Origin of the sequence: Streptomyces sp. P13-3-3, from assembly GCF_050571355.1 — a bacterium.
Lineage (GTDB): Bacteria > Actinomycetota > Actinomycetes > Streptomycetales > Streptomycetaceae > Streptomyces > Streptomyces althioticus.
The window spans coordinates 5,745,445-5,803,115 of the sequence record NZ_CP192228.1; the positions used below are offsets into that span (position 1 = coordinate 5,745,445).

At 72.1% G+C, this 57,671-nt stretch carries 44 protein-coding genes and 1 tRNA gene (2 of these 45 only partly in view); 28 read left to right on the forward strand and 17 right to left on the reverse strand.

Annotation, left to right across the window (positions count from 1 at the left end):
• The 3 genes from ACQZOG_RS25860 to ACQZOG_RS25870 form a co-directional block, all read right to left on the reverse strand.
• Nucleotides 1-325 carry the start of an aldo/keto reductase gene (locus ACQZOG_RS25860; RefSeq protein ID WP_051747842.1) on the reverse strand. 467 nt of this gene lie to the left of the window's left edge, so the window shows 325 of its 792 coding nt (coding positions 1-325); it begins with the start codon at nt 323-325; the stop codon falls past the left edge of the window.
• A gap of 125 nt (nt 326-450) precedes the next feature.
• Nucleotides 451-2,277 (reverse strand): AMP-dependent synthetase/ligase, encoded by a 1,827-nt coding sequence (locus ACQZOG_RS25865; protein ID WP_037642620.1) that lies wholly within the window; start codon nt 2,275-2,277, stop codon nt 451-453.
• 319 nt (nt 2,278-2,596) lie between these two features.
• Entirely contained in the window at nt 2,597-3,478 is an 882-nt protein-coding gene (locus ACQZOG_RS25870) for a LysR family transcriptional regulator (RefSeq protein WP_033273705.1), read from the reverse strand.
• Nucleotides 3,479-3,695: 217 nt separating this feature from the next.
• Between ACQZOG_RS25870 and ACQZOG_RS25875 the strand changes: the two genes are divergently transcribed.
• Complete coding sequence (locus ACQZOG_RS25875; RefSeq protein WP_193455803.1) at nt 3,696-4,709, forward strand: bile acid:sodium symporter family protein; 1,014 nt, start codon at nt 3,696-3,698, stop codon at nt 4,707-4,709.
• On the opposite strand, the gene ACQZOG_RS25880 is transcribed toward ACQZOG_RS25875, so the two are convergent.
• The 6 genes from ACQZOG_RS25880 to ACQZOG_RS25905 all read right to left on the reverse strand — a co-directional run bounded on the left by ACQZOG_RS25880 (nt 4,645) and on the right by ACQZOG_RS25905 (nt 12,474).
• Nucleotides 4,645-5,871 carry a DUF4185 domain-containing protein gene (locus ACQZOG_RS25880; protein ID WP_430741852.1) on the reverse strand — a complete coding sequence of 409 codons (1,227 nt, stop codon included), beginning with the start codon at nt 5,869-5,871 and terminating at the stop codon, nt 4,645-4,647. The two genes, ACQZOG_RS25875 and ACQZOG_RS25880, sit on opposite strands and share 65 nt — an antisense overlap.
• Nucleotides 5,872-5,994: 123 nt before the next feature.
• The gene (fdhD, locus tag ACQZOG_RS25885; RefSeq protein WP_033273702.1) at nt 5,995-6,843 is read right to left on the reverse strand and encodes a formate dehydrogenase accessory sulfurtransferase FdhD; all 849 of its coding nucleotides are present in this window, start codon (nt 6,841-6,843) and stop codon (nt 5,995-5,997) included.
• 17 nt (nt 6,844-6,860) lie between these two features.
• The gene (locus ACQZOG_RS25890; protein ID WP_033273701.1) at nt 6,861-7,721 is read right to left on the reverse strand and encodes a 2Fe-2S iron-sulfur cluster-binding protein; all 861 of its coding nucleotides are present in this window, start codon (nt 7,719-7,721) and stop codon (nt 6,861-6,863) included.
• Nucleotides 7,718-9,574 carry an NAD(P)H-dependent oxidoreductase subunit E gene (locus ACQZOG_RS25895; protein ID WP_058917328.1) on the reverse strand — a complete coding sequence of 619 codons (1,857 nt, stop codon included), beginning with the start codon at nt 9,572-9,574 and terminating at the stop codon, nt 7,718-7,720. The genes ACQZOG_RS25890 and ACQZOG_RS25895 overlap by 4 nt, the downstream gene beginning before the upstream one ends.
• A gap of 6 nt (nt 9,575-9,580) precedes the next feature.
• A complete protein-coding gene (locus ACQZOG_RS25900) occupies nt 9,581-11,506 on the reverse strand; it encodes a molybdopterin oxidoreductase family protein (protein WP_037642629.1) in 1,926 nt (641 codons plus the stop codon).
• On the reverse strand, nt 11,503-12,474 hold the full coding sequence (locus ACQZOG_RS25905; RefSeq protein WP_033273698.1) for a 2-dehydropantoate 2-reductase: 972 nt from the start codon (nt 12,472-12,474) through the stop codon (nt 11,503-11,505). The genes ACQZOG_RS25900 and ACQZOG_RS25905 overlap by 4 nt, the downstream gene beginning before the upstream one ends.
• 179 nt (nt 12,475-12,653) lie before the next feature.
• On the opposite strand from ACQZOG_RS25905, the gene ACQZOG_RS25910 reads away from it, so the two are divergent.
• The 20 genes from ACQZOG_RS25910 to ACQZOG_RS26005 all read left to right on the forward strand — a co-directional run bounded on the left by ACQZOG_RS25910 (nt 12,654) and on the right by ACQZOG_RS26005 (nt 37,456).
• Entirely contained in the window at nt 12,654-14,006 is a 1,353-nt protein-coding gene (locus ACQZOG_RS25910; protein WP_037642632.1) for an OFA family MFS transporter, read from the forward strand.
• Nucleotides 13,975-14,115 carry an MFS transporter small subunit gene (locus ACQZOG_RS25915; protein ID WP_167338186.1) on the forward strand — a complete coding sequence of 47 codons (141 nt, stop codon included), beginning with the start codon at nt 13,975-13,977 and terminating at the stop codon, nt 14,113-14,115. The genes ACQZOG_RS25910 and ACQZOG_RS25915 overlap by 32 nt, the downstream gene beginning before the upstream one ends.
• A gap of 169 nt (nt 14,116-14,284) precedes the next feature.
• On the forward strand, nt 14,285-15,229 hold the full coding sequence (locus ACQZOG_RS25920; protein ID WP_033273696.1) for a beta-ketoacyl-ACP synthase III: 945 nt from the start codon (nt 14,285-14,287) through the stop codon (nt 15,227-15,229).
• A gap of 226 nt (nt 15,230-15,455) precedes the next feature.
• Nucleotides 15,456-16,133 (forward strand): GntR family transcriptional regulator, encoded by a 678-nt coding sequence (locus ACQZOG_RS25925; RefSeq protein ID WP_033273695.1) that lies wholly within the window; start codon nt 15,456-15,458, stop codon nt 16,131-16,133.
• A 206-nt stretch (nt 16,134-16,339) separates the two neighbouring features.
• Complete coding sequence (locus ACQZOG_RS25930; RefSeq protein ID WP_033273694.1) at nt 16,340-17,521, forward strand: ROK family protein; 1,182 nt, start codon at nt 16,340-16,342, stop codon at nt 17,519-17,521.
• Between the two features lie 585 nt (nt 17,522-18,106).
• On the forward strand, nt 18,107-18,376 hold the full coding sequence (locus ACQZOG_RS25935; protein WP_430741853.1) for a hypothetical protein: 270 nt from the start codon (nt 18,107-18,109) through the stop codon (nt 18,374-18,376).
• A 227-nt stretch (nt 18,377-18,603) separates the two neighbouring features.
• Entirely contained in the window at nt 18,604-20,127 is a 1,524-nt protein-coding gene (locus ACQZOG_RS25940) for a sugar ABC transporter ATP-binding protein (RefSeq protein WP_033273692.1), read from the forward strand.
• Nucleotides 20,124-21,143, forward strand: a complete 1,020-nt coding sequence (locus ACQZOG_RS25945) for an ABC transporter permease (protein WP_033273691.1) — start codon at nt 20,124-20,126, stop codon at nt 21,141-21,143. Before ACQZOG_RS25940 ends, ACQZOG_RS25945 begins: the two co-directional genes overlap by 4 nt.
• 17 nt (nt 21,144-21,160) lie before the next feature.
• Nucleotides 21,161-22,210, forward strand: a complete 1,050-nt coding sequence (locus ACQZOG_RS25950) for a substrate-binding domain-containing protein (RefSeq protein WP_033273690.1) — start codon at nt 21,161-21,163, stop codon at nt 22,208-22,210.
• A gap of 79 nt (nt 22,211-22,289) precedes the next feature.
• A complete protein-coding gene (locus ACQZOG_RS25955) occupies nt 22,290-23,498 on the forward strand; it encodes a Gfo/Idh/MocA family protein (RefSeq protein WP_051747724.1) in 1,209 nt (402 codons plus the stop codon).
• 15 nt (nt 23,499-23,513) lie between these two features.
• Entirely contained in the window at nt 23,514-24,512 is a 999-nt protein-coding gene (locus tag ACQZOG_RS25960) for a sugar phosphate isomerase/epimerase family protein (protein WP_037642637.1), read from the forward strand.
• A 266-nt stretch (nt 24,513-24,778) separates the two neighbouring features.
• A complete protein-coding gene (locus ACQZOG_RS25965; RefSeq protein WP_033273687.1) occupies nt 24,779-28,495 on the forward strand; it encodes a ThuA domain-containing protein in 3,717 nt (1,238 codons plus the stop codon).
• Nucleotides 28,496-28,775: 280 nt separating this feature from the next.
• Nucleotides 28,776-29,978: an inositol-3-phosphate synthase gene (locus ACQZOG_RS25970; RefSeq protein ID WP_397664177.1), complete on the forward strand. Its 1,203-nt coding sequence runs from the start codon at nt 28,776-28,778 to the stop codon at nt 29,976-29,978.
• Nucleotides 29,975-31,003, forward strand: coding sequence for an SCO3242 family prenyltransferase (locus ACQZOG_RS25975; protein WP_193467374.1), 1,029 nt, complete (start codon nt 29,975-29,977; stop codon nt 31,001-31,003). Before ACQZOG_RS25970 ends, ACQZOG_RS25975 begins: the two co-directional genes overlap by 4 nt.
• Nucleotides 31,000-31,947, forward strand: coding sequence for a sugar phosphate isomerase/epimerase family protein (locus ACQZOG_RS25980; RefSeq protein ID WP_193455780.1), 948 nt, complete (start codon nt 31,000-31,002; stop codon nt 31,945-31,947). The genes ACQZOG_RS25975 and ACQZOG_RS25980 overlap by 4 nt, the downstream gene beginning before the upstream one ends.
• Nucleotides 31,944-32,681 (forward strand): EboA domain-containing protein, encoded by a 738-nt coding sequence (locus ACQZOG_RS25985; protein ID WP_037642644.1) that lies wholly within the window; start codon nt 31,944-31,946, stop codon nt 32,679-32,681. The genes ACQZOG_RS25980 and ACQZOG_RS25985 overlap by 4 nt, the downstream gene beginning before the upstream one ends.
• On the forward strand, nt 32,681-33,571 hold the full coding sequence (locus ACQZOG_RS25990) for a TatD family hydrolase (protein ID WP_037642646.1): 891 nt from the start codon (nt 32,681-32,683) through the stop codon (nt 33,569-33,571). The genes ACQZOG_RS25985 and ACQZOG_RS25990 overlap by 1 nt, the downstream gene beginning before the upstream one ends.
• A gap of 3 nt (nt 33,572-33,574) precedes the next feature.
• A complete protein-coding gene (eboE, locus tag ACQZOG_RS25995; RefSeq protein ID WP_033273681.1) occupies nt 33,575-34,744 on the forward strand; it encodes a metabolite traffic protein EboE in 1,170 nt (389 codons plus the stop codon).
• Nucleotides 34,741-36,120, forward strand: a complete 1,380-nt coding sequence (locus tag ACQZOG_RS26000) for a nucleotide pyrophosphatase/phosphodiesterase family protein (protein WP_033273680.1) — start codon at nt 34,741-34,743, stop codon at nt 36,118-36,120. The genes eboE and ACQZOG_RS26000 overlap by 4 nt, the downstream gene beginning before the upstream one ends.
• Nucleotides 36,121-36,232: 112 nt before the next feature.
• A complete protein-coding gene (locus ACQZOG_RS26005) occupies nt 36,233-37,456 on the forward strand; it encodes a sugar phosphate isomerase/epimerase family protein (protein WP_037642649.1) in 1,224 nt (407 codons plus the stop codon).
• A gap of 77 nt (nt 37,457-37,533) precedes the next feature.
• Here ACQZOG_RS26005 and ACQZOG_RS26010 read toward each other — a convergent pair whose 3' ends face one another.
• From ACQZOG_RS26010 to ACQZOG_RS26025, 4 genes are all read right to left on the reverse strand, one after another.
• Nucleotides 37,534-38,913: an OFA family MFS transporter gene (locus ACQZOG_RS26010; protein ID WP_430741854.1), complete on the reverse strand. Its 1,380-nt coding sequence runs from the start codon at nt 38,911-38,913 to the stop codon at nt 37,534-37,536.
• A 121-nt stretch (nt 38,914-39,034) separates the two neighbouring features.
• Nucleotides 39,035-41,179 (reverse strand): acetate--CoA ligase family protein, encoded by a 2,145-nt coding sequence (locus tag ACQZOG_RS26015; RefSeq protein ID WP_058918020.1) that lies wholly within the window; start codon nt 41,177-41,179, stop codon nt 39,035-39,037.
• Nucleotides 41,180-41,183: 4 nt separating this feature from the next.
• Nucleotides 41,184-42,416 carry a formyl-CoA transferase gene (gene frc / locus ACQZOG_RS26020; RefSeq protein ID WP_037642652.1) on the reverse strand — a complete coding sequence of 411 codons (1,233 nt, stop codon included), beginning with the start codon at nt 42,414-42,416 and terminating at the stop codon, nt 41,184-41,186.
• 11 nt (nt 42,417-42,427) lie between these two features.
• Entirely contained in the window at nt 42,428-44,110 is a 1,683-nt protein-coding gene (locus ACQZOG_RS26025; protein WP_058917339.1) for a thiamine pyrophosphate-binding protein, read from the reverse strand.
• Between the two features lie 191 nt (nt 44,111-44,301).
• Here ACQZOG_RS26025 and sucC point away from each other — a divergent pair, with 191 nt between their 5' ends.
• The 4 genes from sucC (at nt 44,302) to ACQZOG_RS26045 (ending at nt 48,166) form a co-directional block, all read left to right on the forward strand.
• On the forward strand, nt 44,302-45,432 hold the full coding sequence (gene sucC, locus ACQZOG_RS26030) for an ADP-forming succinate--CoA ligase subunit beta (protein ID WP_430741855.1): 1,131 nt from the start codon (nt 44,302-44,304) through the stop codon (nt 45,430-45,432).
• Nucleotides 45,433-45,446: 14 nt separating this feature from the next.
• On the forward strand, nt 45,447-46,325 hold the full coding sequence (gene sucD, locus ACQZOG_RS26035) for a succinate--CoA ligase subunit alpha (protein ID WP_033273674.1): 879 nt from the start codon (nt 45,447-45,449) through the stop codon (nt 46,323-46,325).
• A 72-nt stretch (nt 46,326-46,397) separates the two neighbouring features.
• Nucleotides 46,398-47,939 carry an aldehyde dehydrogenase family protein gene (locus tag ACQZOG_RS26040; RefSeq protein ID WP_230229467.1) on the forward strand — a complete coding sequence of 514 codons (1,542 nt, stop codon included), beginning with the start codon at nt 46,398-46,400 and terminating at the stop codon, nt 47,937-47,939.
• Nucleotides 47,940-48,081: 142 nt separating this feature from the next.
• Nucleotides 48,082-48,166: transfer RNA gene (locus tag ACQZOG_RS26045), tRNA-Leu, on the forward strand.
• Between the two features lie 95 nt (nt 48,167-48,261).
• Here ACQZOG_RS26045 and ACQZOG_RS26050 read toward each other — a convergent pair.
• Nucleotides 48,262-49,632: an SMI1/KNR4 family protein gene (locus tag ACQZOG_RS26050; protein ID WP_058917343.1), complete on the reverse strand. Its 1,371-nt coding sequence runs from the start codon at nt 49,630-49,632 to the stop codon at nt 48,262-48,264.
• A 36-nt stretch (nt 49,633-49,668) separates the two neighbouring features.
• A complete protein-coding gene (locus ACQZOG_RS26055; RefSeq protein ID WP_084206945.1) occupies nt 49,669-50,775 on the reverse strand; it encodes a vWA domain-containing protein in 1,107 nt (368 codons plus the stop codon).
• 385 nt (nt 50,776-51,160) lie between these two features.
• On the opposite strand from ACQZOG_RS26055, the gene ACQZOG_RS26060 reads away from it, so the two are divergent.
• Together ACQZOG_RS26060 and ACQZOG_RS26065 are read left to right on the forward strand one after the other, a co-directional pair.
• Nucleotides 51,161-52,435 carry a PQQ-binding-like beta-propeller repeat protein gene (locus tag ACQZOG_RS26060; protein WP_230229468.1) on the forward strand — a complete coding sequence of 425 codons (1,275 nt, stop codon included), beginning with the start codon at nt 51,161-51,163 and terminating at the stop codon, nt 52,433-52,435.
• Nucleotides 52,436-52,766: 331 nt separating this feature from the next.
• Entirely contained in the window at nt 52,767-53,120 is a 354-nt protein-coding gene (locus tag ACQZOG_RS26065) for a hypothetical protein (RefSeq protein WP_033273670.1), read from the forward strand.
• Between the two features lie 165 nt (nt 53,121-53,285).
• Here ACQZOG_RS26065 and ACQZOG_RS26070 read toward each other — a convergent pair whose 3' ends face one another.
• On the reverse strand, nt 53,286-54,695 hold the full coding sequence (locus ACQZOG_RS26070) for an MFS transporter (RefSeq protein WP_230229469.1): 1,410 nt from the start codon (nt 54,693-54,695) through the stop codon (nt 53,286-53,288).
• Nucleotides 54,696-55,126: 431 nt separating this feature from the next.
• On the opposite strand from ACQZOG_RS26070, the gene fusA reads away from it, so the two are divergent.
• On the forward strand, nt 55,127-57,175 hold the full coding sequence (gene fusA, locus ACQZOG_RS26075; protein ID WP_430741856.1) for an elongation factor G: 2,049 nt from the start codon (nt 55,127-55,129) through the stop codon (nt 57,173-57,175).
• Between the two features lie 278 nt (nt 57,176-57,453).
• Here the strand turns inward: fusA and ACQZOG_RS26080 are convergent, their stop codons facing one another.
• Nucleotides 57,454-57,671, reverse strand: the final stretch of a protein-coding gene (locus ACQZOG_RS26080) for a coagulation factor 5/8 type domain-containing protein (RefSeq protein WP_203549764.1). The gene runs 1,597 nt beyond the window's last position; 218 of the gene's 1,815 nt are visible here — the last part of the coding sequence; its start codon lies off the right edge, out of view; the stop codon is at nt 57,454-57,456.

Here is a 57,671-nt window from a genome sequence, read left to right on the forward strand (position 1 = left end):
TGTACGTGTCGACGTACAGGTCGCGGGCCGGGGTGGGCCAGTGGATGAGGTACAGGTCGACGTAGTCGAGGCCGAGCTTCGACAGCGAGGTGTCGAAGGCCTTCAGGGTGGAGTCGTACCCGTGGTCGCTGTTCCACACCTTGGTGGTGACGAAGATGTCCTCACGGGGGACGCCCGACCGCGCGACGGCCTTGCCGGTGCCCTCCTCGTTGCCGTAGATCGCGGCCGTGTCGATGCTGCGGTAGCCGGCCTCCAGCGCCGTCGCCACGGCCGTCTCGGCCTCCGCGTCCGGTACCTGCCAGACGCCGAACCCGAGCTGGGGCATCTCGACGCCGTTGTTCAGGGTGATCGGGGGGACCTTGCTCACGAGCTCTCGATCCTTAGGTTGTGGTCAGGTGATACCCCCATCGTCAACGATCACGGCCCCCGCCGCATTCCTGACCGCGGAATTCACGCCCGGTACAGTGCCTCGACCTCGTCGGTGTACGCCTTCTCGATGGCCTTGCGCTTCAGCTTCAGCGACGGGGTGAGCAGCCCGTGCTCCTCGGTGAACGGCTGCGCCAGGATGCGGAAGGTGCGGATCGACTCGGCCTGCGAGACCAGGGTGTTGGCCGCGACCACCGCGCGCCGCACCTCCGTCTCCAGATCCGGGTCGCGCACCAGTTCGGCCGGGGAGAGCTGAGGCTTCCCCCGCATGGCCAGCCAGTGCTCGACCGCCTCCTGGTCCAGGGTGACCAGCGCGGCCACGTACGGACGGTCGTTGCCGACCACGATGCACTGGTTGACCAGCGGATGGTCGCGCACCCGCTCCTCCAGCCCGCCCGGCGAGACGCTCTTGCCGCCGGACGTCACCAGGATCTCCTTCTTCCGCCCGGTGATGGTCAGATAGCCGTCCTCGTCCACGGACCCCAGGTCGCCGGTGGCGAGCCAGCCGTCGTGCAGCGTCTCGTCGGTGGCCTTCGGGTTGTTGAGGTAGCCCTGGAAGACGTTCTCGCCGTGCAGCCAGATCTCGCCGTCGTCCGCGATGTGCACGCTCACCCCGGGGATCGGCTGTCCGACCGTGCCGTAACGGGTGCGTTCCGGCGGGTTGGCGGTGGCCGCGGCGGTCGACTCGGTCAGCCCGTACCCCTCGTAGATGTGCACGCCGGCGCCCGCGAAGAACAGGCCGAGGCGCCGGTCCATCGCCGAGCCGCCGGACATGGCGTGCCGGATCCTGCCGCCCATCGCGGTACGGATCTTGGAGTACACGAGCTTGTCGAACAGCTGGTGCTGCATCCGCAGCCCCGCGGACGGGCCGGGACCGGTGCCCCAGGCTCTCGCCTCCATCGCGTCGGCGTACCGCACGGCCACGTCGACCGCCTTCTCGAACGGGCCCGCGCGCCCCTCCCGCTCGGCCTTGCGCCGCGCCGCGTTGAACACCTTCTCGAAGATGTACGGCACGGCCAGGATGAACGTCGGCCGGAAAGCGGCCAGATCGGGCATCAGCGCGGCCGCGTTGAGCTGCGGCTGGTGGCCGAACTTCACCTTGCCGCGGATCGCCGCGACCTCCACCATCCGCCCGAAGACGTGCGCCAGCGGCAGGAACAGCAGTGTCGACGCCTCGTCGCCCCGCTTGGAGTGGAACACCGGCTCCCAGCGCTCGATGACGGTGTCCGCCTCGTACATGAAGTTGCCGTGCGTCAGGACGCAGCCCTTGGGGCGGCCGGTGGTGCCCGAGGTGTAGATGATCGTCGCCACCGACTCGGGGGTGACCGCCCTGCGGTGCCGGTGCACCACGTCGTCCTCGAGGTGGGCGCCCGCGTCGTACAGCTCCTGCACCGCGCCCGCGTCCAGCTGCCACAGCCGGCGCATCCGCGGCAGGCGGTCGATGACCGTCGCGATGGTCATCGCGTGGTCCTCGTGCTCCACGATCGCCGCCGACACCTCAGCGTCGTGCAGCATCCACGAGCACTGCTCGGCCGACGAGGTCGGGTAGACGGGGACGACCTGGGCGCCGACCGACCACAGCGCGAAGTCGAAGAGCGTCCACTCGTACCGGGTGCGGGACATGATCGCGACGCGGTCGCCGAACCGGATCCCGCTCGCCAGCAGGCCCTTCGCCAGGGCGAGCACCTCGTCACGGAACTCGGCGGAGGTCACGTCGCGCCAGTGGCCGTCGTCGTCCTTGCGGCCGAGCGCGGCCCGCAGCGGCTCCTCCTCGGCGTACTGGAACACCACGTCGGCCAGACCGCCCACCGTGGGCGCCTGTGACAACGGAGGGTTGGTGAACTCGCGCAATCCCGCTCCCCGCTTCCTGGCGCTCGGACCGGTGCGGCAACACCGTCGTCCCGCACAGCGCGGTGAAAGCTACCCCACGGGTTCCAGGGGCGGGAGGGGGTCGAAAACCGCGCAAAGGGCGCGACACCGTCGATCGGTGAAGGAGAAATCTCGCAAGCGGGTAGGGTCCGGGCACAATCCTGACGGCGGAGTAAGTTTCGGTGCCGCAATCTCCACGGAATCTGTACGTCCCCATGGCCGGCGCATGGGGGGCGCGACGGCCTCCACCCAGCTCAGCGCACGGGCCGCCCGGACCGTCACCCCTCCGCGGACGTCGCCGTCACCCCTGTCCGCCGCGGTGCAGCCGGTCGCCGCCCGCCAGGATCGCCGCCGCGAGCGCGTCCGCCGCGCCCTGCGCCGAGGGCCGGCGCCGGCCGTGCACCACCACGAAGTCCACCGAGCCCGGCTCCGGCAGCCCCGCCCGCTCCGGCATCCGCACCAGCCCCGGCGGGACCAGCCCGCGCGCGTGCACCATCACCCCGAGCCCCGCCCGAGCCGCCGCGAGGAGCCCGTTGAGGCTGCCGCTGCTGCACACGATCCGCCACTGCCGGCCGTCCCGCTCCAGCGCCCGCAGCGCCAGGGCCCTGGTGATGCCCGGCGGCGGGTAGACGATCAGCGGCACCGGGCGGTGCGGATCGAGCCGCAGGCCCGGCGCGCCGATCCACACCAGCTCGTCCTGCCACACCAGCCGGTGCGGGTCCGGACGCGGGTCCTCCGGCCGCCGCTTGGCCAGCACCAGGTCCAGTCGGCCCGCCGCGAGCTGCTCGTGCAGGGTGCCCGACAGCTCGACCGTCAGCTCCAGATCGACCTCCGGGTGCTCGTGCCGGAACCGTTCGAGGATCTCCGGCAGCCGGGTCAGCACGAAGTCCTCGGACGCCCCGAACCGCAGCCGCCCGCGCAGCCGGGTGCCGGTGAAGAACTGCGCCGCCTGCTCGTGCACGTCGAGGATGCGGCGCGCGAAGCCGAGCATCGCCTCGCCGTCCTCGGTCAGCTCCACGGAGTGGGTGTCCCGGGTGAACAGCTGCCGCCCGGTGGCCTCCTCCAGCCGCCGCACGTGCTGGCTCACCGTCGACTGGCGCAGCCCCAGCCGCCGGGCCGCCTGCGTGAAGCTCAGCGTCTGCGCCACGGACAGGAAGGTCCGCAGGTGGGTCGGCTCGTACATGCCCGGCAGCCTACTCCGGTCATCATGAACACCGATCACAGTGAGAGCGGTGTACGGGATTCCCGATCACGGACCGGAGGAGCAGGATGGAGCGGGGACCCCTTGTCCCCGGCCGCCCGGGGCACCCGCTCCGGAGGACCGCACCGCCGAGCACACACCCGAGCACACACACCCGAGCACGTGGAGCACCGTGAAACGCCCGCACTGGCCGCGCTGGATGCCGATCGACCCGTACATCACGCTCCTGCTCGGCACGGTGGGTGTGGCCGCGCTGCTGCCCGCCCGGGGCACCGGCGCGGACGTCGCCTCCGGCGCCTCGACCGCGGCGATCGCGTTCCTCTTCTTCCTCTACGGCGCTCGTCTCTCCACCCGTGAGGCGCTCGACGGGCTCAAGCACTGGCGGCTCCACGTCACCGTCCTGGCCTGCACGTTCGTCGTCTTCCCGCTGCTGGGCCTGGCCTCCCGCGGACTCGTCCCGGTGTTCCTCGACGACCCGCTGTACCAGGGGCTGCTGTTCTGCACCCTGGTCCCGTCCACCATCCAGTCGTCGATCGCGTTCACCTCGATCGCCCGTGGCAACGTGCCCGCCGCGATCTGCGCCGGCTCGTTCTCCTCGCTGGCCGGCATCGTCCTCACCCCGCTGCTCGCCGCGGCGCTGCTCGGCGGCAGCGCGGGCGGCTTCTCCGGCGACTCGGTCGTGAAGATCGTGCTCCAGCTGCTGGTGCCGTTCCTCGCCGGGCAGTTCACCCGACGCTGGATCGGCGGCTTCGTCGCCCGCCACCGCAAGGTGCTGGGGCTCGTGGACCGCGGCTCCATCCTGCTCGTCGTCTACACCGCGTTCAGCGAGGGCATGGTGCAGGGCGTCTGGGGCCAGGTCAGCCCCGGCCGGCTCGGCGGACTGCTCGTCGTCGAGGCCGTGCTGCTCGCCGTGATGCTGGCGCTCACCTGGTACGGCGCCAAGGGCCTCGGCTTCGGCCGGGAGGACCGCATCGCCATCCAGTTCGCCGGGTCGAAGAAGTCGCTGGCCGCCGGACTGCCCATGGCGAGCGTGCTGTTCGGCGCGCACGCCTCGCTGGCCGTGCTGCCGCTGATGCTCTTCCACCAGATGCAGCTCATGGTGTGCGCGGTCATCGCCAAGCGCCGCTCCAAGGACCCCCTCCCGGAGGTCACCGCGGAGGACCGAGCCGCACCGTCACGAACCGAGGCCGGTACAGCGACACGTTCCGGCTGAGCATCGCCGCCGCCGCGGACGTCTCCAGCCAGTTCACGTCGTGGCTCAGCACCAGCCGCCCGTCCCGGCTCAGCCCGGGGTGGGCCTGCGGGTTGTAGGCGGCGGTGCCGGGCGCGGGCAGCGCGGGGGTGAACCCGCCCGCCGGACCGTGCCACGGCCCTGCCGGGGAGCACGCCCAGTACGCCGTCACCGCCGCCAGACCCTCCGCGCCGGCCGCCATGGTCAACAGCACGTACGTCCCCTCGTCCCGCGTCACCGTGAAGGCACTGCCCACCCCGGTGCGCCGCCCGTCGCCCAGCACCGGCGCCGGACGGGCCCGCGCACGCCAGCCCGAGCCGTCCCAGAACTCCCAGGCGGCCGGGTCGGCGAGACCTCCCTCGGGCACCCGCGCCACATGGGCGTGCGAGGCCGGCCGGGCCGCGGGGCGCCCGTCGTCACCGCCGAACACGTACGTCCAGCCGTCCTCCTCGACCAGGGTGGTCCCGAACAGGACGCGGCGGGAGAGGTCGCCCACCTCCCGCTGGTCCAGCACCGTGGTCACCGACTCCAGGCGCAGGGCGGGCAGGGAGAGCGTGGCGACCTCGGTGGCCACCGGCTCCCCGTAGATCCACGGAGGAGCGGCGTGCCGGCGCACCCACAGCAGCACCCGCAGCACCCGCTCGGACGCGCCGGGGGAGCGGGCCTCGACCCGGGCGGCGACCGGCCAGCGCCAGCTGCCCGGGGCCGGGTCGGGGAAGAGCGGGGCGGGGAATGTGGACTCGGGCCTGCCGTCGCGCATCACCACCGCCGAGTTCCGCACCAGCGGCGCGGTGCCGTCCCGCCACACGTACGGCTCCCCCGCCGGGTTGGGCGGCCGGTGCACCCGGCCCAGGAAGGTGTCGGAGAACAGCCACAGCAGCCGCCCGTCCGGCAGCCGCACCGAGTGCGTGCCGTCCCCGCCGGTCCAGTCGTCGGTCCGGGCGTCGTCGTCGCCGTACCGGGCGAAGGCGGAGGTGAGCCGCGGCTCGGGAGCCCAGGAGACGACCGTTCGGGGCGCACACCCCGCGTCGCCGCCGTCGCCCTCCGACCGGGCGGTGACCAGCACGGCCCCGAGGACCAGGACCAGCACCGCGGCGATCCCGGTCCCCGTCCGCCGCCGTATGCGTACGGTGTCGCCGGGCACGCCGGGTGACGTTAGCGGCAGCGGGCGCGCCGGTCCACGGGGCCTCGGCCGAGGCGGGGCCCCGCGGCGCAGGGGGCGCTCCCCGCCGGTGGGGCCCCGCCGCCGTGCAGCGAGGGGGTGCGGTCAGGCCCGGACGGCCGCGGCCCGCAGGGCGATCCGCTCCTCACCCGCGTACACGTTCATGGAACTGCCCCGCAGGAAGCCCACCAGGGTCATGCCGGTCTCCGCCGCCAGGTCCACGGCCAGCGAGGACGGCGCCGACACCGCCGCCAGCACGGGGATGCCGGCCATGACCGCCTTCTGCGCCAGCTCGAACGAGGCCCGGCCGGAGACCATGAGGACCGTCCGCGAGAGCGGCAGGTCCCCGTTCTGCAGGGCGCGGCCGACCAGTTTGTCGACCGCGTTGTGCCGGCCCACGTCCTCCCGCACGTCGAGGAGCTCGCCGTGCTCGTCGAACAGGGCCGCCGCGTGCAGCCCGCCGGTGCGGTCGAAGACCCGCTGGGCCGCCCGCAGCCGGTCCGGCAGCTCGGACAGCAGCTCGGGCGTCACCCGCAGCGGCGGAGTGTCCGCGATCGGGTGACGGGTCGTGGTGCGCACCGCGTCCAGGCTGGCCTTGCCGCACAGACCGCACGACGAGGTGGTGTAGACGTTGCGCTCCAGCGTGATGTCCGGGATCTCCACCCCGGGCGCGGTCGCCACGTCGACCACGTTGTACGTGTTCGAGCCGTCGGCCGTCGCCCCGGCGCAGTAGACGATGTTCCGCAGGTCCGAGGCCGCCGCCAGCACGCCCTCGCTGACCAGGAAGCCGGCCGCCAGCGCGAAGTCGTCGCCCGGGGTGCGCATGGTGATCGCCAGGGGCTTGCCGTTCAGCCGGATCTCCAAGGGCTCCTCGGCGACGAGCGTGTCCGGGCGGGTGGAGACCGCCCCGTCCCGGATGCGGATCACCTTGCGTCGTTCCGTGACTCGTCCCATGTCCCTGTCCGTTCCGTTCAGTCCCGGTTCTGCACGTGCTGGTAGCCGAACCGGCCCTTGATGCACAGGTTGCCGTGGGTCACCGGGTTGTCGTGCGGCGACGTGACCTTCACGATCTCATTGTCCTGCACATGGAGCGTCAGGTTGCAGCCCACGCCGCAGTAGGCGCACACGGTCGTCGTGCGCGTCTGCCGCGACTCGTCCCACGTACCCGCCTCCCGCATGTCGAACTCCGACTTGAACGACAGCGCCCCCGTGGGGCACACCTCGATGCAGTTGCCGCAGTACACGCACGCCGAGTCGGTCAGCGGCGCGTCGTGCTCCACGGCGATACGGGCGTCGAAGCCGCGGCCCGCGACGGAGATCGCGAAGGTGTTCTGCCACTGGTCGCCGCAGGCGTCGACGCACTTGTAACAGAGGATGCATTTGCCGTAGTCGCGCACGTAGAGGTCGTTGTCGACGCGCGGCTCCTCGTTCACCCGGGCGGCGTCCGGGCCGAAGCGGTCCGGCTTCGCCTCGTACTCCTTCAGCCACTCGGCGACCCGGGGCGTCGTCGACAGGTCGACCGAGGAGGCGAGGAGCTCCAGGACGACCTTGCGGCTGTGCCGGGCCCGCTCGGTGCCGGTGCGCACCTCCATGCCCGCCTCGGCCTTGCGCGAGCAGGCCGGGACCAGCGTGCGCGCGCCCTCGACCTCGACCACGCAGACCCGGCAGGCGTTCTTCGGGGTGAGCGTGTCGCCCTCGCACAGCGTCGGGACGTCCTTGCCCGCGGCCCGGCAGGCGTCCAGGATCGTCGACCCCTCGGGCGCCCGGACCGGCTCACCGTCCAGGGTGAACTCCAGCAGACGGCGGGGGATCCCCAGCGGTGTCACGGTCATTCGTACGCCCCCAGACGGTCGATGGCGGATTCCACGGCGTTCCACGCGGTCTGGCCGAGACCGCAGATCGAGGCGTCCCGCATCGCGCGCCCGACCTCGCGCAGCAGCGTGATGTCGGCGGCCGCGTCCGCACCGGTGCGCTCGGCGATGCGGTGCAGTGCCTCCTCCTGGCGGACCGTGCCGACCCGGCAGGGCACGCACTGGCCGCAGGACTCGTCACGGAAGAACTCGGCGATGCGCAGCAGCAGGCGGGGGAGCGGGACGGTGTCGTCGAAGGCCATGACGACACCGGAGCCGAGGGTGGTGCCGGCTTCCCGGGTGCCTTCGAAGGTGAGCGGGATGTCCAGCTCGTCGGGGCGGACGAATCCGCCGGCGGCCCCGCCCAGCAGCACCGCCCGCAGGCCGTCCCGTACGCCGGCGAGCGTGAGGAGTTCGCCGAGCGTGGCGCCGAACGGCAGCTCGTAGATGCCCGGGCGGTCCACGCTCCCGGAGACGCAGAACAGCTTCGGGCCCGTGGACGCGCCGGTGCCGATCGCCGCGTACGCCTGCGCGCCCAGGGTGAGGACCGGCAGGACGTTGACCAGCGTCTCCACGTTGTTCGCCACCGTCGGCTTCCCGAACAGGCCCTTCTCCACCGGGAACGGCGGCTTGGAGCGCGGCTCGCCCCGGAACCCCTCGATGGAGTTGAACAGGGCCGTCTCCTCACCGCAGATGTAGGCGCCCGCACCGCGCCGGATCTCGATGTCGAAGGAGAACCCCTGGCCCAGGACGTCGTCGCCGAGCAGACCGCGCGCCCGCGCCTGCGCGATCGCGTGCTCCATGCGCTCCAGGGCCCGCGGGTACTCGCCGCGCAGATACAGGTAGCCGTGCCGGGCGCCGGTCGCGTACGCGGCGATCGTCATGGCCTCGACCAGCGCGTACGGGTCGCCCTCCATCAGCACCCGGTCCTTGAAGGTGCCCGGCTCGGACTCGTCGGCGTTGCACACCAGGTAGTGCGGGTGGTCCGGCTGCGAGGCGGTGGCCTGCCACTTGCGGCCGGTGGGGAAGGCCGCGCCGCCCCGGCCCAGCAGACCCGAGTCGGTCACCTCCCGGATCACCCCGGCGGGCCCGAGCCCGAAGGCGCGGCGCAGCGCCGTGTATCCGCCGTGCGCCCGGTAGTCGTCCAGGTCGGCGGGGTCCACCGTGCCGACGCGGCCCAGCAGGAGCAGTCCGGGGTCGGGCGCCTGGGGGACCGCCAGGGCGGCCGGGGGCTCCTCGGGGGCGTTCTCCGGGGCGAGCGCCGCGCGGACCACGGCGTCGGGCGCGGCGGGGGCGGACACCGCGGCCGCCCGTGTCACCCCGCCGCCGGCCGTCGCACCGGCCGCGTCCTCCCCGGCCCGCACCACCAGCGCCGCCGGGGCCCGCTCGCACAGACCCAGACACGGACTGCGCTCCACCGTCACCCCCGACTCAGGGCCCAGACGCGCCTCGGCCGCCTCGCACAGCCTCGGCGCGCCCGCCGCCGCGCAGGCCAGGTCCGTGCACACGTGCAGCACGGTGGCCGGGCGAGGGCGGACGGAGAACATGGAGTAGAACGTCGCCACCCCGTACGCCTCCGACGGCGGGACCGTCAGCCGGCGGCACAGGTAGTCAAGGCCGCCCTCGCTGATCCAGCCGACCCGGTCGTTCAGCGCGTGCAGCCCAGGCAGCAGCAGGTCGCGGCGGTCACGCGCGGCCCGTCCGCCGCGCGCCCACCTCAGGTCCGCGTCGGAGCGGTCGGCGCCCTCCCAGGACGACTCGGGCGGTCCGAGCAGGGCGTCGACGGCGGCGCGCTCCTCGTCGGTCGGTTTGCTGTCGCCGAAACGCAGGTCCACGCTCGCTCACCTCACGTGTGTCGGGGCCGGAAGCTTCTCGATCCGGATCGCCGACGCCTTGAACTCCGCCGTCCCCGCGATCGGGCAGTTCGCCTCGATCGTCAGCTGGTTGGTGTCCACCTCGTCGGGAAAGTGGAACGTCATGAACGCGAGCCCCGGCCGCAGCGCGGGGTCCACCCACACCGGCGCCCGCACGGACCCGCGCCGTGAGGCCACCAGCACTTCCTCACCCACCACGACCCCGTACCGCTCGGCGTCCTCGGGGGACAGCTCGACGTACTCGCCGCGCCGCAACGGGGAGGCGAAACTTCCGCTCTGCACACCGGTGTTGTAGGAGTCCAGGCGCCGTCCGGTGGTGAGCCGGACCGGGTAGTGCTCGTCGGTGAGGTCCACCGGCGGGTCGTGCTGCACGATCCCGAACGGCGCGGGCCGGCCCCGGCGTCCGGGGTCCTTCTCCCACAACCGGCCGTGCAAGTACGGCGGTTCCAGCCGGTCGGTGCTCGGACACGGCCACTGGATGCCCTGGTGCTCCTCGAGCCGCTCGTACGTCATGCCGTGGTGGTCCGGGGAGACCGAGCGCAGTTCGTTCCACACGGCCTCGGCGCCGTCGTACTTCCAGTCGTGGCCGAGGCGTCCGGCGAGGTCGCAGAGGATGTCGATGTCCTCGCGCGCCTCGCCGGGCGGCGTCACGGCACGGCGCACGCGCTGCACCCGGCGTTCGCTGTTGGTGGTGGTGCCGTCGGTCTCGGCCCAGCCTGCCGTCGCGGGCAGGACGACATCGGCCAGTTCGGCGGTCTTCGTCAGGAAGATGTCCTGCACCACCAGGAAGTCCAGCTCCTTCAGCCGGCGCACGGCCTGCTCGCTGTCCGCCTCCGACTGGGCCGGGTTCTCGCCGATGCAGTAGACGGCGCGCAGCGACCGGTCCTCCATCGCCTCGAACATCTCCGTCAGCGTCATCCCGTACCGGGGCTGGACGACGGTGTCCCAGGCGGCCTCGAACTTGGCGCGCACGCCCGGGTCGAGGAGGTCCTGGAAGCCGGGCAGCCGGTTGGGGATCGCCCCCATGTCGCCGCCGCCCTGCACGTTGTTCTGCCCGCGCAGCGGCTGGAGCCCCGATCCGTACCGTCCCACGTGCCCGGTCAGCAGCGCGAGGTTGATCAGGGCGCGCACGTTGTCGGTGCCGTTGTGGTGCTCGGTGATGCCCAGCGTCCAGCAGAGCTGGGCGCGTTCGGCTCGGGCGTAGGCGTGCGCCAGCTCCCGTATCGCGGCGGCCGGGACACCGGTCACCTTCGAGGCGAGGGACGGCGTCCACGGCTCGACGAGTGCCTTGTACTCCTCGTAACCGGTGGTGGCGCGCCGCACGAACGCCTCGTTGACCAGGCCCGCGTGGATGATCTCGCGGCCGATCGCGTGGGCCATCGCGATGTCCGTGCCGACGTTCAGCCCGAGCCAGCTCTCCGCCCACTCCGCGGTGGAGGTCCTGCGCGGGTCGACGGCGTACATCCGGGCGCCGTTGTGTATGCCCCTGAGGACGTGCTGGAAGAAGATCGGGTGCGCGAAGCGGGCGTTGGAGCCCCACATCACGACGACGTCGGTGTGCTCCACCTCCTCGTACGACGAGGTGCCGCCGCCCGAGCCGAACGCCGCCGACAGCCCGGCGACCGAGGGCGCGTGGCAGGTGCGGTTGCAGGAGTCGACGTTGTTGGTACCCATGACGACCCGGGCGAACTTCTGCGCCACGTAGTTCATCTCGTTGGTGGCGCGGGAGCAGGAGAACATGCCGAACGCGCCGCGCGCCGCCCCCAGTGCGCGCGCGGTGCGGTCCAGCGCCTCGTCCCAGGTCGCCCTGCGGAACGGCTCGTCCCGGGAGTCGCGGACGAGGGGATGGGTGAGGCGGGTGTAGGTCTTCGGGGTCCGGTCGCGTTTCCTCATGCGGCGCTCCTCAGCGCGAGCAGGTCGGACAGGGCGTGCACGGTGCGCAGGGTGGGCACGGGGACGCCCGTGATCTCCGCCAGCTCGACCACGGCCGCGAGCAGCACGTCGAGCTCCAGCGGTTTGCCGCGCTCCAGGTCCTGGAGCGTGGAGGTGCGGTGGTCGCCGACCTTCTCGGCGCCGGCCAGCCGCCGTTCGATGGACACGCCGACCTCGCAGCCGAGCGCGGTGGCGACGGCCAGGGTCTCGGCCATCATCGTCTCGATGACCCGGCGGGTGCCGCCGTGCAGGCACATCTGCCGCATGGTGGCCCGCACCAGGGCGCTGATCGGGTTGAAGGAGATGTTGCCCAGCAGCTTGAGCCAGATGTCGTTGCGCAGGTCCGGCTCGACCGGGCATTTCAGGCCGCCCGCCCGCATGGCCTCGCTCAGGGCGAGACAGCGCGGCGAGACGCTGCGGTCGGGTTCGCCGACCGAGAAGCGGGTGCCTTCCACATGGCGGACGACACCGGGCCGTTCGAGTTCGGTGGCCGCGTACACCACGCAGCCGACGGCCCGTTCGGGCGCGAGCACCGCACTGACCGCGCCGCCGGGGTCCACGCTCTCCAGCCGGCGTCCCTCGTACGGGCCGCCGTGCCGGTGGAAGTACCACCAGGGGATGCCGTTCTGGGCGGCCACCACGGCCGTCGTGCCGTGCAGCAGCGGCTCGATCAGCGGCCCGCACGCCGCGTACGAGTTCGCCTTCAGACCCAGGAACACGAAGTCGACCGGGCCGACCTCGGCCGGGTCGTCGGTGGCACGGGGACGCGCGGTGAAGTCGCCGCGCGGGCTCAGCACCCGTACCCCGTCCTGCCGCATGGCCGCCAGATGCGGTCCACGGGCGATGAGATGCACGTCGGCGCCCGCGCGGTGGAGCGCGGCACCCACGTAGGCGCCGATCGCACCGGCGCCGAGAACTGCGACTTTCATGGCGAAGGGAACTCCGTCCGGTCGAGGGACACCGAAGAACCAGGAGGATCGCCGAATCTCTGTCGACGAAATATTGTCTACAGTATGGAGACAAGGCCGACAAGGCTTTGTGCAGTACCGGTGGTTGTGCGCTCAACAGTCTTCTCAAGGAGCGGAGCGCTCCCTACGGTTGGGGATTCATGAGTCCCCCCGTCGCACCGCCGGGCTGGAGCCGCTGGCTCGTCCCGCCCGCCGCACTCGCCGTACACCTCTCCATCGGCCAGGCCTACGCCTGGAGCGTGTTCAAGCCCCCGCTGGAGTCCGCGCTCGACCTCAGCGGCACCCAGAGCGCGCTGCCCTTCCAGCTCGGCATCGTCATGCTCGGCCTGTCCGCGGCCTTCGGCGGCACCCTCGTCGAACGCCGGGGCCCCCGCTGGGCGATGACCGTCGCCCTGATCTGCTTCTCCTCCGGCTTCCTGCTCTCCGCGCTGGGCGCGGCCACCGAGCAGTACTGGCTGATCGTCTTCGGCTACGGCTTCGTCGGCGGCATCGGCCTGGGCATCGGCTACATCTCGCCCGTCTCCACGCTCATCAAGTGGTTCCCCGACCGGCCCGGCATGGCCACCGGCATCGCCATCATGGGATTCGGCGGCGGCGCGCTGATCGCCTCCCCCTGGTCGGCGCAGATGCTCGAATCGTTCGGCACCGACAACGTTGGCATCGCGTACGCCTTCCTCGTGCACGGGCTGACGTACGCCGTCTTCATGTCGCTCGGCGTGCTGCTGGTACGCGTGCCGCCCACCGCGCGGCCGGCCTCCGACGCGCCCGCCGTCACCGCCGGACCGCAGGTCTCCGCCCGGTCCGCCGTGCGCACCCCGCAGTTCTGGCTGTTGTGGCTCGTGCTCTGCATGAACGTGACCGCCGGCATCGGCATCCTGGAGAAGGCCGCGCCGATGATCACCGACTTCTTCGCGGACAGCTCCGCACCGGTGTCCGCCACGGCCGCCGCCGGGTTCGTCGCCCTGCTGTCCGCCGCCAACATGGCGGGCCGCATCGGCTGGTCCACCACCTCCGACCTCATCGGCCGGAAGAACATCTACCGCGTCTACCTGGGCGTCGGCGCGCTGATGTACGCCCTCATCTGGTCGCTCGGCGACTCCTCCAAACCGCTGTTCGTACTGGCCGCGCTCGTCATCCTCTCCTTCTACGGAGGCGGCTTCGCGACGGTCCCCGCCTACCTCAAGGACCTCTTCGGCACCTACCAGGTGGGCGCCATCCACGGCCGGCTGCTCACAGCCTGGTCCACGGCCGGCGTCCTCGGACCGCTCATCGTCAACTGGGTCGCCGACCGCCAGGAGGAGGCCGGCAAGCACGGCCCGTCCCTCTACGGGGTGTCCCTGGTCGTCATGATCGGGTTGCTGGCCGTCGGCTTCGTCGCCAACGAACTGGTCCGCCCCGTGCACCCGCGTCACCACGAACCCGCCGCCGGGACACCGGCCGAGACGTCGAAGGAGGCCGCCGATGACCGGCGAGAGCAGCCAGAGTCCGCCTGAACCCTCCCGTCGCGCGCTGATCGCCTTCGCCTGGCTCTGGGTGGGCCTCCCGCTCGCCTACGGCCTGTACGAGCTGGTGCGCAAGGCGACGCAGCTGTTCACCGGGTGACCGGCCGGTAGGGAAGGGGACGGGCGCGGGGACGCCTGACGGAAGCCCCTGGGGGCTGACGGAAGGCGACAAGCCTCGCGCCCGTTTCCTGTCGCTTCACCTGCACTCGTACCCGTGAGTCACTGATCAGACTGGTGCATCCCGCAACCGGATCACCGAGGGGATCACCATGAGCGGCTCGCGCATCACCGCCGTCGGCCACTACCAGCCCGCCCGGGTCCTGACCAACGAGGACCTCGCGGGCATGGTCGACACCAGCGACGCGTGGATCACGAGCCGCGTGGGCATCCGCACCCGGCACATCGCCGGGCCCGACGAGCCAGTCGACGAACTGGCCGCGCACGCCGCCGCCAAGGCGCTCGCCGCGGCCGGCCGGACGCCCGAAGAGATCGACCTGGTCCTGGTCGCCACGTCCACCGCGACCGACCGTTCGCCCAACATGGCGGCCCGCGTCGCCGCCCGCCTCGGCATGCCGGGCCCCGCCGTCATGGACGTCAACGTGGTGTGCGCCGGCTTCACCCACGCCCTCGCCACCGCCGACCACGCCGTGCGGGCCGGCGGGGCGGAGCGGGTGCTGGTGATCGGCGCCGACAAGATGTCCGACGTCACCGACTGGACCGACCGCACCACCTGCGTGCTCGTCGGCGACGGGGCGGGCGCGGCCGTCGTGGAGGCGGCGGCGGGCGCGGCGGACGGCATCGGTCCGGTGCTGTGGGGGTCGGTGCCGGAGATGGGCAACGCGGTGCGGATCGAGGGGACTCCTCCGCGGTTCGCGCAGGAGGGGCAGAGCGTCTACCGCTGGGCGACCACCCGGCTGCCGGAGTTCGCCCGACGCGCCTGCGAGAAGGCGGGCCTGACGCCCGAGGACCTCGCCGCGGTCGTGCTGCACCAGGCCAACCTGCGGATCGTGGAGCCCCTCGCGCGCCGGATCGGCGCCGTCAACGCCGTCGTCGCGCGGGACGTCGTCGACTCCGGCAACACGTCCGCCGCGAGCATTCCGCTCGCCTTCTCCAAACTCGTCGAGCAGGGCGCGGTGTCGAGCGGGGACCCGGTGCTGCTGTTCGGCTTCGGCGGCAACCTGTCGTACGCGGGGCAGGTCGTGCGCTGCCCGTGAGGAGGCGGGCCGGTGCCGTCCGCGAGCAGGCGGGCCGTGCGCTGCGGGGTGGTGAGCCGCCGGTGGGCGCGTCGGACGCGGCGTGCGCGACCCGGGTGTGACGAGGGCAACCCGAACGGGCTGCGGCGGTGCGCCGTAGACTGTAGACGAAAGACAATCACCCAGGACGTCTACGGCGTCACCGGTGTCCGCGACGGACGCGCGGCGCCGCCGAAGAGGGGGACCGATGTTGTCGACAGGACTGCCCCACGGGGCGGTGCCCCGGCTCGAACGGCCGGGCCCGCTGCGCGACCGCGTCTACGAGGCACTGCTCGAACTCATCACCACCCGCGCCCTCCAGCCGGGCCAGCACCTCGTCGAGAGCGAACTCGCCGGCCACCTCGGCGTCTCCCGTCAGCCGGTGCGCGAGGCGCTCCAGCGCCTCAACACCGAGGGGTGGGTCGATCTGCGCCCCGCACAGGGCGCGTTCGTGCACGAGCCGACGGAGGAGGAGGCCGACCAGCTCCTCACCGTGCGCACGCTGCTGGAGGCGGAGGCGGCCCGGCTCGCGGCGAGCAACGCCGACAGCAAGGGCGTCCGGGCGCTGGAGGACATCCTCGCCGAGGGCCTCGCGGCCGTCGAGGCGGACGACGTGGACGCCGCGGTGGCGCTCAACGCCCGTTTCCACGCCAAGGTGATGGAGCTCGCGGGCAACGCGGTCCTCGCCGAGCTGGCCGCCCAGGTCGACCGGCGGGTGCGCTGGTACTACACGCCCGTCGCCCGGCAGCGCGGCGAACAGTCCTGGATCGAGCACCGTGAGCTGATCGCCGCGATCGCCGCGCGGGACGAACAGTCGGCCACGCGGCTGATGCGCGAACACACCGAGCACACGCGGCGGTCGTACCACGCGCGGGAGGACTCCTGAGGGGCTTTCGCCCGGCCTGAGCGGGGTCGTCCCGGGCCCCGCACCCCCTCCTTTGTCCTGAGAGTGGAAAAAGTAGGGGGCAATTCCTGCGCGACTTCTTCCCACCTCCGGCAGGCGCTGCTACTTTCCCATCCGAAAGCACGCCACGCACGTGGCCGGAATCCGGCGCGCACAGCCGATGAGGCGGGGAGGGGCTCGTGAGACGCATGACAGCGCGACCCGCGAACGCCCATCAGGCACGACTGCTCCGGCTGTTGCGCGACGGAGGTCCCAACTCCCGCGCCCAGCTGGGCGACCAGGTCGACCTCTCCCGGTCGAAACTGGCCGTGGAGGTGGACCGGCTGCTGGAGACGGAACTCGTCGTGGCCGACGGACTCGCCGCCTCGCGCGGCGGGCGCCGCTCCCACAACATCCGGCTCAACCCGCACCTGCGCTTCCTCGGCGTCGACATCGGCGCCACCTCGGTCGACGTCGCCGTCACCAATGCCGAGCTGGAGATCCTCGGGCACATCAACCAGCCGATGGACGTGCGCGAGGGACCGGTCGCGGTCTTCGAGCAGGTGCTGTCCATGGCCGCCAAGCTGAGGGCCACCGGGCTCGCGGAAGGGTTCGACGGCGCCGGCATCGGCGTCCCCGGGCCGGTCCGCTTCCCCGAGGGCATCCCGGTCGCGCCGCCGATCATGCCCGGCTGGGACGGCTTCCCCGTGCGGGAGGCGCTCAGCCAGGAGCTGGGCTGCCCGGTCATGGTCGACAACGACGTGAACCTCATGGCGCTGGGGGAGCAGCACGCGGGCGTCGCCCGCACCGTCGCCGACTTCCTCTGCGTCAAGATCGGCACCGGCATCGGGTGCGGCATCGTCGTCGGCGGCGAGGTGTACCGCGGGACAACGGGCAGCGCGGGCGACATCGGGCACATCCAGGCCGTGCCCGACGGACGCCCCTGCGCCTGCGGCAACCGCGGCTGCCTCGAGGCGCACTTCTCCGGCGCGGCCCTCGCGCGGGACGCCACGGAGGCCGCCGAGCAGCAGCGCTCGCCCGAACTCGCCGCCCGGTTCGAGGCGAACGGCACGCTCAGCGCCGTCGACGTCGCCGCCGCGGCCGCCGCCGGCGACGCCACCGCCCTCGACCTCATCCGCGAGGGCGGCAACCGCACCGGGCAGGTCATCGCCGGCCTGGTCAGCTTCTTCAACCCCGGCCTTGTGGTGATCGGCGGCGGGGTGACGGGCCTCGGCCACACCCTGCTCGCCGCGATCCGCACCCAGGTCTACCGAGGCTCGCTGCCCCTGGCGACGGGCAACCTCCCCATCGTGCTTGGTGAGTTGGGCCCCACCGCCGGAGTCATCGGCGCGGCCCGCCTCATCAGCGACCACCTGTTCTCACCCGCCTAGCCGGCGCGGCTACGGCCACCACCGCACCGGCGCGACCCAGCACCACCCGGGGCGAGTTCACCCGCCCCGGCACCAGCACCGACCGAGGCGGGCCCGCCCGCCCCGGCACCACCCGGTGCGGGCACCCCGCCCGCACCGACCCGAAGCTGCACCACCCGCCGGCACGGGCCGCCCGTACCGGCGCGCAAGGCACCACGCCGGCGCGACAGCCAGCCGCACCGGCACGCAGCACGACCCGCCGGTGCGGAAGCCGCCCGTACCGGCCACCTCGCCGGAGCGACCGCCAGCCGTACCGGCGTGCAGCACCACCGTGCCCACGAGCCGGCCGCCGGCGCGCGGCGCACGACGTGCCAGGTCGGGAGCCGCTCGTCCTGGTACGTGACGGTCCACCGACCGGTACGGGAGCCCCCGCACCGGCGTGTGGAGCATCACCGTGCCGGTGCGACCGCCAGCCGCGCCGGCGTGCAGCACCACTGTGCCCACGAGCCGGCCGCCGGCGCGCGGCGCACGACGTGCCAGGTCGGGAGCCGCTCGTCCTGGTCCGTGACGGTCCACCGACCGGTACGGGAGCCACCCCGCACCGGCGTGCAGGACCACCGTGCCGGTGCGGCCGCCAACCGCGCCGGCGTGCAGGACCACCGTGCCGGTGCGACCGCCATCCGCGTCGGCACGCAGCACGACCGTGCCGGTGCGACCGCCATCCGCGTCGGCACGCAGCACGACCGTGCCGGTGCGACCGCCATCCGCGTCGGCACGCAGCATCACCGTGCCGGTGCGGCCGCCACCCGCGTCGGCGCGCAGTACGACCCGCCGGGCCGGAAGCCGCCCGTACCGGCAGTGAACGCCTCACCGTGAACGCGGGGCCCGGCCCCGCACGCCGCCGGCACGGCCCCGTACCGGCACGAGCCGCACCACCCGCCCCGAACAGCGCACCACCACCACCGCCGCCGCTCTGCTCCGCCCTGCCCGAAAACGCTTGCTCCGCTAGGGAGTCAGGAAAGCCGGCCGGCCCCGTCAGGGGCCAGGCACCGCTTGCCCCGTGAGGGGACACCACCCCCGTCCGCCCGCCGAGGGGAATCCGCATGGCACCAGAAGCACCGCTGCTCAGCATGTCCGGCATCACCAAGTCGTTCCCGGGAGTCCGGGCCCTGGACGGCGTCGACCTCGACGTCCAGGCCGGCGAGGTGCACTGTCTGCTCGGCCAGAACGGCGCCGGGAAGTCGACGCTCATCAAGGTCCTGGCCGGCGCCCACCAGCCCGACACGGGCACCATCAGCTGGCGCGGGGACGACGTCACCCTGCGCTCGCCGATCGCCGCCATGCGCCTCGGCATCGCCACCATCTACCAGGAACTCGACCTGGTGGAGCACCTGTCGGTCGCGGAGAACGTCCACCTCGGGCACGAGCCCACCGCCGCCGGCTTCGTCGTCCGGGGAAGGGCGGCACGCGCGTCCACCGCGGAACTGCTCCAGCGCCTCGGGCACCCCGAGATCGACCCCGGCCGCCTGGTCGGCGACCTCTCCGCCGCGCACCAGCAGATCGTGTCCATGGCCCGCGCCCTCTCCCACGACGTGCGGCTCATCGTGATGGACGAGCCGTCCGCCGCCCTCGACCCGGACGAGGTCGACAACCTCTTCCGCATCGTCGGCGACCTGACCGCCGCCGGCGTCGCCGTCGTCTACATCTCCCACCGCCTGGAGGAGATCCGCCGCATCGGCGACCGCGTGACCGTCCTGAAGGACGGCCGCGCGGTGGCCCGCGGGCTGCCCGCCAAGTCGACGCCCACCAGCGAGGTGGTGTCGCTGATGACGGGCCGCAACGTCGAGTACGTCTTCCCGCCCCGCCCGGACACCCCGCCGGTCAAGGCCGCCGAGCCGGTGCTCACCGTGGAGAACCTGTCCCGGCGCGGCGAGTTCGCCCCGCTCGACCTCCAGGTGCGCCCCGGCGAGATCGTCGGACTCGCGGGCCTCGTCGGGTCCGGGCGCTCCGAGATCCTCGAGACGATCTACGGCGCCCGCAAGCCCGACACCGGCCGCGTCCTCGTCGACGGCAGACCCCTGCGCCCGGGCAGCGTCCGCGCCGCCGTCCGCGCCGGACTGGGCCTCGCCCCCGAGGAACGCAAGGCGCAGGCCCTGCTGATGCTGGAGTCGGTCACCCGCAACGTGTCCGTCTCCTCCATGTCCCGCTTCGCGCGGGCCGGCTGGATCGACCGCGGCGCCGAACTGGGGGCGGCGCGCGCGGCTGTCCGGGAGCTGTCCCTGCGGCCCGACAACCCCGACGTGCCCGTGCGCACCCTGTCCGGCGGCAACCAGCAGAAGGCCGTCCTCGCCCGCTGGCTGCTGCGCGGCTGCCGGGTGCTGCTGCTGGACGAACCCACCCGCGGCGTCGACGTCGGCGCGCGGGCCGAACTGTACGCCGTGGTACGGCGGCTGGCGGACGAAGGGCTCGCCGTGCTGCTGGTCTCCAGCGAGGTGCCCGAGGTCCTCGGCCTCGCCGACCGCGTGCTGGTGCTGCGCGAGGGCTCCGTCGTCCACACGGCGCCCGCCCGCGAACTCGACGAACACCGTGTACTCGACCTGGTCATGGAAGGAAGCCCGGCGTCATGACGCAGAACGTCTCCCCGCCGCGGGACAGCACCTCCAAGGTGCCGTCGGCCGGCGAACAGCCCGCCTGGCGGGCCGTGTTGTTCCGCGCCGACGTGCGCACCCTGTCCCTGCTCGGCGTGCTCGCCGTACTCGTCCTCATCGGCGGCCTCACCAAGCCGGACCAGTTCCTGGACACCCGCAACCTCCAGCTGGTCCTCACCCAGGCGTCCGTCATCGGCGTCGTCACCGTCGGCATGACCTTCGTCATCATCTCCGGCGGCATCGACCTGTCGGTCGGCGCGATCGTCGCCCTCGCCTCGGTGTGGGCGACCACTGTCGCCACCCAGGAGTACGGCTTCGCCGGCATCCTCTTCACCGCCGTCCTGGTCGGACTCGGCTGCGGCCTCGTCAACGGCGTGCTCATCGCGTACGGGGGGATGGTGCCGTTCATCGCCACCCTCGCCATGCTCGCCTCCGCCCGCGGCCTCGCCCTCCAGATCACCGACGGACGCACGCAGATCGTCACCGTCGACAGCGTCCTCGACCTCGGCGAGCGCGACGCCTACGTGCTGGGCGTCCCCCCGCTGGTGCTGGTGTTCGCCGCGGTCACCGTCGTCGGCTGGCTGGTGCTCAACCGCACCACCTTCGGCCGCCGCTCCGTCGCCGTCGGCGGCAACGCGGAAGCCGCCCGCCTGGCCGGCATCGACGTCCGCCGCCAGCGCCTCTACCTGTACCTGCTGTCCGGGCTGTGCTGCGGCATCGCCGCCTTCCTGCTGATCGTGCTGGCGGGCTCGGGCCAGAACACCAACGGCAACCTCTACGAACTCGACGCCATCGCCGCCGCGATCATCGGCGGCACCCTGCTCACCGGGGGCCGCGGCACCATCGTCGGCTCCGTCCTCGGCGTCCTGATCTTCACCACCATCACCAACATCTTCGCCCTGAACAACCTGCAGACCGACGTCCAGCAGATCGCCAAGGGCGCGATCATCGTCGCCGCCGTGCTGGTCCAGCGGCGTACCGCGAGCACGACCTGAGGGAAGGGTTCACCGCCATGCCAGAGCCGACGTTCACCAGCCGCAGAGGGCTCCTCTTCGGAGCCGCCGCCGTCTCCGCCGGCGCCCTCGTCACCGGCTGCACCAGCAACGAGCCCAGCGGGGGCGGCGAGTCCGCCGCCAACAACCAGCCGGCCGCCGACGACAAGCCCGGCAAGCAGGTCACCATCGGCTTCGCCGGACCGCAGGCCGACCACGGCTGGCTCAACGCCATCAACGACAACGCCAAGCAGCGCGCCGAGAAGTACTCCGACGTCACCCTGGAGATCACCGAGGGCTCCAACGACACCGCCCAGCAGATCGGCCAGATCGAGACCCTCATCAACAAGAAGGTCGACGTCCTGGTGATCCTGCCGGCCGACGGCAAGGCCCTCACCCAGGTCGGACTGAAGGCGATGCGCGCCGGCATCCCGGTCGTCAACCTCGACCGCGTCTTCAACACCCCGCAGGCGTACCGCTGCTGGGTCGGCGGCGACAACTACGGCATGGGCCTCAACGCCGGTCACTACATCGGCGAGAAGCTCAAGGGCAAGCAGGACGCCAAGGTGATCGAGCTGGCCGGACTGGACAACCTGGAGCTGACCAAGCAGCGCACCCAGGGCTTCGACGACGCCCTGAAGAACTACCCGAACATCCGCAAGGTGGCCCGCCAGGCCGCCGAGTTCACCGTCGAGTCGGGCCAGGCCAAGATGGCACAGCTGCTCCAGGCCCAGTCGCAGTTCGACGCGCTGTGGAACCACGACGACGACCAGGGCGTGGGCGCCCTGCGCGCCATCGAGCAGGCCGGCCGCGACGACTTCCTGATGGTCGGCGGCGCCGGCGCGCTCTCCGCGTTCGAGGCCATCAAGGCCGACAACGGCGTCCTGAAGGCCACGGTCCTGTACCCGCCGACGATGGCCGCCTCCGCGATCGACCTCGCCCGCGCCCTCGGCCAGGGCAAGGGCGTAGGGGGCCTCGCCGAGTTCGAGATCCCCTCGTCGGTGACCTGCTACTCGGCCGTCGTCGACAAGGAGAACGTCGACCAGTACATGCCCACCGGGTTCAAGTGAGGAGCCCCGCCCCACGGGCCTGACCAGCCCACCGGGCGGGGACCGCCCCGCCCGTCACCACGACGAGGAGGACATTCGAATGGCACAGCCGCAAGCGTCCGAAGGGGCGGAAACGGGGAAGCCACCGCTGCGCATCGGCATGGTCGGTTACGCCTTCATGGGCGCCGCCCACTCCCAGGGCTGGCGCACCGTGGGACGCGTCTTCGACCTGCCGCTCCGCCCCGAGATGGCCGTGATCTGCGGCCGGGACGCCGACGCCGTGCGGGCGGCGGCCGACCGGCACGGCTGGGCGGAGGCCGAGACCGACTGGCGCGCCCTGGTGGAGCGCGACGACATCGACCTCGTCGACATCTGCACCCCCGGTGACAGCCACGCCGCGATCGCGCTGGCCGCGCTGGCCGCGGGCAAGCACGTGCTGTGCGAGAAGCCCCTCGCCAACACCGTCGCGGAGGCCGAGGCGATGGCCCGTGCCGCCCAGGAGGCGCGGGACCGCGGCCAGGCCGCCATGGTCGGCTTCAACTACCGACGGGTGCCCGCCACCGCGCTGGCCCGGCGGATGGTCGAGGAGGGCCGCATCGGCACCCTCCGGCACGTGCGGGTGGTCTACCTCCAGGACTGGCTGGTGGACCCGCAGTTCCCGCTCACCTGGCGGCTGCGCAGGGAACAGGCGGGCTCCGGCTCGCTCGGCGACCTCGGCGCGCATATCGTCGACCTCGCCCAGTACCTGGCGGGGGAGCGGCTCGCGGGAGTCTCCGCGCTCACCGAGACGTTCGTCCGAGAGCGGCCGCTGCCCACCGCGCCGAGCAGCGGCCTGGCCGCCGTCTCCGCGGCCGGCACCGGACCGGTCACCGTCGACGACGCCGCCCTGTTCACCGGCCGGTTCGCCTCCGGCGCCCTCGCCTCCTTCGAGGCCACCCGGTACGCCACCGGACGCAAGAACGCCCTGCGGATCGAACTCAACGGCGAGCGCGGCTCGCTCGCCTTCGACCTGGAGCGGCTCAACGAACTCGAATACCACGACGGCACCGGGGACGCCGCGCACGGCGGCTTCCGCCGCATCCTCGTCACCGAGCCCGACCACCCCTACCTGGACGCCTGGTGGCCGCCGGGCCACGGGCTCGGCTACGAGCACACCTTCGCGCACCAGGCCCGCGACCTGGTGCACGCCATCGCCGAAGGCCGCGGCCCGGAACCGTCCTTCGCGGACGGACTCCAGGTGCAGCGCGTCCTCGCGGCGGTGGAGGAGAGCGCGGAGAAGAACGCCGTCTACACCCCGATCGCCGCCTGAGGAGGACGGATACGGATGTCGCGCAACTTCACCCTGTTCACCGGCCAGTGGGCCGACCTTCCGCTCGAGGAGGTCTGCCGGCTCGCCCGTGACTTCGGCTACGACGGCCTCGAACTCGCCTGCTGGGGCGACCACTTCGAGGTGGACAAGGCCCTCGCCGACCCGTCCTACGTGGCCGGCCGCCATCAGCTGCTCGACAAGTACGGCCTGAAGTGCTGGGCGGTCTCCAACCACCTGGTGGGCCAGGCCGTCTGCGACGCCATCATCGACGAACGCCACCAGGGCATCCTGCCCGCCCGCATCTGGGGCGACGGCGAGCCCGAGGGCGTACGGCAGCGGGCCGCCGCCGAGATCAAGGACACCGCGCGGGCTGCGGCCCTGCTCGGCGTCGACACGGTGATCGGGTTCACCGGCTCCGCCATCTGGCACCTGGTCGCCATGTTCCCGCCCGCCCCCGAGTCGATGATCGAGCGCGGCTACGAGGACTTCGCCGAGCGCTGGAACCCGATCCTGGACGTCTTCGACGCGGAGGGCGTGCGCTTCGCCCACGAGGTCCACCCCAGCGAGATCGCGTACGACTACTGGACCACCGTGCGCGCCCTAGACGCGGTGGACCGGCGCCCGGCGTTCGGGCTGAACTTCGACCCGTCGCACTTCGTCTGGCAGGACCTCGACCCGGTCGGCTTCCTGTGGGACTTCCGGGACCGCATCTACCACGTCGACTGCAAGGAGGCCCGCAAGCGCCTCGACGGCCGCAACGGCCGCCTCGGCTCCCACCTGCCCTGGGGAGACCCCCGCCGCGGCTGGGACTTCGTCTCCGCGGGGCACGGCGACGTGCCCTGGGAGGACGTCTTCCGCATGCTGCGCTCCATCGACTACGGGGGCCCGGTCTCCGTGGAGTGGGAGGACGCCGGCATGGACCGCCTCCAGGGCGCCCCCGAGGCCCTGAAGCGTCTCAAGGCCTTCGACTACGAACCCCCGAGCGCGTCCTTCGACGCGGCGTTCAACAGCTGAGGGACGGGCCCGACCGCAGGTGGTGACGGGGGCCGGCGCTGTCGCCGGTCCCCGGTCCGGCATGCCCTCACGCCGCTTTGTCCTGTTGAGGGAAAAAGTTCAACCAGGCGCGGTCCAAGGGGTGTTCCGCCAGGAAGAACGCGGTTACCGTCCCTGAGTGTTCAGGGCACCCACGCCTCCGGGGTGACGGCGCACCCCGGCGCCCGCACGCACCGCACGATCAGCACCTGTTCCGTACGGCCCCATCCCGTTCCCGGAGGGACTTCGTGCACAGAAGAAGACTGAAATCGACCCGCACCGCCACACGCCCCGTCTTCCGCACCACGCTCGCCCTGGTCACCGGCCTGCTGCTGGCCGTGGGCACCCCGGCCACCGTGGCCGGCGCCCACCCCGGGCACCCGGAGCACGACGAACCGGTCGCGGCCGAGGGGCAGTTCCAGCAGGTGCCGCTCGCCAAGGGCGAGCCCGAGATGGGCGAGCCCATGTCGCTCGCCGTCCTCCCGGACCGCAGCGTCCTGCACACCTCACGGGACGGCACCCTGCGCCTCACCGACGCGGGCGGCACCACCAAGGTGGCCGGCCGTCTCGACGTGTACAGCCACGACGAGGAGGGCCTCCAGGGCGTCGGGGTGGACCCCGACTTCGAGAACAACCGGGCGATCTACCTCTACTACGCCCCGCCGCTCGACACGCCCGCCGGTGACGCCCCGGAGACCGGCACCGCCGAGGACTTCGCAAAGTTCGACGGCGTCAACCGCCTCTCCCGGTTCACCCTGAACCCCAACGGCACCCTGGACCTGTCCAGCGAGAAGAAGATCCTGGACGTCGCCGCCTCCCGCGGCACCTGCTGCCACGTCGGCGGCGACATCGACTTCGACGCCGAGGGCAACCTCTACCTGTCCACCGGCGACGACACCAACCCGTTCGCCTCCGACGGCTACACGCCGATCGACGAGCGCGACAACCGCAACCCCGCCTTCGACGCGCGCCGCAGCTCCGGCAACACCAACGACCTGCGCGGCAAGATCCTGCGGATCAAGGTGAACGAGGACGGCTCCTACGACATCCCGGAGGGTAACCTCTTCCCGCCGGGCACCGAGAAGACCCGCCCCGAGATCTACGCGATGGGCTTCCGCAACCCGTTCCGCATCAGCGTCGACGAGAAGACCGGCATCGTCTACGTCGGCGACTACGGCCCCGACGCCGGCGCCGCCAGCCCCACCCGCGGCCCGGCCGGACAGGTCGAGTTCGCCAAGGTGACGAAGGCCGCCAACTTCGGCTGGCCGTTCTGCACCGGCGACAACGACCCCTACGTCGACTACGACTTCGCCACCGGCACCTCCGGCGACGCGTTCGACTGCTCCGCGCCGAAGAACACCTCCCGGCACAACACCGGCCTGGTCGACCTGCCGCCCGCCCAGCCCGCCTGGATCCCCTACGACGACGACTCCGTCCCCGAGTTCGGCAGCGGCTCCGAGTCCCCGATGGGCGGCCCGGTCTACCGCTACGACCCGGACCTGGAGTCCTCGGTGAAGTTCCCCGAGGAGTTCGACGGCGACTTCTTCGCCGGCGAGTTCGGGCGCCGCTGGATCAAGCGCATCGAGCAGAACGAGGACGGCTCGGTCGCGAAGATCAACGACTTCCCGTGGACCGGCACGCAGATCATGGACATGGACTTCGGCCCCGACGGCGCGCTCTACGTCCTCGACTACGGCCTGTCCTGGTTCCAGGGCGACGAGTTCTCCGGGCTGTACCGCATCGAGAACGCCGAGGACGGCTTCTCCCCGATCGTCGGGGCGAGCGCCGACCGCACGTCCGGCGCGGCCGGCCTGAAGGTCACGTTCACCGCCACCGCGGAGGACGCCGACTCCCCGGACCTCACCTACGCCTGGGACTTCGGCGACGGCACCAAGGGCGAGGGGCTCAACCCCACCCACAAGTACAAGAAGACCGGCACCTACACGGCGACCTTCACCGCCACCGACCCCGAGGGCAACACCGGCAACGCGAGCGTCCGGATCGTCGTCGGCAACACCGAGCCCAAGGTGAGGATCGACGTCCCGGGCAACGGCACCCTGGCCGCCTTCGGCGAACCCGTGCCGTTCAAGGTGACCGTCACCGACCCCGAGGAGCAGATCGACTGCTCCAAGGTCAAGGTCGCCTACAGCCTCGGCCACGACTCCCACGCCCACGAGCTCACCAGCGAGACGGGCTGTGAGGGCACCCTCAACCCGCCCCCGGGTGACGGCGGCCACGACCCCAACGCCAACATCTACGGCGTCGTCGGCGCCAGTTACACCGACGGCGGCGCCAACGGCCAGGAGGCGCTGACGGGTACCGCCCGCACCGTGCTCCAGCCGCTGCACCGCCAGGCCGAGCACTTCTCCGAGCAGTCCGGCGTCAACGTCATCGACAAGACGCAGGCCAACGGCGGCAAGACGGTCGGCGACATCAACGACGGCGACTGGATCTCCTTCACGCCCTACCGCTTCGACGGGCAGAAGAAGATGATCGTCCGGGCCTCCTCCGGCGGCTCCGGCGGCTACATCGAGCTGCGCACCGGCTCCCCCGAGGGCCCGCTGCACGGCTCGGCGTACATCCCGCCGACCGGCAGCTGGGAGACGTTCCAGGACGTCGACGTGCCGCTGCGGGCACTGCCGAAGAAGACCACCGAGATCTACCTGGTCTTCAAGGGCGGTGACGGTGCGCTGTTCGACGTGGACGACTTCGAGTTCTCCACGGAGCCGTTCAAGCAGGGCAAGAAGGTCCTGGTCTTCTCCAAGACCGCCGGCTTCCGGCACGACTCCATCGGGGAAGGCGTCGAGGCCCTGAAGGACCTCGGCGGCCCCGCCGGCATCTCGGTCACCGCGACCGAGGAGGCCGGACAGTTCACCACCGCCAACCTCGCCAAGTACGACGCGGTCGCCTTCCTGTCCACCACCGGTGACGTCCTGAACGCCGACCAGCAGAAGGCGTTCGAGAACTACGTCAAGAACGGGGGCGGCTACATGGGCATCCACGCCGCCGCCGACACCGAGTACGACTGGGAGTTCTACGGCGGTCTCGTCGGCGCGTACTTCGACTCGCACCCGGCCATCCAGAAGGCCACCGTGCGCGTCGAGGACCACGACCACCCGGCCACCGCGCACCTGGAGGACACCTGGGAGCGCACGGACGAGTGGTACAACTACCGCACCAACCCGCGTGATCAGGCCAAGGTCCTCGCCACCCTGGACGAGACCACCTACCAGGGCGGGAACATGAAGGGCGACCACCCGATCGCCTGGTGCCAGAGCTACGGCGGCGGCCGCTCCTTCTACACCGGCGGCGGCCACACCAAGGAGTCGTACGCCGACGAGGCCTTCCGCGCCCACCTGCTCGGCGGCCTCCAGTACGCCACCGGTCAGGTGAAGGCGGACTGCAAGCCGGACAAGGGCTACCGGAAGATCTTCAACGGCCAGACCCTGGACGGCTGGAAGCAGGCCGGCCCCGGCAAGTTCGTCGTCAAGGACGGCGGGGTCATGGAGTCCGAGGGCGGCATGGGCCTCCTCTGGTACCAGGCCAAGGAGCTGACGTCGTACTCGCTGAAGCTCGACTGGAAGATGCGCGGTGACGACAACTCCGGCGTCTTCGTGGGCTTCCCGGCCTCCGACGACCCGTGGTCGGCGGTCGACCGGGGCTACGAGGTCCAGATCGACGCGACGGACGAGGTGGACCGCACCACGGGTGCGATCTACACGTTCAAGGCGGCGAACATCAAGGCCCGTGACCAGGTGCTGCGCCCGCCGGGGCAGTGGAACTCCTACGAGATCAAGGTCAAGGGCGAACGGCTCCAGGTGTTCCTCAACGGGGTGAAGATCAACGACTTCACCAACAAGGACCCGCAGCGGAGCCTGACCGACGGCTACATCGGCCTGCAGAACCACGGTCCTGACGACAAGGTCTCCTTCCGCAACATCCAGCTGAAGGAACTGCCCTCCTAGGGGCCCGAGAACGGCGGCGGGCGGGCGGACGCCGGACCCCCGCCCGCCGCCTCCCTCCGGGCCGCCGGGCCCGGAACCTTCTCCCCTCTCCGGCATCCGGTCCGACCCCGCAGGCCCGGGCCCCCAGCCCGGGCCGCTGCCGGGTCGGGACGAGCGACCGAGTCCGGTCCCCGAGCCGGACACACGACCCCGTCCGGGGTTCGGCTCACCGTCGGCCGAAGGGCCGGCGGTGGGCCTGCGCACCGCCACATCCGGTTCGCGTTCGACAAGGAGGCTGCCCATGTCCGCCGAACCGTCCTCCGTCCCCACCACCTCTTCCCCCTCCGCCCCCCGCTACGGCGTCTGGCTCGTCGGGGCCCGCGGGTCCGTCGCCACGACCGCCGTCGTGGGATGCGCGGCCGTCGCCGCCGGGCTCCATCCGCCGACCGGCATGGTCACCGAGACCCCCGACTTCGCCGCGAGCGGCCTGCCCCCGCTGGCCTCGCTCGTCTTCGGCGGGCACGACACCGTCGACTGCCCGCTGCCCAAGCGCGCCGAGCACCTCGCCGAAGGCGGAGTCCTCCCGCACGGCCTCCCCACCGCCGTGCACGCCGAACTCGTCGCCGCCGACCGGGAGATCAGGCCCGGCGGCCCCGCCCCCGGTGACGCGGACACCGTTCCCGCCCGCACCGACGACGACTGGATCGACGTCTTCGCCGCCGACATCCGCGACTTCACCGACCGCCACCACCTCGCCGGCGTCGTGGTCGTGAACGTCGCCTCCACCGAACCCGCCCCCGCGGCCGGCGCCCTCCCACCCAGCTACCTCTACGCGGCCGCCGCCCTCCGCGCCGGCTGCGGCTACGTCAACTTCACCCCGTCCACGGGCCTGCACCACCCCGCGCTGGCCGAGCTCGCCGCATCAGCCGGCGTGCCGTACGCGGGCCGGGACGGCAAGACCGGGCAGACCCTGCTGCGGTCGGTGCTGGGGCCGATGTTCCAGCAGCGCGCGCTCGCCGTGCGGGCCTGGTCCGGCACCAACCTCCTCGGCGGCGGCGACGGGGCGGCCCTCGCCGACCCCGCCGCGGCCGCCGCGAAGAACGCCGGCAAGGAACGCGTCCTCGCCGACACCCTCGGCACGGCGCCGGAGGGCGAGGTGCACATCGACGACGTGCCCGCGCTGGGCGACTGGAAGACCGCCTGGGACCACATCGCGTTCGACGGTTTCCTCGGCTCCCGCATGATCCTCCAGACGATCTGGCAGGGCTGCGACTCCGCCCTCGCCGCACCCCTCGTCCTCGACCTGGCCCGGCTGCTGCTCCGCGCCGGACAGAAGGGCATCACCGGCCCGCTGGGCGAACTCGGCTTCTACTTCAAGGACCCGGTCGGCGACGGCCCGGCGTCCCTGGGGGAGCAGTACACGGAGCTGAAACGCTTCGCCGCACGCCTGAGCGACACCACACGCCCGAGCGACGAGGCGGGGGACAGCGGGGCGCAGCGATGAGCACTCCCGCAGCCCCGCTCCTCACTCTCGTGGGCCGGGACACCGCATCCGCGCCCCCGGCCACCGACGACCGCGTCGCACCCGACCGCGCCGCCTGGGCCGAACTGATGCGCCTGCCCGCCCTGTTCACCGTCCCCGGCGACACCCTCGCCGGCGTCGCCGCGGCCGGCGCACGGCCAGGACCGCGCGCCCTGCTCCCCATCGGCTCCTCCCTGTGCCTGTACGCGGCCGGCATGGTCCTGAACGACTGGGCCGACCGCGCCGAGGACGCCGTGGACCGTCCCCACCGTCCCCTCCCGTCCGGACGGATCCGCCCCGCCGCCGCGCTGACGGCCGCCTGCGGACTCACCGGCGCCGGACTGCTGCTCGCCGCCCGCGCCGGCCGCCCCGCCCTGGCGGTGGCCGCCCCGCTGGCGGCGACGGTCTGGGCGTACGACCTGGCGCTGAAGCACACGCCCGCGGGCCCGGCCGCCATGGCCGCCGCCCGCGGACTGGACCTGCTGATGGGCGCGGCCGCCTCCGGTTCCGCACGGAAGGCGGCGCCCTCCGCCGCCCTCCTCGGCTGCCACACCCTCGCCGTCACCGCCGTGTCGCGGCGCGAGACCACCGGCGGCTCGGTGGCGGCCCCGCTCGCCGCCCTCGCGGCGACGGGCGCCCTGACCCGGCTGGTCACGCACCGGCGCGTCCGACTCCCGGCAGGCCGGCGGGCAGCAGCCGCCCCCGGCCTGCCGGGTCCCACCCCGGGCGGCGCCGCCCGGACCACACCCGCAGGCGCCGTCACCGCCGCGCTCGCCGCGGCCTACGCGGCCACGGCCGCCCGGCCGTACTTCCACGCGGCGCTCAACCCCTCACCCCCGCTCACCCAGCGCGCGGTCGGCGGCGGCATCCGCGCCACCGTCCCGCTCCAGGCGGCGCTCGCCGCCCGGTCCGGGGCGACCGCCACGTCCCTGCTGATCGCGGCGCTGGCCCCGGCGGGACGGCTGTTCGCCCGCCGGCGCGCCATGAGGAAGGTGAGCATCACATGACCGCGCACGAGCCCTCCGCGCCGTCGCTGCGTTTCGGCTACGGCACCAACGGCCTCGCCGACCTCCGCCTCGACGACGCACTCGGTCTGCTGGCCGACCTCGGCTACGACGGCGTGGGGCTGACCCTCGACCACATGCACCTCGACCCGCTCGCCCCCGACCTCGCGGCCCGCACCCGGCACGTCGCGCGCCGCCTGGACGAGCTGGGCCTCGGCGTCACCGTGGAGACCGGCGCCCGCTACGTCCTCGATCCCCGGCGCAAGCACGGCCCGTCCCTGCTCGACCCCGACCCCGACGACCGGGCGCGCCGCGTCGACCTGCTGGTGCGGGCGGTCCGGGTCGCGGCGGACCTCGGGGCGCACGCCGTGCACTGCTTCAGCGGCACCGTCCCCGACCACACCGACGAGGACACCGCCTGGAAACGCCTCACCGAGGCGTTCGGGCCGGTGCTGGACGCCGCGTCCGCCGCCGGAATCCCGCTCGCCGTCGAACCCGAACCCGGTCACCTCCTCGCCACCCTCGCCGACTTCCACCACCTGCGCCGTGCCCTCGGCGACCCCGAGCCGCTCGGCCTGACCCTGGACATCGGCCACTGCCAGTGCCTGGAACCCCTCGCGCCCGCCGACTGCGTCCGCGAGGCCGCGCCCTGGCTGCGCCACGTGCAGATCGAGGACATGCGCCGCGGCGTCCACGAGCATCTGCCGTTCGGCGACGGGGAGATCGACTTCCCGCCCGTCCTCGCCGCGCTCGCCGCCACCGGATACCGGGGCCTGACCGTCGTCGAACTGCCCCGGCACTCGCACGCGGGACCCCGCTTCGCCGCCCACTCGCTGCCGTACCTGCGGAAGGCCGCCCGGCTCGCCGCCGAGCGCACCACCGGCACGTCCACCGTCCCCTCCCACGGCGATCCCTCCGCCACCCCCGAAGGGAGCAGCACCCCATGACCCGCCCGCACGCAGCACCGGCCGGTCCGGACGCCGACACCACCGGCAGACCGGCCGCCCCCGGCGACGGCACCACCCCCGCCGTCACCCCGCCCGCCGACCTGCGCCGCCACCTCTCGGCCCGGCTCGACGGCGCGGCCCGCGCCTGGTTCGACCAGGCCCTGGACGAGGCGACCACCCACCCCGGCACCCACGGGCCGATCTCGGTGTGGGAACTGCGCCTCGCCGAGGCGGGCCGCCGCTGCGGACCCGAACACGCCGACGCCGCCCGCGTCCTCATCCTGCACGCGGCCCGCGCCGACGCCGACGCCCTGACCCGGGTCTACTTCCAGGGCACCGCCGACGAACGCCGCGCAGTCCTGCACGCCCTGCCCCACCTGGTGCCCGGGCCCGAGGCGCTCCCGCTCGTCGAGGACGCCCTGCGCACCAACGACACCCGGCTGGTCGCCGCCGCCCTCGGCCCCTACGGCGCCCGCCACCTCGACGCCCACGCCTGGCGGCACGCCGTACTGAAGTGCCTGTTCACCGGCGTCGCCGTCGACCTGGTCGCGGACCTCGCCCGGCGCGCCCGCGGCGACGCCGAACTCGCCCGCATGCTCGGCGACCACGCCGCCGAACGCACCGCCGCCGGCCGCACCGTCCCGGAGGACCTGCACCGCGTCCTGGCCCTGACCGAAGCCGCCCCGACGCAGGAAGCGGCCGGCCCGGACGTCCCCCACGGCAAGGAGTCCTGATGCGCATCTTCGACCCCCACATCCACATGACGTCGCGCACCACCGACGACTACGAGGCCATGTACGCCGCGGGCGTCCGCGCCGTCGTCGAACCCTCCTTCTGGCTCGGCCAGCCCCGCACCTCCCCGGCCTCCTTCTTCGACTACTTCGACTCCCTCCTGGGCTGGGAACCCTTCCGCGCCGCCCAGTACGGCATCGCCCACCACTGCACCCTCGCCCTCAACCCCAAGGAGGCGGGCGACCCGCGCTGCACCCCCGTCCTCGACGCGCTGCCCCGCTACCTGGTCAAGGACAACGTCGTCGCCGTCGGCGAGATCGGTTACGACTCCATGACCCCCGCCGAGGACACCGCGCTCGCCGCCCAGCTCCAGATGGCCGCCGACCACGGGCTGCCCGCGCTGGTCCACACCCCGCACCGCGACAAGCTCGCCGGACTGCGCCGCACCCTCGACGTGGTCCGCGAGTCGGCGCTGCCCGTGGAGCGGGTGCTGATCGACCATCTCAACGAGACCACCGTCAAGGAGGCCAAGGACAGCGGCGCCTGGCTCGGCTTCTCCGTCTACCCCGACACCAAGATGGACGAGGAGCGCATGGTCGCCCTCCTGCGCGCCTACGGCCCCGAGCAGGTGCTGGTGAACTCCGCCGCCGACTGGGGCAGGAGCGACCCGCTGAAGACCCGCAAGGTCGCCGACCTGATGCTCGCCGAGGGCTTCACCGAGGACGACGTCGACCGCGTGCTGTGGCGCAACCCGGTCGCCTTCTACGGCCTCAGCGGCCGCCTCACCCTCGACGTGCCCGCTCCCGGAGCGACCCACGAGGGCAACTCCATCCTGCGCGGCCAGCCCAGAGACGCACCGGCACCGGACACCGCCGACGCCGCGGGGGCGTGAGCCATGCGCTTCCGCCACCCCGACGGTTCCACCGTCCACCTCGCCTACTGCACCAACGTCCACCCCGCCGAAACCCTCGACGGCGTCCTCGCCCAGCTCCGCGACCACTGCGAACCCGTCCGCCGCCGCCTCGGCCGGGACCGGCTCGGCATCGGACTGTGGCTGGCCAAGGACGCCGCCCGCGCCCTGGTCACCGACCCCGCCGCCCTCCGCAACCTGCGCTGCGAACTGGAACGGCGCGGCCTGGAGGTCGTCACCCTCAACGGCTTCCCCTACGAGGGCTTCGGCTCCGAGGAGGTCAAGTACCGCGTCTACACACCGGACTGGGCCGACCCCGAACGCCTGGAACACACCGCCGCCCTCGCCCGGGTCCTCGCCGGACTGCTCCCCGACGACGTCACCGAGGGCAGCGTCTCCACCCTGCCGCTCGCCTGGCGCACCGCCTACGACGACGGGCGCGCCGAGACCGCCCGCACCGCCCTGCGCACCCTCGCCGAACGCCTCGACGCGCTGGAGGACCTCACCGGGCGCTCCATCCGCGTCGCCCTCGAACCCGAACCGGGCTGCGTCGTCGAGACCACACGGGACGCCATCGCCCCGCTCACCGCGGTCGGCCACGACCGCATCGGCATCTGCGTCGACACCTGCCACCTCGCCACCTCCTTCGAAGAACCCGACACCGCCCTGGACGACCTCGCCCAGGCCGGCGTACCCGTGATCAAGTCCCAGCTGTCCGCCGCCCTGCACGCCGAACAGCCTGACCTCCCCGAGGTCCGCGAGGCCCTCGCCGCCTTCGCGGAACCCCGCTTCCTGCACCAGACCCGCACAGCCACGGCCGCCGGCCTGCACGGCACCGACGACCTTGACGAGGCCCTCGCCGGCGATGCCCTGCCCGACACGGCCCCCTGGCGCTCCCACTTCCACGTCCCGCTCCACGCGGCCCCCGCCGCGCCCCTCACCTCCACGCTGCCCGTCCTCACCTCCGTGCTGACCCGGCTGGTCGGCGGACCGCACCCGATCACCCGCCACCTCGAGGTGGAGACCTACACCTGGCAGGCGCTCCCGCCCGAACTGCGCCCCCGCGGCCGCGCCCAGCTCGCCGACGGCATCGCCGCCGAACTCACCCTGGCCCGCGACCTGCTGACGGACCTCGGCCTGAAGGAACTCCCATGACCGACCCCACCCCGCTGCTCGTCCTGGACGTCGTGGGCCTCACCCCCCGTCTGCTCGACCACATGCCCCACCTCAAGTCCCTCGGGCAGTCCGGCTCCCGCGCCCCGCTCGGGACCGTCCTGCCCGCCGTCACCTGCGCCGCCCAGTCCACCTTCCTCACCGGCGCCATGCCCTCCGAACACGGCATCGTCGGCAACGGCTGGTACTTCCGGGAGCTCGGCGACGTCCTGCTGTGGCGCCAGCACAACGGCCTCGTCTCCGGAGACAAGCTCTGGGACGCCGCCCGCCGCGCCCACCCCGGCTACACCGTCGCCAACATCTGCTGGTGGTACGCCATGGGCGCGGACACCGACATCACCGTCACCCCCCGCCCCGTCTACTACGCCGACGGCCGCAAGGAACCCGACTGCTACACCCGGCCGCCCGAGCTGCACGACGAACTCACCGAGAAGTTCGGCACCTTCCCCCTGTTCCACTTCTGGGGACCCGGCGCCGACCTGGTGTCCAGCCGGTGGATCATCGACGCCACCCGCCACATCATGAACACCCGCCACCCCGACCTGACCCTCTGCTACCTCCCTCACCTCGACTACGACCTCCAGCGCTTCGGCCCCGACGACCCGCGCTCCCTGAAGGCCGCCGCCGACCTGGACGCGGCCCTCGCCCCGCTGCTGGACGACGCCCGCGCCGAGGGACGCACCGTCGTCGCCCTCTCCGAGTACGGCATCACCCGCGTGAACCGCCCGGTGGACATCAACCGCGCCCTGCGCCGCGCGGGCCTGCTGGAGGTCCACACCCAGGACGGCATGGAGTACCTCGACCCGATGGCCTCCCGCGCCTTCGCCGTCGCCGACCACCAGATCGCCCACGTCTACGTGCGCCGCCCCGAGGACCTCGACGCCACCCGCGAGGCACTCGACGGACTGCCCGGCATCGAGCAGCTCCTCGACGACGAGGGCAAGAAGGCCCACCACCTCGACCACCCGCGCGCCGGCGAACTGGTCGCCGTCGCCGAACCCGACGCCTGGTTCACGTACTACTACTGGCTCGACGACGACCGCGCGCCCGACTTCGCGCAGCTCGTCGAGATCCACCGCAAACCCGGCTACGACCCGGTCGAGCTGTTCATGGACCCCCACGACCCCTACGTCAAGGTCAAGGCGGCCGGCGCGCTCGCGCGCAAGAAGCTCGGCATGCGCTACCGCATGGCGGTCGTGCCCCTCGACGCCTCACCTATTCGCGGCAGCCACGGCCGCCTCCCTGCGAGCGACGACGACGGTCCGCTCCTCATCTGCTCCACCCCCCGCGCTGTCGGCGACCGCGTCGCGGCCACCGACGTCAAGCAACTCCTGCTCCGGCTCGCCGGACTCGGCTGACACCGCACACCACGCCCGCCGAACTCCGACTACCGAGAGTGAAACACACGGCACTGACAACGGCCGGTCCCGCAGCCGCCGGGACCGGCCACGACCGAGAAGGCAGGCACCCGTGACCTCGTACTCCGACCCCTCCCGCCCCACCGGCGCGGACGCCGCACCGTTCACCGACACCCCGGACGAGGCGCTGCGCCGCAGCCTCGGCGTGGCCCGGCGCCGCTTCCTGAGCACCTGCACCGCCGTGGCGGCCGGCGCCGTCGCCGCCCCCGTCCTCGGCGCCTCCCCGGCCCTGGCCCACGGCAGAGACCACGGCCACGGGCACGGACACGGGCATGACCACGACCACGGCCGTGGCCAGGTGCTCGTCCCGCCGCACAAGCGCGGCATCATCCTCTACACCGTCCGTGACGCCACCGCCCGGGACCCGCTCGCGAGCGACCTGCCCTCCGGCTTCCGCGAGGTGTTCAAGCAGCTCGCCCGGCACGGCTACCGCCAGGTCGAGTTCGCCGGCTACAACCAGCACGCCAACGCCCCCGGCGGCGCGAGCCTGGAGTCGGTCGAGGGAGCCAGGCTGCTGCGCCGCTGGCTCGACGAGTACGGGCTGCGCGCCCAGGGCAACCACGGATTCATCCCCTCGTCCTGGCCGCTCACGGCCGAGGACAAGGACACCTTCAAGAAGCACCTGGAGATCGCCAACATCCTCGGCATGGACCACATGGGCACCGGCGGCGACCCCACCGGCAGCTCCTACCGCGCCGACTGGGACGTGGCCGCCGACAAGTGGAACGCCCTCGGCGAGATCGCCCGCCGCGAGGGCATCAAGCTCTACACCCACAACCACGACAGCGCGTACGGCTTCCTGCTCGACCGGGGCCCGCTGGACGACCAGGGCCGCCCGACCCGGAGCTCCGGCATCCGTAAGCTCGAGTACTTCCTGAAGGTCACCGATCCGAAGCTGGTGTGGCTGGAGATGGACATCTTCTGGGCGCACGTCGCCCAGTACAAGTTCCACACCTACACCGCGCCCGACGGCTCCGCCCGCAGGAACGTCTTCGACCCGGCGGGCCTGGTCACCCGGTACAACAAGCGCTACCCGCTGTTCCACGCCAAGGACGGCGTCGTCGACACCACCAACGGCATGGGCTGGGACATGGTGCCGTTCGGCACCGGCGACATCGACTACACGACGTTCTTCTCCCGCGTCGGACTGAGCAACTACCGCAACCCGATGGTGGAGGACGACAACTCCCCGAGCGCGACCGACCCCGCGCAGTCGCTGCGCGAGGCCAAGATCAGCTACGACGGCATGGCGGCCCTGCGCAGGCGCCGCCGCTGACCACGCGACGACGGACCGGGCGGCCCTTCCCCCCCTCGGGAAGGGCCGCCCGGTCCGTGCCGTACGGGAGCGACTCGTCAACCCTCCCCGAGAGGCCGCGGGTTGGGCGTCACCTTCTTGTTCCTCGAACGCCCGGGCGGGGTCAGGAACAGCGCCACGACCCCGGCGAACAGCGAGATGCTGCCCGCGAGACCGAAAGCGCCGTTGTAGCCCCACGCGGCCACGACCACGGACCCCATGCCCGCGCCGAGCCCGGAGACCAGCTTCGAGCTGTACACCATGCCGTAGTTGGTGGCGTTGTTGTTCTCCCCGAAGTAGTCCGCCGTCAGCGCCGCGAACATCGGGAAGATGGCACCGCCGCCGAAGCCGGAGACGGCGGAGAAGATCAGGAACAGCGGGAGGTTCTTGATCTCCGCCGACCAGATGATGCCGAACTGGGCCAGGCCCAGGATCACGCACACGTACAGCAGACACCGCTTGCGGCCGTACAGGTCGGAGAGCCACCCGATGACGCCGCGGCCGGTGCCGTTGACGATCGCCTTCAGCGACATCGCGGTGGCCACGATGCCGGCCGCGAAGCCCGCGTCCTCACCGATGTCCACCTGGAACGCGATGCCGAAGATGTTCACGCCCGAGGTACAGGCGAGACAGAACCACATCAACGCCACCCGGCCGGTCCGCCACGCCTCCAGCGGGGAGTACTGCTTCACGGCGGGCGGGTTCTTCTCGAGGGAACGCCGGGCGCGCGGGTCGTCCGGCGGGTTCAGCGGGTCGACCGAGTCGGGCCACCAGTTCTTCGGCGGGTCCCGGAAGTAGAACCCGGCGACCGCCACCACACCGGCGAGGAACACACCCGAGGCGACCAGCACCCAGCGGAAGTTGGAACCGTCCATGTAGCCGTGGAAGATGAACACGAACGGCACCGAGCCGTACGCGAAACCGCCGTTGACGAAGCCGGTCTTGCCGCCCCTGCGCTCCGGATACCACTTGCCGACCATGTTGACGCAGGTCGCGTACACCATGCCGGCGCCCATGCCGCTGAACACGCCGAACCCGATGAACGCGAGCGCGACATGCGGCGCGTACGCCAGGGAGAGGTAGCCGAGCAGCGTGCCGGTCGAGCCGAGCATCATCGCCCACCGCGCGGGCAGCCTGCCGTTCTCCCGCAGCCGCCCCGCCGGGAAGGCCACCGCGGCCTGGCAGAACACCCAGGCGGTCATCATCCAGTAGATGCTGCCGCTGGACCAGCTGTGGGCCTCGTGGAGCGTGTCCTCCGCGGACGCGAACGCGTACTCGGCGGAGGAGATGCCCATCATGCCGACCCAGGGCAGGATCACCATCCACTTGCGTTTGCGGCCCATGATGTCGATGTCGGTCTCACCGACGCGGTAGACCCGCCCGTTCCTGTCGGTCACCTCCCGGTAGGGGACGAGCCGTGTGACATCCGTGGTTGTCATGGAAAATGCACCCCTTGCGTCGAAAGAACTGGCCAGCGCCCCCTGTCCCGTGCCTTTCGTGCGCGCCCGGGTCCCGGGGCCGGCCGACGCGCACCCGCCGGCCGGCCCCCGCCCCGTCACCTCATGAGGCGCCCCCCATCAGCCCGGCGGCCCGCGCCCAGCGGTACTTGGCGCCGAGCACGGCCACCGGCTGCTCGGTCGTGTACGGGTAGGCCACGACCCCGTGCTCGAAGAGGTACTGGCAGGCCTCCTCGACCTCCACGTCCCCGGCGAGGGAGGCCACCACGGGCTTGGAGACGCCCCGCTCGCGGAACTCCGCCACCACCCGCGCGGTGAGTTCGGCGAACACCATGGGCGGGGTGACGATCGTGTGCCAGTAGCCCAGCACCAGCGCGTGGATACGCGGGTCCTCGAGCCCCAGCCGGATCGTCGCCTCGTACGTCGACGGCGGCTCGCCCCCCGTGATGTCCACCGGGTTGCCGGCCGCGCCGAACGGCGGGATGAACTCCCGGAAGGCGGCGTCCAGGTCGGGTGGGATCTCCATCAGCGACAGCCCGTTGTCCGTCACCGCGTCCGACAGCAGCACCCCGCTGCCGCCGGCCCCGGTGATGATCACGACGTTGTCGCCCTGCGGGGTGGGCAGCACGGGCAGCGCCCGCGCGTACTCCAGCATGTCGTTCAGCCCCGGCGCCCGGATCACGCCGGCCTGCCGCAGGATGTCGTCGTACACGGCGTCGTCGCCCGCGAGCGCCCCCGTGTGCGAACCCGCCGCCTTCGCGCCCGCCGCCGTACGGCCCGCCTTGAGCACCACCACCGGTTTCTTCGGCACGGTCGCCCGCGCTGCCTCGACGAACGCGCGCCCGTCCTTGAGGTCCTCCAGGTGCATCGCGATGCACTCGGTGTGCGGGTCCTCCCCGAACCAGGTCAGCAGGTCGTCCTCGTCCAGGTCCGACTTGTTGCCGAGCCCGACGATCGCCGACACACCCGTCTTCGTGGTCCGCGCGAACCCCAGGATCGCCATGCCGATCCCGCCCGACTGGCTGGTCAGCGCCACCCCGCCCTTGACGTCGTACGGTGTGCAGAACGTGGCGCACAGGTCCTGCCAGGTGGAGTAGTAGCCGTAGATGTTGGGCCCCAGCAGCCGGATGCCGTGCCGCTCGGCGATCGCCACGATCTCCGCCTGGAGCTCGTGCTCACCGGTCTCCGCGAACCCGGACGGGATGAGGACGGCGTTCGGGATCCGCTTGCGCCCCACCTCCTCCAGCGCCGAGGCCACGAACCGGGCGGGTATCGCGAAGACCGCCACATCAACCTCGCCGGGGACGTCGGTGACACTCTTGTACGCCTTGCGGCCCAAGATGTCATCGGCCTTGGGGTTCACCGGGTGGATCTCCCCGGCGAAGCCGCCGTCGACGAGGTTGCGCATCACCGAGTTGCCGATCTTGCCGGACTCGCTGGACGCGCCGATCACCGCCACCGACCGCGGCTGCATCAGCCGCCGCATGGAGGTGAGGATCTCCTCCCGGGAGTACCGGCGGCGCTCCTTCGGCGTCCCCTCCGCGAGGATCACGCGGATGTCCGCGGCGACCGCGCCCTCCGGGGTCGCGATCACCGGGTTGAGGTCCACCTCGGCGATCTCCGGGAAGTCCGTGACCAGTTCGGAGACCCGCCGGATCTGCTCGGCGACCGCCCAGCGGTCCACGCCCTCCTGGCCGCGTACCCCGGTGAGGATCTCCGCCGACCGGATGGAGTCCAGCATCGACAGCGCCTCGTCGGCGTCCACCGGCGCCAGCCGGAACGTGACGTCCTTCAGCACCTCGACGAGCACCCCGCCGAGCCCGAACGCCACCACCTTCCCGAACGTCGGGTCGGTGACCGCGCCGACGATGACCTCCTGCCCCTGCGGCAGCAGCTCCTGCACCTGCACGCCCTCGACACGCGCCCGAAGGTCGTACGCCCGCGCGTTCTCCACGATCCGGCAGAACGCCGCCCGGACGTCCGCCGCGCCCTCGACGCCGACGACCACACCGCCGGCGTCGGTCTTGTGCAGGATGTCCGGCGACACGATCTTCATCACCACCGGTCCGCCGAACCGGGCCGCCGCGGCCACCGCCTCGTCGACGTCCCGCGCCAGCTCCTCCCCGGGCACGGCGATGCCGTACGCGTCGGCGATCACCTTGCCCTCCGGCGCGGTCAGCGCCATCCGCCCCTCGGCGCGTACCGCGTCCAGCAGCGCCCGCACTTTCACCGTGCGGTCCTCGACCATCACGTCAGATCACCCCGTTCGACTTGAGAAGGTGCAACTCCTCGTCGCCGAGGCCGAGTTCACCGACGTAGACCTCTTCGTTGTGCTCGCCGAGCAGCGGGGAGGCGACCACCTCCACGGGGGAGTCGGACAACTTCAGCGGGCTGCCGACGGTGACGAACTCGCCGCGCTCGGGGTGCGGGACGGTCACCACCATCTCGTTGGCGACCAGCGAGCCGTCCTCGATGATCTCCTTGGTGGACAGGATCGGCCCGCACGGGATGTTGTGCGCGTTGAGCCTCTCCAGCACCTCCCACTTGGGCAGCGTCGAGGACCACTCCTCGATCAGCTGGAACATCTTGTTCAGCTTCGGCAGCCGGGCCTCCGGCGTCGCCCACTCGGGGTCGTCCGCCAGCTCCGGCCGCCCGATCAGCTCGCTGATCGGCTTCCAGCCGACGGGCTGCACGATGACGTACACGTAGTCGTTCGGGCCGCCCGGCGCGCACTTCACCGCCCAGCCGGGCTGACCGCCGCCGGACGCGTTGCCCGAGCGGGGGACTTCGTCACCGAAGTCCTCGTTCGGGTACTCGGCGAGCGGGCCGTGCGCCAGGCGCTGCTGGTCACGCAGCTTCACCCGGCACAAGTTGAGCACCGCGTGCTGCATCGCCACGTTCACCCGCTGCCCGCGCCCCGTGCGCTCCCGCTGGAACAGCGCGGCAAGGATGCCGGCGACCGCGTGCACGCCCGTCCCCGAGTCGCCGATCTGCGCGCCGGTCGCGAGTGGCGGCCCGTCCTCGAAGCCGGTCGTCGACATCGACCCGCCCATCGCCTGCGCGACCACCTCGTACGCCTTGAAGTTGGTGTACGGACCGTCGCCGAAGCCCTTGATGGAGGCGTAGACGATCCGCGGGTTGATCTCCTTGATGCGGTCCCAGGTGAACCCCATCCGGTCGACGGCGCCCGGACCGAAGTTCTCGACCATGACGTCCGAGCGCCGGATCAGCTCGGTGAGGATCTCCTTGCCGCGCTCGGTCTTGGTGTTCAGGGTGATGCTCCGCTTGTTGCAGTTGAGCATCGTGAAGTAGAGGGAGTCGACGTCCGGCAGGTCGCGCAGCTGCCTGCGCGTGATGTCGCCGGTGGGCGCCTCCAGCTTGACGACGTCCGCGCCGAGCCAGGCCAGCAGCTGCGTCGCGGACGGCCCGGACTGGACGTGGGTCATGTCGAGGACGCGGATGCCCTCAAGTGCCTTGGGGGTCATGGGCGTGCACCTCACTTGTACATGGTCTGGTTCATCGTTCCGGGGGCGTACGCGTCCGGGTCCACCCAGACGTTGATCAGCGACGGCTTGCCCGACTCTCGGGCGCGGCGCAGAGCGGGGCCGATGTCGGCGGGGTCGCGGACCTCCTCGCCGTGGCCGCCGAGCATCCGCGCGAACTCGTCGTAGCGGACGTCCCCGAGGGTGTTGCCGACCCGCTCGCGCTCCTTGCCGTACTTGGCGGCCTGGCCGTAACGGATCTGGTTCATCGAGGAGTTGTTGCCGACGATGCCGACGAACGGCAGGTCGTAGCGGACCAGCGTCTCGAAGTCCCAGCCGGTCAGGGAGAACGCGCCGTCGCCGAACAGTGCGACGACCTCCTTGTCGGGCCGGGCCTGCTTGGCGGCTAGCACGAACGGCACACCGACGCCGAGCGTCCCGAGCGGCCCCGGGTCCATCCAGTGGCCGGGCGACTTGGGCTGCACGACCTGCCCGGAGAAGGTGACGATGTCGCCGCCGTCGCCGATGTAGATCGAGTCCTCGGTGAGGAAGTCGTTGATCTCGCTCACCAGGCGGTACGGGTGGATCGGCGAGGCGTCCGAGCGCAGTTGCGGCAGCCGCTTCTCCCGGGCGGTCTGCTCGGCCGCGCGCAGCTCGTCCAGCCACTCCTTCCGCTTGGACGCGCCGCCGTTGACCCGCCCGGAGGCCGCCTCGGTCACCGCCTTCAGCACCAGCCCCGCGTCCCCGACGATGCCGAGGTCGATGTCGCGGTTCTTGCCGACCGTGCGGTAGTCGAGGTCGATCTGTACGACCGTCGCGGCGGGGGAGAGCCGCTTCCCGTACCCCATCCGGAAGTCGAAGGGCGTGCCGACGATGACGATCACGTCGGCGTTGGAGAACGCGTACCGGCGCGACAGCTGGAAGTGGTGCGGGTCCCCGGGCGGCAGGGTGCCGCGGCCCGCGCCGTTCATGTAGGCGGGGACGTTGAGCGTGCGCACCAGCTCGGTCGCGGCCTCGGTGGCGCGGGTCGTCCACACCTGGCTGCCGAGCAGGATCGCCGGCTTCTCGGCGTGCACCAGCAGGTCGGCCAGCTTCTCGACCGCCTCCGGGTCGCCGGGGGAGCGGGTCGAGGCGCGGTAGGCGCCCGTCTTCGGCACCCGCGCCTTGTCGGCGGGCACCTTCGCGTCCAGCACGTCGCGCGGGATCTCCAGGAAGGAGGGGCCGGGCGCGCCGTGGTAGCACTCGCGGAAGGCCATCGACACCAGGTCCGCCGCGCGGGCCGTGTCCGGCACGGTCGCCGCGAACTTGGTGATCGGGTTCATCATGTCGACGTGCGGCAGGTCCTGGAGCGACCCCATCTTGTGCTGGGTCAGGGCCCCTTGGCCGCCGATCAGCAGCATGGGCGACTCCGCGCGGAAGGCGTTGGCGACCCCGGTGACGGCGTCGGTGGTGCCCGGTCCCGCCGTGACCACGGCGCAGCCGGGCTTGCCGGTGATGCGCGCGTAGCCGTCGGCGGCGTGGGCGGCGACCTGCTCGTGCCGTACGTCGACGACCTCGATGCCCTCGTCGACGCAGCCGTCGTAGATGTCGATGATGTGGCCGCCGCACAGCGTGTAGATGCGGTCGACGCCCTCGGCCTTGAGGGCCTTGGCGACGAGATGACCGCCGGAGATGACGTCCTGGGTGTCGTCGGGCATGGCGAAGTCCTTGTCCCTTTCCTAGGGGGCGGGGAACGCTCTCGCGGTACATTGCATACAGTCGACGAATACTGTATGAACCTTGTTATCCCGCATCCGATGGGTGGTGTCCAGGGGGTGCGCGGCACTTTTCGGTCGCCGGTTCCCGGCCCTCCGCGGACCCTCCGGCGACGTCACAGACAGGAGCCGAGATGGACCTGTACGAACACCAGGCAAGGGAACTCTTCGCAGACCACGGCATCGTGGTGCCACGGGCCGAGGTCACCGGCTCGCCCCGACAGGCCCGCGAGATCGCCCGCCGCCTCGGCGGCCGCGTGGTCGTCAAGGCCCAGGTCAAGACCGGCGGACGCGGCAAGGCGGGAGGGGTCAGACTCGCCGCCGACCCCGCCGCCGCCGAGCTCACCGCACGCCAGATCCTCGGCATGGACATCAAGGGCCACACGGTCGAGACGGTCATGCTGGCCCAGCCCGTCGACATCGAGAGCGAGTTCTACGTCTCCTACGTCCTCGACCGCGCCGCCGGCGGCTTCCTCGCCATCGCCTCCGCCGAAGGGGGCATGGACATCGAGGAGGTCGCCGCCACCCGCCCCGAGGCCGTCGCACGCGTCCCCGTCGACCCGGCCGAGGGCGTCACCCCGGCCGTCGCCGCCCGCATCGCCGACGCGGCGGGCCTGCCCGCCCGCACCGTCGACGTCCTGGTCCGCCTCTGGGACGTCCTGGTCCGCGAGGACGCCCTCCTCGTCGAGGTCAACCCGCTGGTCCGCACCCGCGACGGACAGATCATGGCGCTCGACGGCAAGGTCACCCTCGACGACAACGCCCGCTTCCGCCAGGCGCGCTGGGGCGACGAGGCCGGCACGGCCCACGACCCGCTGGAGGCCGCCGCGGCCGCCAAGGGCCTCAACTACGTCAAGCTCGACGGGGAGGTCGGCGTCATCGGCAACGGCGCCGGGCTCGTCATGTCCACCCTCGACGTGGTCGCCGGCTGCGGTGCCCGCCCCGCCAACTTCCTCGACATCGGCGGCGGCGCCTCCGCCCAGGTCATGGCCGACGGTCTCTCCGTCGTCCTCTCCGACCCGTCGGTGAGGTCCGTCTTCGTCAACGTCTTCGGCGGCATCACCGCCTGCGACGCGGTCGCCGACGGCATCGTCCGCGCCCTCGACACCGTGCGCCTCACCAAGCCGCTCGTCGTGCGCCTCGACGGCAACAACGCCGAGCGCGGACGGGCCCTCCTCGACGAACGCGCCCACCCGCTCGTCGAACAGGTCACCACCATGGACGGCGCCGCGAGCCGGGCCGCCCACCTCGCCACGACACCCTGAGGAGACCGGACGACATGGCGATCCACCTCACCAAGGAGAGCAAGATCCTCGTCCAGGGCATGACCGGCGGCGAGGGCATGAAGCACACCCGGCGGATGCTCGCCGCCGGCACGAACGTCGTCGGCGGCGTGAATCCGCGCAAGGCGGGCCGCACCGTCGACTTCGACGAGCGCTCCGTCCCCGTCTTCGGGTCCGTCGCCGAGGGCATCGACGCGACGGGCGCCGACGTCACCGTCGTCTTCGTGCCGCCCGCCTTCACCAAGGCCGCGGTGACCGAGGCCGCCGACGCCGGCATCGGCCTCGCCGTCGTCATCACCGAGGGCGTCCCCGTCCACGACTCCGTCGCCTTCCTCGCCCACGCGCGGGGGCGCGGCACCCGCGTCATCGGTCCCAACTGCCCCGGCCTGATCAGCCCCGGCCAGTCCAACGCGGGCATCATCCCCGCCGACATCACCAAGCCCGGCCGCATCGGCCTGGTCTCCAAGTCCGGCACCCTCACCTACCAGCTCATGTACGAGCTGCGGGACATCGGCTTCTCCACCTGCGTCGGCATCGGCGGCGACCCCGTCGTCGGCACCACCCACATCGACTGCCTGGCCGCCTTCGAGGACGACCCCGACACCGACCTGATCGTGCTCATCGGCGAGATCGGCGGCGACGCGGAGGAACGCGCGGCCGCCTACATCCGCGACCACGTCACCAAGCCGGTCGTCGGCTACATCGCCGGCTTCACCGCCCCCGAGGGCCGCACCATGGGCCACGCCGGCGCGATCGTCTCCGGCTCCTCCGGCACGGCGCGGGCGAAGCAGCAGGCCCTGGAGGCGGCCGGCGTGCGGGTCGGGCGTACCCCGACGGAGACGGCGCGGCAGGTGGTGGCGGTGCTGGACGCCTGACCCGTACGTGCCCTGGGCCTCTCCAGAGGCCCCCTTATCTCTCGACCGTGCACCGAGAGCGGAGCGAACCGTATGCCACCCACCCTCACCCTCAAGTCCGGCACCTCCTGGGACGACGCCTGGCAGCGCTGCCTGACCGTCGCCCCGGAGGCCTTCCGCGACGACCGCGCCCTCAACCTCTGGAACGCCGCCTGGCAGGCCGACGGCCGAGCCCTGCCCGCCGTGAGCCCCGTCGACGGAACCCCCGTCGCGGGCCCGCCCCGCCTGGACCGGGCCACCGCCCGGCACGCCGTACGAGCGGCACTGGACCAGCACCGTGCCTGGCGGCACGTCCCGCTCCCGGAGCGCAGGGCCCGCGTGGCCGCCACCCTTGACGCGCTCGCCGAGCACCGCGACCTGCTCGCCCTGCTGCTCGTCTGGGAGATCGGCAAGCCCTGGCGCCTGGCCCGGGCCGACGTCGACCGGGCCATCGACGGGGTCCGCTGGTACGTCGACGGCATCCACACCATGCTCGACGGCCGCACCCCGCTCGACGGGCCCGTCTCCAACATCGCCAGCTGGAACTACCCGATGAGCGTGCTGGTCCACGCCCTGCTGGTGCAGGCTCTGGCAGGCAACGCGGTCGTCGCCAAGACCCCGACCGACGGCGGCGTCGCCTGCCTCACCCTGGCCACGGCGCTCGCCGCCCGCGAGGGCATCCCGGTCACCCTCGTCAGCGGCAGCGGCGGCGAGCTGTCCGAGGCGCTGGTGCGGGCGCCGGAGATCGGCTGCGTCTCGTTCGTCGGAGGACGCGACACCGGAGCGGCGGTCGCCACCGCAGTCGCCGACCTCGGCAAACGCCACATCCTCGAACAGGAGGGGCTGAACACCTGGGGCATCTGGAACTACACGGACTGGGACGCCCTCGGCGCGCTGATCCCCAAGCTCTTCGACTACGGCAAGCAGCGCTGCACGGCCTACCCGCGCTTCGTCGTGCAGCGCAGTCTCTTCGACGCGTTCCTCGCCGCGTACCTCCCCGCGGTCCGTACGCTGCGGATCGGGCACCCCCTCGCCGTGGAGCACCCGGACGACCCGTACCCGGCGCTCGACTTCGGCCCCGTGATCAACGCGGCCAAGGCGAAGGAACTGGACGACCAGGTCGCCGAGGCGATCGACCGGGGCGCCGTCCCACTCCACCGCGGCACCCCGGCCGACGCCCGCTTCCTGCCCGGCCAGTACACGTCGGCGTACGTCCAGCCGGTCACGCTGCTGAACCCGCCCCGCTCCTCCCCGCTGCACCACGCGGAACCGTTCGGCCCGGTCGACACGATCGTCCTGGTCGACACGGAGGCCGAACTGCTGGCCGCCATGAACGCGTCCAACGGCGCCCTGGTGGCCACCCTCTCCACGGACGAACGCGCCACCTTCGACCGGCTCGCCCCGCACATCCGCGCCTTCAAGATCGGCCACGGGGTGCCGCGCTCACGCGGCGACCGGGACGAGCTGTTCGGCGGCTACGGCGCGTCCTGGCGCGGCGCCTTCGTCGGCGGCGAGCTCCTGGTGCGGGCGGTGACCCGGGGCCCGGCGGGGGAGAGGCTGCCGGGGAACTTCCCGGACCACCGGCTGACCCCCTGAACCGGCCGGCACCCGGGCCGCGCGGGAGTGTGTCCCGCGCCTCCCCGGGACGACGGAAACGCAGGTGAAAGGCACTCCGAAACCTTGGTATGGTTGTCCATGTCGCCGCCGGGGGAACACCCCCGAAAGCGACAGACACCTTGTCCGGGTGGCGGAATGGCAGACGCGCTAGCTTGAGGTGCTAGTGCCCTTTATCGGGCGTGGGGGTTCAAGTCCCCCCTCGGACACTTGCTCCTTCGAGGGCCTCGACCGGACGGTCGGGGCCCTCGAAGCGTTTCCGGGCCCCGGCCCTCGGGGCGGCTCACCAGGCCGTGTGGGTGCCTCACATGACCGTCCCCTCCAGCACCGTGATGTCGCTGATCAGCGGCCGCCCGTACAGGGCGAGGAGTTCGTTGGCGAGGCTGATGGTCCACAGCGGGTTCTCGCGCCGGTCGTGGGAGATGATGCCCGCGGCGAGGAGTCCCTTGGGCACGGCCCCGGCGTCGATGAGGACGCGCCACTCCGCGGGCGGCAGCTCCAGGTACTCGAGGTGGGTGAGCCGGGCTGTCTCACGGGGATCGGCGAGCGTGCCCGGGTAGGCGGCGAGGGTCCGCAGACGCGGCAGGCCGAAGACCGGGGCGAGGCTGAGGGGCTCCTTCTCCCACACTCCGAGGCTGAGGACCTCCAGACCGGCATGGGCCGCGGCCTCGACGCTGGGGATGGAGGCGCGGTTGACGTGGGCGACGAGAGGCGGACGTTCGACTCTTCGGTCGGGCCGACCGTCGGTGTGACGGTGGACGATCATGTCCGTGAGGGAGTCGGCGACCAGCATGGCGCCGGTGTGCTCCTCGTGACTGATGATGACGACCTGGCCGACGTGCCCGTCCGGCCCCGGCGTGAGGTCGACGGCGAAGCGGTCCCCGCCGCCGTTGTCACCGAAGACGATCCAGCCCGGCGAGCCCACGAGACCCTGGACCGCGTCCTCCGGCCACGTCTCGACGGCCTCCATGGCGGCGAACTGCCACGGCACCTGCCGGGACGCGGCGTCGGCGACGTAGACCTCACCCAGCGGAAGCAGCTCGCAGCCGAGGGCCTCGTACGGTTCCTCGAAGTCGCGCCAGTCCGCGTATGCGCCCCGGACGACTTCGTACAGCACTCTGAGCTCCGGCGGCAGCGGCACGCCCAGGCGCGCCTCGGCCGCTGCGATCTCCTCTCGCGTGCTGCCCACGGCGTCCGGCAGCCGTTCGTGCAGGGTGCTCCGCAGCAGTTCCGGGTCCGCGGACGGCGCCGTCACCGCGTCCGGCACAGGGTCGGGAAGGCGGCGTACCGGCTCGGGCAGGGCTCCGTCCGCGAGGAGGAGCGTGCCCGGGTGTGCGGTGGCGATGCCCGGCTGCGAGGAGGAGCCGGCGCCGATGAGGTGCAGCCGGACGGTGCCGGGGGACGCGGACGCCTCCACGACGAAGGAGACACCGCCGCTTCCCTCTTCCCGGAGCGCTTCGACGACCACGCCTATGGCGTCGTGCTGCTCCTGGTTGTCGGACACTTGGGCGGCGCGCCCCGGTTGTGGTCGCCGGCGCGTCAGCGGGACACTCCATCCCGCGGGGCCGATTCGGCCTGCCACATGCCCGCCGGCCGCGGCAAGCGTGTCCGCGTGTTCGGCGCGGAGGAGACGCAGCAGAGGCTGCCATGTGGCGAAGTCGTGGAGCGAAGGCAACGGGAGACTCCCGAAAGTTGTGATGGTCGGTCGAGGCTAGAGCAGCACGAGCAGCCTGGTCCCCGGGACCAGCTTCCGGTTGACCGACGTCGACTGGACGAACACCGTGTAGGCGTCGTTGCTCCCCGGCGCCACCGTCACCTCGGTCGCGGGCAGGCCCAGGAGTTGGCGGGCGGCGGGGCCGGTGAACACCTTGCCGGTCATGCGGCCGGTCGCCGGGTCCTTCTCCGCCACGGCTATCTGCTTGTTCGCCTGCACCTTCTCGCGCTTGGACAGCTCGTAGAAGGCGCAGCCGGTCTTGTACGGATGCCCGGCGCTGGTGACGAAGTCGCGGATCGACGTGCGCTGGTCGACCGGGATCAGCACGTACTTGCCGGCGTCCAGGGCCTGGAGGTTGGACGTCACGTCCGCCGCGCTCAGGTCCTGGCCCATCGCGAAGAGGTTCCGCGTGCCGCGCACGCCCTGCTCGCGGTCGCGCAGGAACCGGGTCGCGGCGGTCTTGACCGCGCCGATCGCCTCCTCGACGCCCTGGTCGGAGTCGGCGTCCCAGATCGAGATGTTGCCCGTCGGGAAGCCGTACTGCTGGGCGGTGCGCTTGGCCAGCGAGTTGGGCACCATGATGGCCGACGTCCAGTGGTCGGGCAGGGTGTTCATCTTGTCGGCGATCCGGCTCCGCCACTCGTCCAGCACGGCACGCCCGTCGGGCATGAGGTCGTGCCGCGAACCGGTCGTGTCGGCGCCGGAGGCGTTCTCCTCGCCGTCGGTGACGACGACCTGGAGGAAGCTGTGCTCGCCGTACTCCTCCCAGATGTGCCCGAGGTCGTCGAGCGCCTTCACCGACGCCTGGATCAGCGCGGTCGCGCCGTTCTCCACGGTGTACAGACCCCGCATGGACGGCAGATGCTTCACGTCCATGTCCCACACCAGGTTCTCGACGAGGTGGTCGAAGGCGTAGAGGCTGATCCGCGTCTCGTGCCCGAGCCGGTCCGACTCCTCCGCCAGACCCTTCACGAACTCGTCGACGACGCGCACCAGTTGCTCCGAGTGGCCCTGCATCGACCCGGACTTGTCGATGACGAGAGCGACGTGGTTCACGAAGTGCTTCTTCAGCCGGTCCTTCACCGTGGCGCTCATCGCGTCCATCCCTTTCCCCCTCGGGCCGACGGGGAGCTCCCCGACACCCTTTTTCCGCAGGCGGACGCGTCCACCCACAGCGTGAACGCCGGGATGGACTCTGGTCCGTCCAGATGATGGCTTCACTTTAGGGAGGGGTACTGACAACGGCGTTGAGCTGCGGCCTCCGCGGTTCCGTGTGCGTGCCCGGCACGTCTCGATGCGGCTTCCGTGGCTCCGGGTGCGTGCCCGGCACGTCTCGATTGCTTCACGGTGCTGTCCCGGTTGCGATCCCGCCACGGGGACCTCGCAGGCGCCCGGCTAACGTTCCAGGTCACAGGGGCTCACGTCCGTATGTTCGGTACGGCACGGCCCGCACGTTCATGTTCCTGACGCTTCACGGGGGTACGGCGAAATGGCCGAGCGAAACAGCACGTCGGACGACGGAGCGCCGGGGGAGCCGGGGTTCTCCTCCCGCCGGCGTCTGCTGCGGTTGGCCGTCGGAGGGCTCACGCTGGCCACCCTGACCACCGGCGCGGTCGGCTGCGACGACGGCGGCGCGGTGGAGACCGAGGACCCCGGAAGCACCGGCGGCGGCCCGCAGAAGGGCGAGGACGAGAAGCCCGCCGACGGCGCCACGGGCGGGGACGGCAAGGCGCCGAAGCCGCTGTGGACGAAGACGACCTCTGCGGAGACGTACGGGGACAACGACGAACTCGTCGTCGCCGCCGGTCTCGTACTCGCCAGCGGCAGCCCGCTCGCCGCCCTCGACACCGCGACCGGCAAGCGGAAGTGGTCCCTGCCGGGCGGCGCGGTCCCCGGAGCGCCCCTGCTGCTCGGCAAGGACACTCTGTACCTGGCCAGCAGTCGGTACGACGGCACCGTCACCGGATACGACCCGGCCTCGGGCAAGGAGACCTGGCGCAGCCGCCTGGGCGCGGGGTACCGGCAGCCGCGGCCCGTCGCGGTGGACGACACGCAGGTGTACGTCATCGCGGAGATCCTCGAGGACGACGGGTCGTCGAAGACCAATGTCATCGCGGCCCTCGACAGCGGCACCGGCAGGATCGCCTGGAAGGAGCAGCGCGACCTGGGCACGATGCAGAACGGCATCCACGCCGCCGTGCGCGGCCGCCACCTCGTCTACACCGACTTCAAGAAGAACCTCACCGTCCGCGACACCGTCACCGGCGGTCAGGTGTGGACGCGGAAGACGACGAAGACGAACTACGGCTTCTTCGCCGTGCACGAAAATCTGGTCATCGTCCCGCAGGGGAACGTCCTTCAGGCCTTCGACCTCGCCGACGGCACCGAGAAGTGGACCCTGAAGTCCCAGCGGTTCGACCTCTTCAAGGAACCGGCCGTGCTGGAGGACGTGCTGTACATCGCCGACAGCGCACGGAAAGTGCGGGCCGTCGACCCCCGCACGGGCAAGGTCCTCTGGCAGTCGACGGCCCTCGCCGACGCGGTACTCCAGGTGCCGCGCCAGTACGTCAAGGTGGGGGACACGCTCTTCGGTGCCACGGACCTGGACGCGAAGGGCGGCATCATCGCCATGGACGCGAAGACCGGAGACGTGCGCTGGACGTTCAACGACGGCAGCGGCGACCACCACGCCTGGCTGGCGGCCACCGACGGCGAGCGCCTCTTCGCCCTGCACGGCACGGCTCTGCACGCACTGCCGGTGTGAGGCACGGGCGGCCGTGTGGCCGGTTCGCACGTCCGCGGGGTGTGTGACCGGAGCGTCTCCCAGCCGGTCCCACCCTCCTTGCCGTGCCCTCGGCGGTCACCGCCCCGTCGGTCCGTCCGGCGGGGCGCCGCGCCGACGGGTGAGGTGCACGCCAGTACGGGCGACCGATCATCACGGTGTCCGCGGCTCCGGTCCGTGAGACACGCATGCACCATTGTCGGCCAGCTTGCCGGGACTTCGGCCCGCACCGTTGAGTGAACGTGTTTGATGGTTGATGGTTCATCTAAAAGCTGTGTGCTCGTCGGAGCCCCGACCGGAAGGAACCACGACTATGAAGAGCCGACCCCGGAAGATGGCGCTGGGTGCCGTGGCGGCCGTCGCCATGAGCCTCGCGCTCCCGGCGGCCCCCGCCATGGCGACCGACGAGACCGACTGTGGTGTGGGCACGGACGCCGTGCGGGTGACGTACCTGGAGAACGGCTCGGAGCTCAGCCGCTGCTGGACGGGCCCCGGTGACGTTTCGCTCGGCCAGGACGGGGTCACTTCCTTCTCCTCGGGCGCCCACGAGGTGGTCGTCTTCTGGAGGACGAACCTGGGATGGGACGTCGCCGTACTCCCGCCCCACACCCTGGCTCCCTTCAGCGGAGCCGGCACCCATCACGTCTACGGATTCCACGTCAGGTGACGGCCGACGACGGTCGGCCGGTCCGTCGGGAGTGACCGGCCGATGGGCTCCGGTCCGTCCGGCCACGGCTGACGTTCGGGCGCCGATACGCCGCAGGTGAACGGTACGCAGAGGCCCTCCGTGTCCGGGCGTCGGACGCGGAGGGCCTCAATGGCTCATGGAACCTCAGGGAGCCGCGGTGACCGCGGTCTCCTCACGGGCCGTCGTCTCGGCGGCCTCGCCCTCCTCCAGCCCCACGTCCTTCGTCTCCCGCCCGATCAGCAGCGCCACCAGCGTCAGCAGCGCCATCGAGGACAGGTAGACGCCGACCAGCCACGGGGAGCCGTCGCCGGCCTCCCACAGGGCCACCGCGATGAACGGGGCCACGGCCGCGCCGAGGATCGAGCTGACGTTGTAGGAGATGCCGGAGCCCGTGTACCGCACGCTCGTCGGGAACAGTTCGGGCAGCAGCGCGCCCATCGGGCCGAACGTCATGCCCATCAGCGTGAAGCCGAACACCAGCCACAGCACCACACCCACCGTGCCGAGGCCGATCAGCGGCACCCAGACCAGGCCGAAGACCAGGATCCCGGCCGTGACCGCGATCAGCGTGGCGCGCCGGCCGTAGCGGTCCGCGAGGGGGCCGGAGATCAGGGTGAACGCCGCGAAGAACAGCACACCGAAGATCATCATCAGCACGAACGTCGTGTACTCGTAGCCCAGACCCGGCACGGCCGCGTCCTCCGCCGTACGGCCGTAGCTCAGCGAGAACGTGGTCATCAGGTAGAAGAGCACGTACGTCGCCAGCATGAAGAACGTGCCGAGGATCAGCTGCTTCCAGTGGTTCCGGAAGACCGTGGCCAGCGGCAGCTTCCGCACCAGGCCCGCCTCCCGCGTCTTCGCGAACACCGGCGCCTCGACCAGGCGCATCCGCACCCACAGGCCGATCGCGACCATCACCGCCGAGAACAGGAACGGGATGCGCCAGCCCCAGCTGAGGAAGGCGTCCGACGGCTGGGACGGGTCGGCGCCGGCCGCGGACGGCAGCAGTGCGCCGATGACCAGGAACAGGCCGTTGCCGATGATGAAGCCCAGCGGGGCACCCAGCTGCGGGAACGTGCCGTACAGGGCGCGCTTGCCCTTCGGCGCGTTCTCGGTGGCGACCAGGGCCGCGCCGCTCCACTCACCGCCGAGCGCGAAGCCCTGCGCCAGCCGCATCAGCACCAGCAGCGCGGTCGCCACCCAGCCGGCCTGCGCGTAGGTAGGCAGTACGCCGATGAGGAACGTGGCGATGCCCATGGTGAGCAGGGAGGCCACGAGCGTTCCCTTGCGGCCGAGGCGGTCGCCGAGGTGGCCGAAGACCACCGCTCCGATCGGCCGGGCGACCATCGCGGCGCCGAACACCGCGAAGGACGAGAGCAGCGCCGTGGTGGGGTCGCTGTTCGGGAAGAAGAGCGTGGGGAAGACCAGTACGGCGGCGGTCGCGTAGATGTAGAAGTCGTAGAACTCGATCGTCGTGCCGATGAGGCTGGCGATGAGGACGCGCGACCGCGAGTTGACGGGGGTCGGGGCCGGACTGGTGCTTGGTGCTGGCATTTCACGGTCTTTCCACGGGGAACGATCACTCCACATTCTCAGAAGGTCTCACCTCTCAGGAACGGTGTTCCAAGATGTGAGACGACTTCCCTGTGACCTGCCGCGGAAAATGCGTGGCCCCGCGCCCGCCCGGCTCCCTACACTCGCCGGGCAGGCGTCCACCGCCCCCTGTCCGTCGGCGGTGCGCGTGATCAGATCCGACTGGGAGGGAGTCCGGCCGTGCGTGTCCACACCGCTGTCGCCGCCGCTCCCCGTTCCCGGTCCCGCCGGTCCGTGGTGATCCTGGTGTCTCCGGCCGCCCGGTGCCCGCTGCGCGGCCGGCACCGGCTGCCCTGACGCACGTCCGACACCCTTCGCAGGGAGTGCTCGGCGTCGTGCGCCGGGGGGAATCGCGCTGCCCTTTCCCGGTTCCATCCGAAAGGCCACGGGCCATGCGCACCACCGACACCCTCGCCGTCGTCCGCAACCTCGGCATCCTCGCCCACGTCGACGCGGGCAAGACCACCGTCACCGAGCGGATCCTGTACGCCACCGGCACCACCCACAAGCGCGGCGAGGTGCACGACGGCACCACCGTCACCGACTTCGACCCGCAGGAACGCGACCGGGGCATCACCATCTTCTCCGCCGCCGTGACCTGCTCCTGGGACGGTCACCGCATCAACCTGATCGACACGCCCGGGCACGTCGACTTCGCCGACGAGGTCGAGCGTTCCCTGCGCGTCCTCGACGGGGCGGTCGCCGTGTTCGACGCGGTCGCCGGGGTGGAGCCGCAGAGCGAGTCGGTGTGGCGGCAGGCCGACCGGCACGGCGTCCCGCGCATCGCCTTCGTCAACAAGATGGACCGGGCCGGCGCCGACCTCGACGCCGCCGTCGCCTCCGTCCGGGAGCGGCTGCATCCGGCGCCGCTCGCCGTACAGCTCCCGATCGGGGCCGAGGACGCCTTCACCGGCGTCGTCGACCTGCTCGGCATGCGGGCCCTCACCTGGGGCGACGACGGCGAGGCCCGCGATCCGGCACCCGTGCCGGAGGGGCTGCGCGAGGAGGCGCTGCGACGGCGACGACTTCTGGAGGAAGCGGTGGCCGAACTGCACCCGGCCGCGCTGGATGAGTTCTGCGACACCGGCGCGCTCAGCACCGGGACGCTCACGGCTGCCCTGCGGGACCTGACCGCACGCGGCGACGCCGTGGTCGTGCTGTGCGGCTCCGCCTACCGCAACCGCGGGATCGAGCCGCTGCTGGACGCCGTCCTCGCCTACCTGCCGTCACCGCTGGACGTGCCGCCGGTGCGCGGCACGCACGACGGCGCCGAGCAGGAGCGGACCGCCGACCCGGCGGCGCCGCTCGCCGCCCTCGCGTTCAAGGTGAACGCCACCGCCACCGGTCGCCTCACCTACCTGCGCGTCTATTCCGGAACGATCGAACAGGGGGACACCGTGTGGGACGCCACCGCCGGCCGCGCCGAGCGCGTCGGACGCATCCTGCGTGTCACCGCCGACCGGCACGCCCGCCTGAACCGCGCGGTCGCCGGTGACATCGTCGCCGTCGTCGGGCTGAAGGGAGCCCGCGCCGGCGCCACGCTGTGCGCACCGGACGCCCCGCTGCTGCTGGAACCGCCCGGCACCGCCGAGCCCGTCGTGTCGGTCGCCGTCGAGGCGTCGCGCGGCACGGACACCGGACGTCTGGCGTCGGCGCTGGCCCGGCTCGCCGAGGAGGACCCTTCGCTGGTCGTGCGCACCGACACCGAGACGGGGCAGACGGTGCTGTCCGGCATGGGCGAACTGCACTTGGAGGTCGCGGTGGAGCGGATCCGGCGTGACCACGGACTGGGCGTCAACGTCGGTCGACCAAGGGCGAGTTACCGGGAGACCGTCGGGCGCGGGGTGTCCGGCTTCGTCCACCGGCACGTCAAACAGGACGGTGGCGCTGGGCAGTTCGCGCACGTGGTGCTCGACGTGGAGCCGCTGGACGACCCCGAGCGGGGCTTCGAGTTCCGCTCGACGGTCGTCGGGGGCCGGGTGCCGCAGGAGTACGTCCGTGCCGTCGAGGCCGGCTGCCGGGACGCGCTCGCCGAGGGCCCCCTCGGCGGGCACCCGGTGACGGGCCTGAGGGTGACGCTCACCGATGGTTCGACGCACGTCAAGGACTCCTCCGACACCGCGTTCCGCACCGCGGGCCGGTTCGGTCTGCGGGACGCGCTGCGGGCGTGCGCGATGGTGCTGCTCGAGCCGGTCGCCGAGGTCACGGTCACCGTGCCGCAGGAGGCGGTCGGGTCCGTGCTCGGAGACCTGGCGGCACGCCGCGGCCGGGTGTCCGGTTCGGTTGCCCGGGCGGGCGCGTCGGTCGTCACGGCGACCGTGCCGCTGGCCGAACTGATCGGCTACGCGACCCGGTTGCGCAGCCGCACCCAGGGCCGCGGCACCTTCACCACCCGGCCGACCGGCTACGCACCGGCCCCGGCCGAGGTGACCGTGCGCTGACGCGCTGACGCGCTGACGCGGCGACCCGGCGCCCTGGCGACCCGGCGACCCGGCGACCGGTCCAGCGGTCCGGTGACCTTGCGGTCCGGCGGTCCGGTGCCCCGGCAGTCCGTCGGCCCGGCGGTCCGTCGACCCTGCGACCCGGCGACCATACGGTCCGGCGGTCCGGCGACCCGGCGACCCTACGGTCCCGCGCCCCGGCGGTCCCTCCCCCGACTCAGTAGGGGAGGGACCGCCACCGCCCACCGCCCCCTTCGCGCAGGCGCCCGGGACATGGGTCAGGGGTACGACACCACCACCGACGGCACCGTGTCCGACCCCGACGTCGGCGCCCCCGTGTCGTTGATGACGCACTCGTACTGCCCGTTGCCGCTCAGCGAGATGACCATGATGTGGTGGAAGCGCACCCCGGGCCGGACGGGCGCGGCGAAGCCGTGGTGCTGGACGATGGTCGGGTCGACGTTGTAGTAGCAGTAGCTGCCCATGCCCCAGCCCT

Bases quoted from the DNA above. Each gene is read 5' to 3' on its own strand.
- frc (WP_037642652.1), bottom strand. From the start codon at position 42,416: ATGACCCCCAAGGCACTTGAGGGCATCCGCGTCCTCGACATGACCCAC.
- ACQZOG_RS25925 (WP_033273695.1), top strand. From the start codon at position 15,456: ATGTTGTCGACAGGACTGCCCCACGGGGCGGTGCCCCGGCTCGAACGG.
- ACQZOG_RS25920 (WP_033273696.1), top strand. From the start codon at position 14,285: ATGAGCGGCTCGCGCATCACCGCCGTCGGCCACTACCAGCCCGCCCGG.
- ACQZOG_RS25905 (WP_033273698.1), bottom strand. From the start codon at position 12,474: ATGAAAGTCGCAGTTCTCGGCGCCGGTGCGATCGGCGCCTACGTGGGT.
- ACQZOG_RS25950 (WP_033273690.1), top strand. From the start codon at position 21,161: ATGCCAGAGCCGACGTTCACCAGCCGCAGAGGGCTCCTCTTCGGAGCC.
- ACQZOG_RS25930 (WP_033273694.1), top strand. From the start codon at position 16,340: ATGACAGCGCGACCCGCGAACGCCCATCAGGCACGACTGCTCCGGCTG.
- ACQZOG_RS25980 (WP_193455780.1), top strand. From the start codon at position 31,000: ATGACCGCGCACGAGCCCTCCGCGCCGTCGCTGCGTTTCGGCTACGGC.
- ACQZOG_RS26070 (WP_230229469.1), bottom strand. From the start codon at position 54,695: ATGCCAGCACCAAGCACCAGTCCGGCCCCGACCCCCGTCAACTCGCGG.
- ACQZOG_RS25945 (WP_033273691.1), top strand. From the start codon at position 20,124: ATGACGCAGAACGTCTCCCCGCCGCGGGACAGCACCTCCAAGGTGCCG.
- ACQZOG_RS26040 (WP_230229467.1), top strand. From the start codon at position 46,398: ATGCCACCCACCCTCACCCTCAAGTCCGGCACCTCCTGGGACGACGCC.
- ACQZOG_RS25955 (WP_051747724.1), top strand. From the start codon at position 22,290: ATGGCACAGCCGCAAGCGTCCGAAGGGGCGGAAACGGGGAAGCCACCG.
- fusA (WP_430741856.1), top strand. From the start codon at position 55,127: ATGCGCACCACCGACACCCTCGCCGTCGTCCGCAACCTCGGCATCCTC.
- ACQZOG_RS26055 (WP_084206945.1), bottom strand. From the start codon at position 50,775: ATGGACGCGATGAGCGCCACGGTGAAGGACCGGCTGAAGAAGCACTTC.
- ACQZOG_RS25960 (WP_037642637.1), top strand. From the start codon at position 23,514: ATGTCGCGCAACTTCACCCTGTTCACCGGCCAGTGGGCCGACCTTCCG.
- ACQZOG_RS25940 (WP_033273692.1), top strand. From the start codon at position 18,604: ATGGCACCAGAAGCACCGCTGCTCAGCATGTCCGGCATCACCAAGTCG.
- ACQZOG_RS26010 (WP_430741854.1), bottom strand. From the start codon at position 38,913: ATGACAACCACGGATGTCACACGGCTCGTCCCCTACCGGGAGGTGACC.
- ACQZOG_RS25915 (WP_167338186.1), top strand. From the start codon at position 13,975: ATGACCGGCGAGAGCAGCCAGAGTCCGCCTGAACCCTCCCGTCGCGCG.
- ACQZOG_RS26065 (WP_033273670.1), top strand. From the start codon at position 52,767: ATGAAGAGCCGACCCCGGAAGATGGCGCTGGGTGCCGTGGCGGCCGTC.
- ACQZOG_RS25970 (WP_397664177.1), top strand. From the start codon at position 28,776: ATGTCCGCCGAACCGTCCTCCGTCCCCACCACCTCTTCCCCCTCCGCC.
- sucC (WP_430741855.1), top strand. From the start codon at position 44,302: ATGGACCTGTACGAACACCAGGCAAGGGAACTCTTCGCAGACCACGGC.
- ACQZOG_RS25890 (WP_033273701.1), bottom strand. From the start codon at position 7,721: ATGACCGTGACACCGCTGGGGATCCCCCGCCGTCTGCTGGAGTTCACC.
- fdhD (WP_033273702.1), bottom strand. From the start codon at position 6,843: ATGGGACGAGTCACGGAACGACGCAAGGTGATCCGCATCCGGGACGGG.
- ACQZOG_RS26015 (WP_058918020.1), bottom strand. From the start codon at position 41,179: ATGGTCGAGGACCGCACGGTGAAAGTGCGGGCGCTGCTGGACGCGGTA.
- ACQZOG_RS26000 (WP_033273680.1), top strand. From the start codon at position 34,741: ATGACCGACCCCACCCCGCTGCTCGTCCTGGACGTCGTGGGCCTCACC.
- sucD (WP_033273674.1), top strand. From the start codon at position 45,447: ATGGCGATCCACCTCACCAAGGAGAGCAAGATCCTCGTCCAGGGCATG.
- ACQZOG_RS26025 (WP_058917339.1), bottom strand. From the start codon at position 44,110: ATGCCCGACGACACCCAGGACGTCATCTCCGGCGGTCATCTCGTCGCC.
- eboE (WP_033273681.1), top strand. From the start codon at position 33,575: ATGCGCTTCCGCCACCCCGACGGTTCCACCGTCCACCTCGCCTACTGC.
- ACQZOG_RS25900 (WP_037642629.1), bottom strand. From the start codon at position 11,506: ATGAGGAAACGCGACCGGACCCCGAAGACCTACACCCGCCTCACCCAT.
- ACQZOG_RS25875 (WP_193455803.1), top strand. From the start codon at position 3,696: ATGCCGATCGACCCGTACATCACGCTCCTGCTCGGCACGGTGGGTGTG.
- ACQZOG_RS25975 (WP_193467374.1), top strand. From the start codon at position 29,975: ATGAGCACTCCCGCAGCCCCGCTCCTCACTCTCGTGGGCCGGGACACC.
- ACQZOG_RS26060 (WP_230229468.1), top strand. From the start codon at position 51,161: ATGGCCGAGCGAAACAGCACGTCGGACGACGGAGCGCCGGGGGAGCCG.
- ACQZOG_RS25910 (WP_037642632.1), top strand. From the start codon at position 12,654: ATGAGTCCCCCCGTCGCACCGCCGGGCTGGAGCCGCTGGCTCGTCCCG.
- ACQZOG_RS25870 (WP_033273705.1), bottom strand. From the start codon at position 3,478: ATGTACGAGCCGACCCACCTGCGGACCTTCCTGTCCGTGGCGCAGACG.
- ACQZOG_RS25990 (WP_037642646.1), top strand. From the start codon at position 32,681: ATGCGCATCTTCGACCCCCACATCCACATGACGTCGCGCACCACCGAC.
- ACQZOG_RS25985 (WP_037642644.1), top strand. From the start codon at position 31,944: ATGACCCGCCCGCACGCAGCACCGGCCGGTCCGGACGCCGACACCACC.